General features: G+C 64.8%; 51 protein-coding genes and 1 other RNA gene (1 of these 52 only partly in view). 31 read left to right on the forward strand and 21 right to left on the reverse strand.

Going from position 1 to position 56,907, the window contains the following annotated elements:
- Positions 1–466 precede the first annotated feature (466 nt).
- Complete coding sequence (locus CEY05_RS19740) at positions 467–952, reverse strand: Lrp/AsnC family transcriptional regulator (RefSeq protein ID WP_088597611.1); 486 nt, start codon at positions 950–952, stop codon at positions 467–469.
- Positions 953–1,126: 174 nt separating this feature from the next.
- Here CEY05_RS19740 and hppD point away from each other — a divergent pair, with 174 nt between their 5' ends.
- Positions 1,127–2,257 (forward strand): 4-hydroxyphenylpyruvate dioxygenase, encoded by a 1,131-nt coding sequence (hppD, locus tag CEY05_RS19745; RefSeq protein WP_088597610.1) that lies wholly within the window; start codon positions 1,127–1,129, stop codon positions 2,255–2,257.
- Between the two features lie 57 nt (positions 2,258–2,314).
- Here the strand turns inward: hppD and CEY05_RS19750 are convergent, their stop codons facing one another.
- Positions 2,315–2,722: a c-type cytochrome gene (locus CEY05_RS19750; RefSeq protein WP_088597609.1), complete on the reverse strand. Its 408-nt coding sequence runs from the start codon at positions 2,720–2,722 to the stop codon at positions 2,315–2,317.
- Positions 2,723–2,888: 166 nt separating this feature from the next.
- Here CEY05_RS19750 and lgt point away from each other — a divergent pair, with 166 nt between their 5' ends.
- Positions 2,889–3,698, forward strand: a complete 810-nt coding sequence (lgt, locus tag CEY05_RS19755; protein ID WP_088597608.1) for a prolipoprotein diacylglyceryl transferase — start codon at positions 2,889–2,891, stop codon at positions 3,696–3,698.
- Here the strand turns inward: lgt and CEY05_RS19760 are convergent.
- From CEY05_RS19760 to CEY05_RS19775, 4 genes are all read right to left on the reverse strand, one after another.
- Positions 3,655–4,455 carry an SIMPL domain-containing protein gene (locus CEY05_RS19760; RefSeq protein ID WP_088597746.1) on the reverse strand — a complete coding sequence of 267 codons (801 nt, stop codon included), beginning with the start codon at positions 4,453–4,455 and terminating at the stop codon, positions 3,655–3,657. The two genes, lgt and CEY05_RS19760, sit on opposite strands and share 44 nt — an antisense overlap.
- A 59-nt stretch (positions 4,456–4,514) precedes the next feature.
- Positions 4,515–4,701, reverse strand: a non-coding RNA gene (gene ssrS / locus CEY05_RS19765) — 6S RNA.
- 138 nt (positions 4,702–4,839) lie between these two features.
- Positions 4,840–5,151: a cell division protein ZapA gene (locus tag CEY05_RS19770; RefSeq protein ID WP_088597607.1), complete on the reverse strand. Its 312-nt coding sequence runs from the start codon at positions 5,149–5,151 to the stop codon at positions 4,840–4,842.
- Between the two features lie 2 nt (positions 5,152–5,153).
- The gene (locus CEY05_RS19775) at positions 5,154–5,600 is read right to left on the reverse strand and encodes a hypothetical protein (RefSeq protein ID WP_088597606.1); all 447 of its coding nucleotides are present in this window, start codon (positions 5,598–5,600) and stop codon (positions 5,154–5,156) included.
- Between the two features lie 756 nt (positions 5,601–6,356).
- Here CEY05_RS19775 and CEY05_RS19780 point away from each other — a divergent pair.
- From CEY05_RS19780 to CEY05_RS19795, 4 genes are all read left to right on the forward strand, one after another.
- A complete protein-coding gene (locus CEY05_RS19780) occupies positions 6,357–6,818 on the forward strand; it encodes a tripartite tricarboxylate transporter TctB family protein (protein WP_088597605.1) in 462 nt (153 codons plus the stop codon).
- Positions 6,819–6,830: 12 nt separating this feature from the next.
- Positions 6,831–8,336, forward strand: coding sequence for a tripartite tricarboxylate transporter permease (locus tag CEY05_RS19785; RefSeq protein ID WP_088597604.1), 1,506 nt, complete (start codon positions 6,831–6,833; stop codon positions 8,334–8,336).
- A gap of 234 nt (positions 8,337–8,570) precedes the next feature.
- A complete protein-coding gene (locus CEY05_RS19790) occupies positions 8,571–10,175 on the forward strand; it encodes a gamma-glutamyltransferase family protein (protein ID WP_088597603.1) in 1,605 nt (534 codons plus the stop codon).
- Positions 10,176–10,276: 101 nt separating this feature from the next.
- Complete coding sequence (locus CEY05_RS19795) at positions 10,277–11,182, forward strand: NAD(P)-dependent oxidoreductase (protein WP_088597602.1); 906 nt, start codon at positions 10,277–10,279, stop codon at positions 11,180–11,182.
- A 113-nt stretch (positions 11,183–11,295) separates the two neighbouring features.
- Here CEY05_RS19795 and CEY05_RS19800 read toward each other — a convergent pair whose 3' ends face one another.
- From CEY05_RS19800 to CEY05_RS19825, 6 genes are all read right to left on the reverse strand, one after another.
- The gene (locus CEY05_RS19800; RefSeq protein ID WP_088597601.1) at positions 11,296–12,225 is read right to left on the reverse strand and encodes a glyoxylate/hydroxypyruvate reductase A; all 930 of its coding nucleotides are present in this window, start codon (positions 12,223–12,225) and stop codon (positions 11,296–11,298) included.
- Between the two features lie 147 nt (positions 12,226–12,372).
- Positions 12,373–13,890 (reverse strand): tripartite tricarboxylate transporter permease, encoded by a 1,518-nt coding sequence (locus CEY05_RS19805; RefSeq protein ID WP_088597745.1) that lies wholly within the window; start codon positions 13,888–13,890, stop codon positions 12,373–12,375.
- A gap of 5 nt (positions 13,891–13,895) precedes the next feature.
- Positions 13,896–14,321: a tripartite tricarboxylate transporter TctB family protein gene (locus tag CEY05_RS19810; RefSeq protein ID WP_088597600.1), complete on the reverse strand. Its 426-nt coding sequence runs from the start codon at positions 14,319–14,321 to the stop codon at positions 13,896–13,898.
- A 162-nt stretch (positions 14,322–14,483) separates the two neighbouring features.
- Positions 14,484–16,073 carry a sensor histidine kinase gene (locus CEY05_RS19815; protein ID WP_088597599.1) on the reverse strand — a complete coding sequence of 530 codons (1,590 nt, stop codon included), beginning with the start codon at positions 16,071–16,073 and terminating at the stop codon, positions 14,484–14,486.
- Positions 16,074–16,100: 27 nt separating this feature from the next.
- Positions 16,101–16,793 (reverse strand): response regulator, encoded by a 693-nt coding sequence (locus CEY05_RS19820; protein WP_088597598.1) that lies wholly within the window; start codon positions 16,791–16,793, stop codon positions 16,101–16,103.
- Positions 16,774–17,346: an RNA pyrophosphohydrolase gene (locus CEY05_RS19825; RefSeq protein ID WP_088597597.1), complete on the reverse strand. Its 573-nt coding sequence runs from the start codon at positions 17,344–17,346 to the stop codon at positions 16,774–16,776. The genes CEY05_RS19820 and CEY05_RS19825 overlap by 20 nt, the downstream gene beginning before the upstream one ends.
- Before the next feature lie 66 nt (positions 17,347–17,412).
- Between CEY05_RS19825 and CEY05_RS19830 the strand changes: the two genes are divergently transcribed.
- The 8 genes from CEY05_RS19830 (at position 17,413) to ybgF (ending at position 24,628) form a co-directional block, all read left to right on the forward strand.
- Entirely contained in the window at positions 17,413–19,146 is a 1,734-nt protein-coding gene (locus CEY05_RS19830; protein ID WP_088597596.1) for a proline--tRNA ligase, read from the forward strand.
- Positions 19,143–19,565: a tol-pal system-associated acyl-CoA thioesterase gene (ybgC, locus tag CEY05_RS19835; protein ID WP_088597595.1), complete on the forward strand. Its 423-nt coding sequence runs from the start codon at positions 19,143–19,145 to the stop codon at positions 19,563–19,565. The genes CEY05_RS19830 and ybgC overlap by 4 nt, the downstream gene beginning before the upstream one ends.
- A 2-nt stretch (positions 19,566–19,567) precedes the next feature.
- On the forward strand, positions 19,568–20,242 hold the full coding sequence (tolQ, locus tag CEY05_RS19840; RefSeq protein ID WP_088597594.1) for a protein TolQ: 675 nt from the start codon (positions 19,568–19,570) through the stop codon (positions 20,240–20,242).
- Positions 20,242–20,727: a protein TolR gene (tolR, locus tag CEY05_RS19845; RefSeq protein ID WP_088597593.1), complete on the forward strand. Its 486-nt coding sequence runs from the start codon at positions 20,242–20,244 to the stop codon at positions 20,725–20,727. Before tolQ ends, tolR begins: the two co-directional genes overlap by 1 nt.
- A 50-nt stretch (positions 20,728–20,777) precedes the next feature.
- Entirely contained in the window at positions 20,778–21,971 is a 1,194-nt protein-coding gene (tolA, locus tag CEY05_RS19850) for a cell envelope integrity protein TolA (RefSeq protein ID WP_088597592.1), read from the forward strand.
- 16 nt (positions 21,972–21,987) lie between these two features.
- Positions 21,988–23,301, forward strand: coding sequence for a Tol-Pal system beta propeller repeat protein TolB (tolB, locus tag CEY05_RS19855; protein WP_088597591.1), 1,314 nt, complete (start codon positions 21,988–21,990; stop codon positions 23,299–23,301).
- A gap of 31 nt (positions 23,302–23,332) precedes the next feature.
- Positions 23,333–23,836 carry a peptidoglycan-associated lipoprotein Pal gene (gene pal / locus CEY05_RS19860; protein ID WP_088597590.1) on the forward strand — a complete coding sequence of 168 codons (504 nt, stop codon included), beginning with the start codon at positions 23,333–23,335 and terminating at the stop codon, positions 23,834–23,836.
- A gap of 105 nt (positions 23,837–23,941) precedes the next feature.
- Entirely contained in the window at positions 23,942–24,628 is a 687-nt protein-coding gene (gene ybgF / locus CEY05_RS19865; RefSeq protein ID WP_088597589.1) for a tol-pal system protein YbgF, read from the forward strand.
- 128 nt (positions 24,629–24,756) lie between these two features.
- Here the strand turns inward: ybgF and CEY05_RS31005 are convergent, their stop codons facing one another.
- Positions 24,757–26,388 (reverse strand): heparinase II/III family protein, encoded by a 1,632-nt coding sequence (locus tag CEY05_RS31005; RefSeq protein ID WP_143220522.1) that lies wholly within the window; start codon positions 26,386–26,388, stop codon positions 24,757–24,759.
- A gap of 278 nt (positions 26,389–26,666) precedes the next feature.
- Here CEY05_RS31005 and CEY05_RS19880 point away from each other — a divergent pair, with 278 nt between their 5' ends.
- From CEY05_RS19880 to CEY05_RS19905, 6 genes are all read left to right on the forward strand, one after another.
- A complete protein-coding gene (locus tag CEY05_RS19880) occupies positions 26,667–27,503 on the forward strand; it encodes an alpha/beta fold hydrolase (protein WP_088597587.1) in 837 nt (278 codons plus the stop codon).
- 55 nt (positions 27,504–27,558) lie between these two features.
- Positions 27,559–28,113 carry an MgtC/SapB family protein gene (locus CEY05_RS19885; RefSeq protein ID WP_088597586.1) on the forward strand — a complete coding sequence of 185 codons (555 nt, stop codon included), beginning with the start codon at positions 27,559–27,561 and terminating at the stop codon, positions 28,111–28,113.
- Between the two features lie 214 nt (positions 28,114–28,327).
- On the forward strand, positions 28,328–31,531 hold the full coding sequence (locus tag CEY05_RS19890; RefSeq protein WP_233161611.1) for a response regulator: 3,204 nt from the start codon (positions 28,328–28,330) through the stop codon (positions 31,529–31,531).
- A gap of 10 nt (positions 31,532–31,541) precedes the next feature.
- Positions 31,542–32,357: a protein-glutamate O-methyltransferase CheR gene (locus CEY05_RS19895; protein ID WP_088597584.1), complete on the forward strand. Its 816-nt coding sequence runs from the start codon at positions 31,542–31,544 to the stop codon at positions 32,355–32,357.
- Positions 32,354–32,995: a chemotaxis protein CheB gene (locus CEY05_RS19900; RefSeq protein ID WP_088597583.1), complete on the forward strand. Its 642-nt coding sequence runs from the start codon at positions 32,354–32,356 to the stop codon at positions 32,993–32,995. The genes CEY05_RS19895 and CEY05_RS19900 overlap by 4 nt, the downstream gene beginning before the upstream one ends.
- Positions 32,996–32,997: 2 nt before the next feature.
- Positions 32,998–34,119 (forward strand): hybrid sensor histidine kinase/response regulator, encoded by a 1,122-nt coding sequence (locus tag CEY05_RS19905; RefSeq protein ID WP_088597582.1) that lies wholly within the window; start codon positions 32,998–33,000, stop codon positions 34,117–34,119.
- Here the strand turns inward: CEY05_RS19905 and CEY05_RS19910 are convergent.
- The 3 genes from CEY05_RS19910 to CEY05_RS19920 are packed head-to-tail and all read right to left on the reverse strand — an operon-like array spanning position 34,073 to position 36,869.
- The gene (locus CEY05_RS19910; protein WP_088597581.1) at positions 34,073–35,050 is read right to left on the reverse strand and encodes a sterol desaturase family protein; all 978 of its coding nucleotides are present in this window, start codon (positions 35,048–35,050) and stop codon (positions 34,073–34,075) included. The genes CEY05_RS19905 and CEY05_RS19910 overlap by 47 nt on opposite strands.
- 42 nt (positions 35,051–35,092) lie before the next feature.
- A complete protein-coding gene (locus tag CEY05_RS19915; RefSeq protein WP_088597743.1) occupies positions 35,093–35,920 on the reverse strand; it encodes a polysaccharide deacetylase family protein in 828 nt (275 codons plus the stop codon).
- On the reverse strand, positions 35,904–36,869 hold the full coding sequence (locus tag CEY05_RS19920; protein WP_088597744.1) for a YncE family protein: 966 nt from the start codon (positions 36,867–36,869) through the stop codon (positions 35,904–35,906). Before CEY05_RS19920 ends, CEY05_RS19915 begins: the two co-directional genes overlap by 17 nt.
- Positions 36,870–37,295: 426 nt before the next feature.
- Here CEY05_RS19920 and CEY05_RS19925 point away from each other — a divergent pair, with 426 nt between their 5' ends.
- Positions 37,296–38,579 carry a class I SAM-dependent methyltransferase gene (locus CEY05_RS19925; RefSeq protein ID WP_088597580.1) on the forward strand — a complete coding sequence of 428 codons (1,284 nt, stop codon included), beginning with the start codon at positions 37,296–37,298 and terminating at the stop codon, positions 38,577–38,579.
- Positions 38,580–38,699: 120 nt separating this feature from the next.
- Here the strand turns inward: CEY05_RS19925 and CEY05_RS19930 are convergent, their stop codons facing one another.
- Entirely contained in the window at positions 38,700–39,392 is a 693-nt protein-coding gene (locus tag CEY05_RS19930; protein ID WP_088597579.1) for a PepSY-associated TM helix domain-containing protein, read from the reverse strand.
- A gap of 363 nt (positions 39,393–39,755) precedes the next feature.
- Here CEY05_RS19930 and CEY05_RS19935 point away from each other — a divergent pair, with 363 nt between their 5' ends.
- From CEY05_RS19935 to CEY05_RS19970, 8 genes are all read left to right on the forward strand, one after another.
- Entirely contained in the window at positions 39,756–40,496 is a 741-nt protein-coding gene (locus CEY05_RS19935; RefSeq protein ID WP_088597578.1) for a sulfite exporter TauE/SafE family protein, read from the forward strand.
- Between the two features lie 17 nt (positions 40,497–40,513).
- Positions 40,514–41,299, forward strand: a complete 786-nt coding sequence (locus tag CEY05_RS19940; protein ID WP_088597577.1) for a 2-keto-4-pentenoate hydratase — start codon at positions 40,514–40,516, stop codon at positions 41,297–41,299.
- A gap of 217 nt (positions 41,300–41,516) precedes the next feature.
- The gene (locus tag CEY05_RS19945; protein WP_088597576.1) at positions 41,517–42,383 is read left to right on the forward strand and encodes an ROK family protein; all 867 of its coding nucleotides are present in this window, start codon (positions 41,517–41,519) and stop codon (positions 42,381–42,383) included.
- A 161-nt stretch (positions 42,384–42,544) separates the two neighbouring features.
- On the forward strand, positions 42,545–44,623 hold the full coding sequence (gene tkt / locus CEY05_RS19950; protein WP_088597575.1) for a transketolase: 2,079 nt from the start codon (positions 42,545–42,547) through the stop codon (positions 44,621–44,623).
- On the forward strand, positions 44,620–47,466 hold the full coding sequence (locus CEY05_RS19955) for a bifunctional transaldolase/phosoglucose isomerase (protein ID WP_088597574.1): 2,847 nt from the start codon (positions 44,620–44,622) through the stop codon (positions 47,464–47,466). The genes tkt and CEY05_RS19955 overlap by 4 nt, the downstream gene beginning before the upstream one ends.
- Positions 47,467–47,480: 14 nt before the next feature.
- The gene (gnd, locus tag CEY05_RS19960; RefSeq protein ID WP_088597573.1) at positions 47,481–48,572 is read left to right on the forward strand and encodes a phosphogluconate dehydrogenase (NAD(+)-dependent, decarboxylating); all 1,092 of its coding nucleotides are present in this window, start codon (positions 47,481–47,483) and stop codon (positions 48,570–48,572) included.
- Positions 48,572–50,101 (forward strand): glucose-6-phosphate dehydrogenase, encoded by a 1,530-nt coding sequence (gene zwf, locus CEY05_RS19965; protein ID WP_088597572.1) that lies wholly within the window; start codon positions 48,572–48,574, stop codon positions 50,099–50,101. Before gnd ends, zwf begins: the two co-directional genes overlap by 1 nt.
- The gene (locus tag CEY05_RS19970; RefSeq protein WP_088597571.1) at positions 50,083–51,096 is read left to right on the forward strand and encodes a Cof-type HAD-IIB family hydrolase; all 1,014 of its coding nucleotides are present in this window, start codon (positions 50,083–50,085) and stop codon (positions 51,094–51,096) included. The genes zwf and CEY05_RS19970 overlap by 19 nt, the downstream gene beginning before the upstream one ends.
- 54 nt (positions 51,097–51,150) lie before the next feature.
- Here the strand turns inward: CEY05_RS19970 and CEY05_RS19975 are convergent, their stop codons facing one another.
- On the reverse strand, positions 51,151–52,317 hold the full coding sequence (locus CEY05_RS19975; RefSeq protein ID WP_088597570.1) for a mandelate racemase/muconate lactonizing enzyme family protein: 1,167 nt from the start codon (positions 52,315–52,317) through the stop codon (positions 51,151–51,153).
- Between the two features lie 178 nt (positions 52,318–52,495).
- Here CEY05_RS19975 and CEY05_RS19980 point away from each other — a divergent pair, with 178 nt between their 5' ends.
- Positions 52,496–53,467 (forward strand): LysR family transcriptional regulator, encoded by a 972-nt coding sequence (locus tag CEY05_RS19980; protein ID WP_088597569.1) that lies wholly within the window; start codon positions 52,496–52,498, stop codon positions 53,465–53,467.
- On the opposite strand, the gene CEY05_RS19985 is transcribed toward CEY05_RS19980, so the two are convergent.
- Positions 53,464–53,979, reverse strand: coding sequence for a hypothetical protein (locus tag CEY05_RS19985; RefSeq protein WP_088597568.1), 516 nt, complete (start codon positions 53,977–53,979; stop codon positions 53,464–53,466). The two genes, CEY05_RS19980 and CEY05_RS19985, sit on opposite strands and share 4 nt — an antisense overlap.
- Positions 53,980–54,250: 271 nt before the next feature.
- Positions 54,251–55,234: an NAD(P)-dependent oxidoreductase gene (locus CEY05_RS19990; protein WP_088597567.1), complete on the reverse strand. Its 984-nt coding sequence runs from the start codon at positions 55,232–55,234 to the stop codon at positions 54,251–54,253.
- Between the two features lie 165 nt (positions 55,235–55,399).
- Between CEY05_RS19990 and CEY05_RS19995 the strand changes: the two genes are divergently transcribed.
- The gene (locus CEY05_RS19995; protein WP_088597566.1) at positions 55,400–55,873 is read left to right on the forward strand and encodes a DUF2501 domain-containing protein; all 474 of its coding nucleotides are present in this window, start codon (positions 55,400–55,402) and stop codon (positions 55,871–55,873) included.
- Between the two features lie 102 nt (positions 55,874–55,975).
- Here CEY05_RS19995 and CEY05_RS20000 read toward each other — a convergent pair whose 3' ends face one another.
- Positions 55,976–56,907: the 3' portion of an MFS transporter gene (locus CEY05_RS20000; protein ID WP_255407779.1), read on the reverse strand. Its footprint extends 514 nt past the window's final position; only the last 932 of its 1,446 coding nucleotides appear in the window; its start codon lies beyond the right edge, outside the window; it ends in the stop codon at positions 55,976–55,978.

Genomic DNA, 56,907 nt, shown 5'->3' on the forward strand with positions numbered 1-56,907 from the left:
ACTACCTTGCTGCTTACTCACTCGCTTCGCTGCTTTCGCCGCGTTGCTGTTTCAGCAGCAGAGAAACGAGATTATGAAGCAGTTTTTCGAAGTTGTCAAATTCATTTCTGAACTTTTTTACTTCTTTCAAACGCTGCGTGCTTCTTGGAAGTCACCGCCCTGCATCTGAAACCTGCTTTGCTCGACCCGTTGCCGGATCTCGCTGAAACCGTCTTTGGCGGCGCTTAGCGCTCAACCTGAAAACTGCTTCATCATCTCACTTCACCTTCGCCACCCTGCTTGGCGTCGAACCGTCTACCCTGGGGCTTCCGGTTCGTTGTCGCGTTTGCGTTTGAGCAGCGAAGAAAGAGATATTAGCACGGTTTTTTCGGGCCGCGCAAGTCAGCAGTATGAAAATCTTAAAAGTATTTGAGAATTTCCCTGCTGCACGCTCTCTTGCTCCTATTGGAGAGGTGTTCCAGGGGCGCTATCGGCCCTCCAGCGCCAGTTCAGTCGTCTCTTTCAGCTTCTGCAATGCGAAGCTGGACCGCATATCGATTACCGACGGGTGCTGCATCAAGGTATCCATGGCGAAGCGGGAGAAGTCGGCCAGGTCGCGCACCTGCACTCTCAATAGATAGTCCATGTCTCCCGTCATGGCGTAGCAGGCCACCACCTCCGGCCATGCCTGTACGTCACGGGCGAATTCCGCCATGGGTGCATGGCTGGAGCCGCTATGTTTATTCAAGCGGATGGTCACATAGGCCACCAGGCCGAAGCCCACCTTGTCGGGATCGACCAAGGCAACGTAACGGCGGATATAGCCCTCTTCCTCAAGGCGCCGCACTCGGCGCAGGCAGGGGCTGGGAGACAGCGACACACGGTCCGCCAGCTCCTGATTAGAGAGGCGCCCGTCACGCTGCAGCTCCGCCAGAATGCGCCGATCGGTTTTATCCAAGTCAATTTCTGACATTTCCTGCCCCTATTTTTTTATAACTGGCAATTTTATTGCCAGGAACCTGCTTTTGATTAGCATTTTCGCAATCGTCTGCCAGCCGAGTTTTCCTACAATTTTTCCTTTCGCGCCGACAGCCGCAGCCGGCGTGCCGATCCGACACCTGCCATCGACCACAAGGGGACTCGCACCATGACGACCGCATTCCAGCCCTGGGACAACCCCATGGGCACATCCGGCTTTGAATTCATCGAGTACGCCGCGCCCGATCCCGCCGCGCTGCGCCGGGTGTTCGAGCTGCTGGGTTTCAAGCCCATCGCACGGCACCGCCATAAGGATGTGATCGTCTATCGCCAGGGCGGCATCAACTTCCTGGTCAACGCCGAGCCCGACTCCTTCGCCCAGCGCTTCGCTCGCCTGCATGGTCCCTCCATCTGTGCCATCGCGTTCCGCGTGGACGATGCCGCTGCCGCCTACCGGCGCGCACTGGAGCTGGGGGCATGGGGCTTCGATTCGCACAGCGGACCGATGGAGCTGAACATCCCCGCCATCAAAGGGATCGGCGACTCATTGATCTATCTGGTAGACCGCTGGCGCGGCAAGGCGGGCCACGGCGGGATCGGCGACATCAGCATCTATGACGTCGACTTCGAACCTATCAATCCGGACACCGCCAAGAGCGACCTGCATCACACTGGCGCCGGTCTCGCCCTGGTCGACCACCTGACGCACAACGTGCACAAAGGACGCATGGGGGAATGGGCGGAATTCTATGAGCGCCTGTTCAACTTCCGCGAGGTGCGCTATTTCGACATCGAGGGCAAGGTGACCGGCGTGAAGTCCAAGGCGATGACTTCGCCCTGCGGCAATATCCGCATTCCTATCAATGAGGAAGGGACCGAAGAGAAAGGCCAGATCCAGGAGTACCTGGATCTCTATCACGGCGAGGGGATACAGCACATTGCGCTGTCTACCGAAGATATCCACGCCACGGTGGAGGCACTGCGCGCCAACGGCTTGCGCTTCCTGGACACGCCGCAGACCTATTACGAACTGCTGGACAAGCGCCTGCCGGGCCATGGGGAAGATACGCCCCGCCTGGAACGCAATCGCATCCTGCTGGATGGCGCGCCGGACGGCGGACTGCTGCTACAGATCTTCACGGAGAACCAGATCGGCCCGATCTTCTTCGAGATCATCCAGCGCAAGGGCAACGATGGCTTCGGTGAAGGCAACTTCAAGGCCCTGTTCGAATCGATCGAGCTGGACCAGATGCGGCGCGGGGTGTTGAAACCGGTGGGTAGCGACGCCGATCACGAATAGGGACTTCGGCGGCCGACCACGGCAGATCGGCCATCCACGCTGGCCACCGCTTCCCTGTTATTTGGTGGCGGCCGGTGCGGGTGCCGCCGGCGATGCCAGCGTCAATATCCATTGCGCAATCAGCCTGGCTTCGTCCGGGCTGACTTGCGGCTGGGCCGCCATCGACAGCTTGCCCCAGCGATAGCGACCGCCATTACGGATGGACTGCACTAGATAGTCCAGCGCCTCCGGCTGGCTGCCATAGCGTTGGGCCACCGCGCGGAACGGCGGGCCGACGCGCGGTGTATCCACCTGATGGCAACCCAGGCATACCTTGCCCCTGAGGAGTTCGGCCACCTGGGCCGGAATCACTGTCTGAGCAGCGGCGGTCTGTGCCGCGGCAATCTGAGTAGTAGCGGGCAAGGCCGCGACCGCCAGCAGGCTACAGAACACCGCGCGCCAGGCGCCCTTGATCCGAGAAAACATCGATCCCATTCCATGACTATGCTCGTGGCGGTCGATCGTAACCGAATTGCCCGGCCTGTTCAGGCAATCGGGGTTTCAGGAAGCCGTACCCCAGGCCGGTTATTATCGTCGGTCAACGCCGTCGGTCATCGATCCCGCCGGTCAACTCTGCCACCTGCCCCCATACATGCTGCGCTATCCCGAATTCAATCCCATTGCCATACAGATAGGCCCGCTTGCCGTGCACTGGTATGGCCTGATGTATCTGTTCGGCTTCGGCCTGGTCTATCTGCTGGGCCGCTGGCGCCTGTCGCATGGCAAGGTGGCCGGCGGTTTCACCCCGCGTGACCTGGAAGACATCATCTTCTATAGCGTGGTCGGCGTCGTCGCCGGCGGGCGGCTGGGCTATGTGCTGTTCTACAAGCCCGGCTATTACTTCTCGCACCCGCTGGAGATCTTCTATCTATGGCAGGGCGGCATGTCTTTCCATGGCGGCCTGATCGGCGTCATCCTGGTGATGCTGTTCTTCGCGCGCCGCCGCGGCCAGTCGCTGTTCACGGTCAGCGACTTCATCGCGCCCCTGATCCCGCTGGCGCTGGCCATGGGACGCCTGGGCAATTTCATCAATGGCGAATTGTGGGGCCGCCCCACGGACGTGCCCTGGGCCATGGTGTTTCCGCAATCGGGCGACGGCGTGCCGCGCCATCCTTCCCAGCTCTACGAACTGGGCCTGGAAGGCATTGCACTGTTCATCATCATGTGGGTCTTCGCACGCAAACCGCGCCCCACCGCGCAGGTCAGCGCGGTATTCCTGATCGGCTACGGCTGTTTCCGCTTCCTGGTGGAATTCACCCGCGAGCCCGACAACTTCCTGGGCCTGCTGGCCGGCGGCCTGAGCATGGGCCAGTGGTTGTCGATACCCATGGTGCTGTTGGGTATCGGCATCTACGCGGTCACTGCAAAGCGATCGTCCCTGACACAGCAACCGAAACCGTGATGGCATCGGGGCGCAGCGGCACGTCCACGGGCGCTGCCGCGCCCCCGCCCTTGGCCATCGCCATCATGGCGCGCGGCTGCGGCATCACGTTGCCGCCCCCGCCACCCAGATCCAGCTTGACGATGCGATAGCCGGAAAAACCGAAGGCCGACGCCGCGGCCACGGCACGCTGGCGGAAGCTTTCCGCCGCGTCGTTCAGAAGCTTGCGCTCGGCTGCATCGTGCGCCTGGCGCGACAGCCGGAAGGCCACATTCGAAATCGCGCTCTTGTCGGACAGCTTGGACGCCAGGGCCGAGGCCGCTTCGAAGTTCGAGGACTCCAGCACGATGCTGCCCTGCCCGCGCCAGCTTCCTATCTTGCCCTTGTCATTGCTGACCGGCCACACACCGAAACCTTCGGTGCGCACGGTCACGTGCTCGATACCGCTTGCGCGCTTGACCAGGTCATCGAGCGCGGCGCTCAATTTACGGCCCGCGCCTGGCTGATCGGGCGCATCGACTTCCGCGTTCAAGGTGATCAGCACGGTATCTGGCTTCACATCCATGGAAGCGGAAGCATCCAACACCATCTGCGGCGCGGTGGCGCTCGGCGTGGCAGCGTTGCCAGCCACGGGCGCAGCCTCTTGCGAGGACTGCGCGTACACCATCGGCGCAGCGAACGTGAACACCGATGCAACGGCGGCCAGCACCAACGCGTTGCGTGTGCGACGAAGGACCAGACGGCGCTCGACTGGGGACGGGATCGTAGGCTTGCGCATATGGAACGTGCTCCCTGAAAAGACAAAGCGGACCTGCCATCCGGCAGGTCCGCTCTTGAAGATGCCCCGCATGTGCCGTCAGGACCGGCATCTCGAACCCTGAGGTTCAAGGTGGTCGCGCTCGGCGGAACTTTGGGTTCGTCTGACAGAGAGACGATCACGCTAGCTCCACATTCACACAACCGGTATGCCGTAAGACATAGGTTCAGAGAATGTATGGTCCAGTCACGAACACAGCAGGGACAAACTGAAGTCGGCTTGGGCAAGCCGGCTTGAAAACTGGTAGCGCTGTTTGAAGAAACTGAAGAAGCAACTACGGAATCACTATAGCAGCTTCGAACACAGAAGCTTCAACTACAGCAGCTTCAACTACAGCAACTTCAACTACAGCAACTTCTCTTGGCCCGACAGTGCGTCATCGAGCAAAGAGTTCATGTCCTCGATTCTACGCTTGAAGTCGCCGACTGCCAAACCACCCAGCGGACCATCGGGCGCTTTCACTGCCAGCAGCTCGCCGGCGACCTGCAAAGCCGCCATCACGGCTATGCGTTCATTGCTCGAAACCTTGCCCGTGCCCTGGATACGCTGCATCAGCACGTCGACGTGGCGCACGGCCGCCAGCAGGTGCGGCTTTTCCTCGGTCGAGCAGGCCATGGAATATTCACGGCCCAAAATCGAAACTTCAAAACGTTCCATACTCATGCCTGCTCTCCCACCGAAGCGCCGGGCAGGCGAGCCAGTACGGCATCGATGCGTTCGCGCGCGGCAACCGCGGCGACACGCAGGCGTTGCATATCGGTATCACGCGCGGCCAGGCGCGACTGCCATTCGCTTTCACGCGCGGCAGCCTGCGACTCGAAGGACTGCAGCTGCAGCACATGCCGCTCGAGTTCGGCGCGCAGAGTGGCCTCGGCCGCTTCGGCATGCGCCAGGCGATCGCCCACCTCACTGTCGTGATTCTGCAAACGCTCCTGCAATTGCCGGACTTGCACGTCAGCGTCATCGCAGCGCGTGCGCAGCGCGCGCGTTTCCTGCTCCGCCTGATGCAGGCGTGCTCGCAAGGCATCGCGTTCAGCATGTAGCTGGCGCGTGCGTTGCACCAATTGCCCGATCCGGGCAGCGAGATTGTCGAGGTCTTGCAGCATGGGCGCTATCGTAAACCATCTCGCGCGCGGAAACACTTGCTAATGCACCGTGTGATACCTGGCAATATTCAGTAGGAAGGGGCGGCCCGGAAGGATAGCTCGCCGTGATCGTGACTCTGCTGTCTTATATATAAGAGAGTTCAAAGTCGCTCATCCGGCGGACGCCGGCCTGGCGCCGCGGCAAAGCCGGCGCAAGATCGGCCTCGGCCCATCCCGCGGACCCGCCGGGTCGCCCAGGCGGGCGCGCCGACAAAACGCCCAAGACAAATCACGGTTGCAAATTGCACCGTCCCTGCTTGACGCGGCCAGATAGAGGCATTGCCGCAAGCATGGCGAAGGCACTACCCCGCTCGCAGACACCCCCTGTCAACGAATCCGCCGTTTTGAAAGCTTGGTTCTGGGCACCTTCTGCCCGATCCAGTGACAGAAGTCCGACAGATTCCTGGTCTGAAGGTCTCGTTGCCTGCCCGGCTATGTATTTTTAACGAGACAAACTTCCAGGCTTCCTTTCCCACTACTTTCTTTATACTTTCAATCAGCTTTCAAACAGCCGCCATTCGGCCGGAATCCTTACAACTTCCTGCCGGATGAACCCTAATTCTAGGGAAAACCATAGCCTTTCAGCCAAATTACAGGGTTCCGGTTTGGCATCAGAGCCATTACCATTCGCCCATCTTCGAACTTTGAATTTACTTTCACTCTGCAAACACTCACCTGAATTCGTTAATCACATGCTGTAACTAGGAGCAGACAACCATGCAGCTTAAAAACAAACAGGATTTCTGGTCCGGGGTGATGTTCATCGCCCTGGGCCTGGGATTCGCGTTAAAAGGCGCCAGCTACCAGATGGGCACCGCTGCCCGGATGGGGCCTGGCTATTTCCCCTTCTGGCTGGGGATGGTCCTGGCCCTCCTCGGCGCCGTCGTCCTGATCGGCTCGATGATGCCCAAGGCCACCGAGACCCACATCGACCGCTTCGACTGGCGCGTCCTGTTCCTCGTGATCTTCTCGGTCGTCCTGTACGGCCTCGTCCTGAAATTCCTCGGCGTTTATATCTCCGTGTTCCTCCTGGTGGTTGTCAGCAGCCTGGCAAGCCATGAGTTCAGCTGGAAGATCGCCGTGGCCAACGGTATTTTTCTCGTGGTGTTCTCCTATCTGGCGTTCATCAAGGGCCTGGGACTCATCTTCCCGCTGTGGCCGTCTTTCCTCGGTTCGTAAGGAGCGCCAGACATGGAATTGCTTGATCACCTGATGCTGGGTTTCGGCGTGGCCTTCACGCCCGAGAACCTCGCCTACGCCCTGCTGGGCTGCATCCTGGGCACGCTGATCGGCGTGCTGCCCGGGATCGGTCCCGTCCCGACCATCGCCATGCTGCTGCCGATCACGTACGTGCTGCCGCCCGTGGCCGGCCTGATCATGTTGGCCGGTATCTACTACGGCGCCCAATACGGCGGTTCGACCACCGCGATCCTGGTGGCATTGCCGGGAGAAACATCCGCGGTGGTGACTGTGCTGGACGGGCACCAGATGGCACGTAATGGCCGCGCGGGCGCCGCGCTGGCCATCGCCGCCCTGGGCTCGTTCTTCGCCGGTTGCGTGGCCACCCTGCTGCTGGCCGCCTTCGCGCCCCCGCTGGCCGAAGTGGCTTTCAAGTTCGGCCCCGCCGAATACTTCTCGCTGATGTGCCTGGGCCTGGTGGGTGCCGTGGTGCTGGCCTCGGGCTCGCTGCCCAAGGCAATCGCCATGATCATCCTGGGTCTGTTGCTGGGTATGGTCGGTACCGACGTCAACTCGGGCGTGGCCCGCTTCGACTTCGGTATTCCGGAACTGCAGGATGGCATCGACTTCGCCATCGTCGCCATGGGCGTGTTCGGCTTCGCCGAAATCATGACCAACCTGGAGCAGAAGGAAAATCGCGTCGACATCACCGACAAGATCGGCTCGCTGTATCCCAACAAGGAAGAGTTCAAGGAATCGTGGCCCGCGGTGCTCCGCGGCACGGCCCTGGGTTCGGCCCTGGGCATCCTGCCCGGCGGCGGCGCGGTGCTGTCGTCCTTCGCTTCCTACACCTTGGAAAAGAAGATCGCCAAGGAACCGCAGCGCTTCGGCAAGGGCCACCCGGCCGGCCTGGCGGGTCCGGAATCGGCCAATAACGCGGCTGCCCAGACCTCCTTCATCCCGCTGCTGACCCTGGGCATCCCGGGCAACGCCGTGATGGCGCTGATGGTGGGTGCGATGACCATCCACAACATCCAGCCCGGCCCGCAGGTGATGACCAGCCACCCGGAACTGTTCTGGGGCCTGATCGCCTCGATGTGGATCGGCAACCTGATGCTGGTGATCCTGAACCTGCCGCTGATCGGCCTGTGGGTGAAGCTGCTCAAGGTGCCCTATCGCGTGCTGTTCCCGGCGATTCTGGTGTTCTGCACGATCGGTGTGTATTCGTTGAACTACAACACCTTCGACATCATGACCACCGCGGCCTTCGGCGTCATCGGCTACGTCTGGTCCAAGCTGAAGTGCGAAGGCGCACCGCTGCTGCTGGGTCTGGTGCTGGGCCCCATGATGGAAGAAAACTTCCGCCGTGCCCTGCTGCTGTCGCGTGGCGATTTCACCACCTTCATCACGCGTCCGCTGTCGGCCAGCCTGCTGGCCGCCGCCCTGGCACTGATCGTGATCGTGGCACTGCCGTCGATCCGCAAGAAGCGCGAAGAAACCTTCGTCGAAGAAGGCTGATGACAAGCTGGACCCGCGGGGCGATCCCGCGGTCCGTCTGGAGCGTCTCGAAGGGCACCGCAAGGTGCCCTTTTTTTTGCCTGATGGATCAACCGCGTTCGCTGCCTGCATCCCTCCAACTTCATCCTCTCCTCCAGCCGAGACGTCTTCCCGATGTCGAATTGGTGCAGCGCACACAATCGCTTACGCTAAAGTACGGGTTTACCCCGTACCCGTCTCCGTCCCGAGCCCCCAATGACCTTCGACTGGCACAACCCATACCGCACTACCCGCGCTCCCGTCTTTGCCCGCAATGTCGTCGCCACCTCGCAGCCCCTGGCTGCCCAGGCCGGGCTGCGCATCCTGGAACGCGGCGGCAATGCAGTGGATGCGGCCATCGCCGCGGCCGCCGTCCTGACGCTGGCTGAACCGGTCAGCAACGGCCTCGGTTCGGATTGCTTCGCCATCATCTGGGACGGCGCCCGCCTGCATGGCATGAATGCCTCTGGCCGCGCGCCCTCCGCATGGTGCGTCGACTATTTCAAACGCAAGCACAACGGCGCCATTCCCATGCGTGGCTGGGACAGCGTGACGGTGCCCGGCTGCGTCGCCGGCTGGGCCGCCATGCATGAAAAAATGGGCGCGCTGGCCTTCGCCGACGTGCTGGCGCCCGCCATCGAATATGCCGAGCGCGGTTGCGCGGTGTCACCCATCGTGCAGCAGAAGTGGGCCGCGCAGGCCGACGTGCTGCAGCCGCTGCCGGGCTTCGCCGAACACTTCCTGCCGCGCGGCCGGCCGCCTGCCGTCGGTGAACATTTCGTGATCAAGGGCGCGGCCGACACGCTCAAGCGCATCGCCGCCAGCAGCGGCCGTGATTTCTATGAAGGCGAGACGGCGCACAAGCTGGTGGCGCACGCGCAGGCGCATGACGCGGCGATGACGCTGGCCGATCTGCGCGAATACCAGCCTGAATGGGTCACGCCGCTGGCGCAGGCCTACCGCGGCTACGCACTGCATCAGATTCCGCCCAACGGCCAGGGCATCGCGGCCCTGATCGCCCTGGGCATCCTGCAGCACTTCGACGTGGCGGCGCGGCCGGTGGATCATCCCGACACGCAGCATCTGCTGATCGAGGCCATGAAGCTGGCCTTCGCCGATGTCTATGCGCACGTGGGCGATTCCGCGCACATGGCCTTGACGGCGGACACGCTGCTGGACCCCGCCTACCTGGCCGAGCGCGCGCGCCTGATCGACATGGGCCGCGCCCAGGACTTCGGCAGCGGCCACGCACCGCGCGGCGGCACCGTGTACCTGACCGCCGCCGATCGCAACGGCATGATGGTCAGTTTCATCCAGTCCAACTACATGGGCTTCGGTTCGGGCGTGGTGGTGCCGGGCACCGGCGTAAGCCTGCAGAACCGTGGCCACGGCTTCAGCATGCAGCCCGATCACCCCAATGTGGTGGCTGGCGGCAAACGCCCTTTCCACACCATCATTCCCGGCTTCCTGATGCGCGACGGCGCGCCGGTGATGAGCTTCGGCGTGATGGGCGGCAATATGCAGCCGCAAGGCCATCTGCAGACGCTGGTACGCATGCTGGACTACGGCCAGCAACCCCAGGCCGCCTGCGACGCACCGCGCTGGAAGTGGAATAATGGCCGTTCGGTGGATGTCGAGCCGGCGATGCCGCATGCCGTGCAGGAAGCGCTGCGCGCGCGCGGCCATGTGCTGGAGGGCCTGGATGATCCCTATATGGATTTCGGCTCCGGCCAGTTCATCTGGCGCCTGGGCGATCCGGCCGTCGACGGCTATGTGGCCGCCAGCGACAGCCGCCGCGACGGGTTGGCAGCGGGGTTCTGATTTCGCGCTGCCAGGCCGCGCGGATCAGGGCGCTTGCCGCCGACGCGGCATCGCCGTAAGGTACGGTTCCTGGGAAATACGCTATCAAACGGAGATTCTGCATGGCATCCATCGGCACCAAGACGTACGACACCGTCACGTCCAAGAACGTTGCTTTCCTCGGCCTGGGCGTCATGGGCTTTCCCATGGCGGGGCACCTGGCACGCGCGGGCCACACGGTGACGGTCTATAACCGCACGCAAGCCAAGGCGCAGGAATGGGTCAAGGAATTCGGCGGCAAGGCTGCCGCCACCCCGCGTGAAGCGGCGGCGGGCGCGGATATCGTGTTCGCTTGCGTCGGCAACGACGACGACCTGCGCAGCGTCGTGCTGGGCGATGACGGCGCTTTCGCCGGCATGGCCAAGAAGGCCGTGTTCGTCGACCACACCACCGCTTCGGCCGACGTCGCGCGCGAACTCTACGCCGCGGCGCGCAAGCTGGACCTGCAATTCGTCGACGGCCCGGTGTCGGGCGGCCAGGCTGGTGCGGTCAATGGCGTGCTGACGGTGATGTGCGGCGGCGAAAAAGCGGTCTTCGATGCCATCCAGCCGGTGGCGCAAGCTTTCGGCCGCGCGGTCACCTTGGTGGGCGAGCCGGGTGCGGGTCAATTGGCGAAGATGGTCAACCAGATCTGCATCGCCGGACTGGTGCAGGGCTTGTCGGAAGGCGTGGCCTTCGGCCAGGCGGCCGGCCTGGACATGAAGCTGGTGCTGGACGTGATCAGCAAGGGCGCGGCGCAAAGCTGGCAGATGGAAAACCGTGGCGGCACGATGGTCGACGACAAGTTCGACTTCGGGTTCGCCGTGGACTGGATGCGCAAGGATCTGGGCCTGGTGCTGGCCGAGGCCCGCCACAACGGCGCGCGCGTGCCGGTGACGGCCTTGGTCGACCAGTTCTATGCCGATGTGCAGAAGATGGGCGGCGGGCGCTGGGATACCTCCAGCCTGGTCAAGCGCCTGCGGGATTGATGGGCTCAGCCTGGATGCCTGGAAGCCGCTTGGCTCGAAGGAAAAAATAAAAGGTCGCGGCTGAAGCCGCGACCTTTTTTATTGGCGGTACTGCATGCGCGGCGACGCCGATTTCAATAGCCGCGGTCGCGCGCCACGACGCCGGTGAGGGGTTCGCCGCGGGCCATCTGGCGGATCTTGCCGGCGATCTGCGCGATGGTTTCCTCGCGCAGGGTGCTGGCGGCGATGTGCGGCGTGACGTGCGCGTGCGGGTGTTGCCACAGGCCGTTGTCGGCCGGCAGCGGCTCCGTGCGGAACACGTCCAGCGACACGCTGTCGAGCCGGCCTTCCTGCAGCAGGGCCAGGATGTCGCCCTCGTTCTGGTGCTCACCACGGCCCACGTTGATCAGGTGCGCGTGCGGCAACAGCTGGCTCAGGGTGGCGCGGTTCAGTATGCCCTCGGTCTCCGGCGTCAGCGGCAGCACGTTGACCAGCACGCGGGTGCGCGCGAGGAACCCCGGCAGCTGTTCCGCGCCGCAATACGTCTGCACGCCGGCGATACTGCGCGCGGTGCGCGACCAGCCGGCCACGGGGTATTCGAAAGCGGCCAGCGCTTGCGCGACGCGAGCCCCGACCACGCCCAGGCCCAGCACGCCCACCGGCCATTGCTCACGCCGCAGGCCTTCGCGCGGATTCCAGCGCCCCGCGGCCTGGTCGGCGTCGTACTGCGCGAACAGGCGCGACTCGCGCCACAGGGCGTACAGCACATACTCGGCCATCTGCACCGACATGCCGGCGTCCTCCAGGCGCACGATCTGCACGTGCGCGGGGATTTCCTTCATCTTCAGCAAGGCATCCACGCCGGCGCCCAGGTTGAACACCGCCTTCAGGTTGGTCTCATGCTTGAAGAGCTCCGCTGGCGGCTTCCACACCAGCGCCACGTCGGCGTTGGACGGCGGGCCCTTGGGATCCCACACCGATATCTTGAAATCGGGCATCTCGGCCTGCAGGCCGGGCAGCCATTCGTCGGGATTGCGGTGGGGAAGCGCGAAGAGTACGTGCATGAGGAATCCGGTTCGAGGTTTGTAAAGCGGATGGTGCGAAGTTCAAAACCATAGCACGGCAACGCTGTGCAAAAAAAAGACCTGTGCATCGCACAGGTCTCTTTGGCCGCAGGCACAGCGGGCCGGCGTTGCCGGTCCGCCGTCCCCTTATGCGGTTTTGGGCAACAAGTCCTTCTTGCCCCTGCCTTTACGGAAGTTGGCCCACAGTTGCACCAGGATCAGCAAGGCGCTGGCAGCGACGAACCAGGCGCTGATCGGGCGCTGGAGGAAGATCATCATGTCGCCGCGCGACAGCAGCAAGGCGCGACGGAAGTTTTCTTCGACCATGGGTCCGAGCACGAAGCCCAGCAGGATAGGCGCGACCGAGAAATCCAGCGACATCAGCAAGGCGCCGATGATACCGAAGGCCAGCACTTCCCAGATCTGGAACAGGCTGTTCTGCGTCGAGAACACACCCACCGCGATAAAGAACAGCGCGGACGGGAACAGGTACTTGTACGGCACCTTGAGCAGCTTGACCCACACACCGATCAGGGGCACGTTCAAGACGATCAGCAGGACGTTACCCACCCAGAAGCTGGCGATCAGGCCCCAGAAAATGTCCGGATGCTCGGTGATCAGCTGCGGGCCGGGCTGGATGCCCTGGATCAGCAACGCGCCCAGGATCAGCGCCATCACGGCGTCGCCAGGGATACCCAGGCTCATCGTCGGGATGAAGTCGACCTGCGTCTTCGAGTGCGACGAAGCTTCGGGAGCCGCCACGCCAGCCAGCATGCCGGTACCGAAACGCTCAGGCGTCTTCGAGACCTTGCGCTCCAGCGCGTAGGCGATGAAGGTGGTGATGGTGGGGCCGGTGCCGGGCATGGCGCCGAACAGCGTGCCCACCAACGTACCGCGCACCATCGGCAGGAACGCTTCCTTCATTTCAGCCATCGAAGGACGCATGTCGCGCAGCTTCAGCTTGGTCGACGTGGTGATGGCGGACATCTTGTTGACGCTGACCAGGAAGTCGGCGGCGCCGAACAGACCCATCGAAATCGCCACCAGCTCCAGGCCGTCGGACAGGTCCAGCAGGCCGAAGGAGAAGCGGATGGTACCGGTGTTGACGTCGGTACCGACCACGCCGCACAGCAGGCCGAACAAGGTCATCGCCACGCCCTTGAGGGGCGAACCGCGCGACATCGTGGCACCGGCCAGCAGGCCCAGCAGCATGATGGAGAAGATTTCCGTCGGACCGAACTTGAAGGCGATTTCCACCAGCAGCGGCGAGGCGAAAATCATCACGATGATGCCGACCGAAGCGGCAAAGAACGACGAGATCATCGTGATGCCCAATGCCGTGCCGCCCTTGCCGGCCTTGGTCATCGGGTACCCGTCCAGACACGTCACCGCATGCGGCGGGTGCGAGGGCAGGTTCAGCAGGATCGCGCCGATGGCGCCGCCGTACTGCGAGCCGTAGAAGATACCGGCCAGCATCAGGATGGCGGGCACCGGGTGCATCACGTACGTGAGCGGCAGCAAGATGGAGATGGCCGACAGCGCGCCCATGCCGGGCAGCACGCCGATGAGGTTACCCACCAGCACGCCAAAGAACGACCACATCAGGTTATGGAGTTCGAACGCGACGCCAAAACCGTACCAAAGATCAACGAGTGCTTGATGCATGGCGATCAACCCCAACGGAACAGCGGGAGCTGCAGTTGCAGAGCCCACCAGAAAACGACGATGGCGATGACTACCATGGCCAAGGACAGCAGAATCGATTGGAAGAGCGTGTTCTTACGATCCCCAAGCGCCGAAATGAACGTGATGGCAAACGTGGCCGGCAACAGGCCGCCGTATTCGCCGATGACGATGAACGCCACGATACTGAGCAGGATGCAGACGCCGCCACGAACGTCGGGCATGCCGTGGGCATGGCCGCCAGGCACCTGTTCCTTCGGCTTGTCCGACCGTGCGCCGAGCGCGATCAGGATGCCCGTCAGAACCAGCAGGCTACCCACAGCGGCCGGGAAGAATCCCGGACCCATGTGGTTCAAGGTGCCGATGTTGTAGCTGATGGCGCCATAGATCGCCCCCAGACCTGTAAGGATCATCAGGGCGCCGCCGTAATAATCCTTGTTAATTGTTCTTTTGGATGTTTCCACCGCAATCCTCCGAAAACCAGGGCTGAAAAAATGCCCGTGGGCATTGCCCGGTTGAGCACGCCCCTCTCACAACCCATGTGAGCCTGGAACGCAGAATAAGGAGAGAAGCTGCTAATCCGCTTTCTTTAGGCTGTCTGGACCCTGAATCACAGGGTTATCCCTTAAGAGGGGAATCCATAATATGGCGCAAAGCCCCACGCCGCCTTGGGCATTGGGCTCGCCATCGGCCAAAAGGATGTCGCCGTTATTGCGCCTGGCGTAGGCGCGGGCGATGGCCAGGCCCAGGCCCGAACCGCTGGAGGCGCCCTGCACGCCTTCGGCCCCCGCCCGATCGAATCGCTCGAAGGCACGGGCGCGCGACGCGGGTTCCAGGCCGGGCCCGTTGTCGGCCACGCGTACCTCGACACGATCACTGGAGAGAACCACCGAAACCGTGATCCGCGCGCCAGGCGGCGCGTAGTTGACGGCGTTATGAACCAGATTGGACAGGGCTTCATGCAGTTCGACCTCGCTGCCTGCCACGGCTGCGGCGGCTGTCAGAGAGCTTTCGTCACTTACTGCACTATTTAGGTTCCTTTCATTAGTTTCTTGCACGCCATCCCAGCCGAGATCCTGTTGCTTCTCATGGGCCAGGGGCAAATATTGCAAAACCACATCGCGCGCCAAGTCGCTGATGTCCAGGATCTTGCGTGGCGTCACCTCTCCCTGGCTGGCATGCGCCAGCTGCAGCAGTTGTTCGGTCAGCCGCCGGCTGCGCCCCAGCTGGGCGATGATGCCGCGCAGGCCTTCACGCATGCCTTCGGGATCGCGTTCACGCAAGGCGTATTGGGCCTGGGTCAGCATGATCGCCAGCGGCGTGCGCAGCTGGTGCGACGCGTCGTCAAGAAATTGCGTCTGTTCGGCCAGCATGCGCCGGTGGCGGTCGATGTGGTGGTTGACGGCCTCGACCAGGGGCGCCACTTCGGAAGGCACCCCACTGGCGTCCAGCGGCGTCTGGTCGTCGGGCGAGCGGGCCCGGATGTCGGTGCGCAGGCGATGCAGCGGCCGCAATGCCCAGGCCACGCCCCACCAGACCATCAGGATCACCAGGGCCAGCATGCGGGCGTCACGCAGGAATTCCTGGCGTTGCGCGGCCCGCTCGGCCTCGATCCGCTTGCTGGTGCTTTCACCGACCAGGACCAGCACCTGACGGTGTACGCCGTGGTAATAGAGATCGCGCAGGATGGCCACCAGGCGCACGGGATCGTCGCGGTACATGCCGTCGTAGAACACGGGCGGACCATTGCTGCGCGGCCAGGCCGGCGGCCGCGGCAGGTCCGGCATGCCTAATAAGGTCCGGCCGGCCGAAGCGGGCACCGGCTGGCCGTCCGGTACCGGCGGATCGATTTCCTCGATGCGGTAATACTTGCGCAGGCCGGCGCGCGATTCCAGCATGACCTGGGCGTACAGGGGCGTGGCCACCTGCAAGGTGCCGTCGGCCGTGAATTCGATGCTGCTTTCCAGGACGCGGGCCGGCTCCAGCAGGGCGCTGTCGTAGGCGTCGTTGGTGATCTCGGCAAGTGTCTGGTAGTCGTTCCAGCTGTCGATGACCAGCAGGGCAACCACGCCGGGCAGCAGCAGCATGAACAGCAGCGTGCGTATGCCCAGGCGCGGCCGCAGCAGCCGCAGGCGGGCCGCGCGGGCGCTAGGCCGGCGCGGCATGGCGGATGATCATAAACAGCCGGTTCCTCAGGCCTCGGCCGATTCGCTGGTGCTGGCCACGCTTTCCAGCATATAGCCCAGCCCGCGCACCGTGACGATGCGGATGTCGCTGCCGGCCAGCTTCTTGCGCAGCCGGTGCAACACCACTTCGATGGCGTCCGGATTGGCTTCGCTGTCGTGGTTGAACACCTTGCCGAACAATTGCGACTTGTCCACCGGGTAACCGCTGCGGGTCAGCAACGCCGCCAGGGCGGCGTGTTCGCGCGGCGTCAGGAACAGCAGCGAGCCGTCCAGCGTAAAAGCGCGGCTTTCACTGTCGTAGGCCAGCGAGCCGCATTGCAGCCGCGGATGCTGGCGGCCACGGCTGCGCCGCACCAGGGCGGTCAGGCGCGCTTCCAGTTCTTCCAGAGCGAAAGGCTTGGTGAGGAAATCGTCCGCGCCCAGGTTCAGGCCGCGCACGCGGTCCTGCAAGGCGCCCTGCGCCGTCAACACCAGCACAGGCGTGCGGTCGTCGCGATTGCGCATTTCACGCAGCACCACCAGCCCGTGCTTGTCCGGCAGGCGCAGGTCCATCACGATGGCGTCGTACTCGGTACCCGCCATGAAAGCTTCGGCTGTGCGGGCATCGGCCGCATGATCGGGTACAAAACCGCTCTGAGCCAGGGCACGCACCAGCCACGATGCCATATCTCTTTCATCTTCAACCAGCAATATGCGCATGCCCGTCGGCTCCTCCGCCCGAGTTTTCGCCGGTCCGCTGCCCGTGCACACGCTGGCGCAGGTAGCGGGTTTCGTGGTGACGCCGGAACAGGATCGTCGACAGTTCGTTCAGCGCATTGGTATAGACGTCGCGCTTGAACTCGATGACCGCGTCCAGCGGCACCCAGTATTGGCTCCAACGCCATGCGTCAAACTCCGGATGCTGCGTCGCCCTCAGGCAGACATCGCTGTCGCGCCCGATAAGACGTAGCAGGAACCAGATCTGCTTCTGCCCTTTGTAATGGCCACGCCATTCGCGGCGGACGAAATGGTCCGGCACGTTGTAGCGCAGCCAATCGCGTGTACGTCCCAATATGCGGACATGCTCGGGATTCAACCCAACCTCTTCATGGAGTTCGCGGTACATGGCTTGTACGGGACTCTCTCCGTACTTGATGCCGCCCTGCGGGAATTGCCACGCATGTTCCCGGATCCGCTTACCCCAAAAGACCTCGTTTTTGCTATTTACGAGAATGATGCCGACATTGGGACGGTAGCCTTCGCGGTCAAGCATGGGCCACCCCCAGCAAATTCAATACAATTACGCCTGATTATACGTACCTGCCGCCACCTGGAAACCATGCGCGCCTCCAACTATCACATCAATACCCTCAAAGAGGCCCCGGCCGAAGCCGAAGTCGTCAGCCATCAGCTCATGACCCGTGCGGGCATGATCCGCAAGCTGGCCGGCGGCATCTATACGTACATGCCCTTGGGCCTGCGCGTCATCCGCAAAATCGAGAATATCGTCCGGCAGGAGATGAACGCCGCCGGCGCCATCGAACTGCTGATGCCGGTGGTGCAACCCGCCGAGCTCTGGCAGGAATCGGGCCGCTGGGTGCAGTACGGCCTGGAACTGCTGCGTATCAAGGACCGCCACGACCGCGAGTTTGTCCTGCAGCCCACTTCCGAGGAAGTGATCACCGACATCGCGCGCAATGAAATCCACAGCTGGCGCCAGCTGCCGGTGAATTTCTATCACATCCAGACCAAGTTCCGGGACGAGCGTCGCCCCCGCTTCGGCCTGATGCGCGGCCGCGAATTCACCATGAAGGACGCCTACTCCTTCGACCGTGACGAAAGCAGCGCGCTGGCCAGCTACGACATCATGTATGCCGCATACATGAAGATCTTCACCCGCCTGGGCCTGGAATTCCGCGCCGTGGCGGCGGATACCGGCTCGATCGGCGGCACGCGCAGCCATGAATTCCAGGTCATCGCCGACACCGGCGAAGACCTGATCGTCTACAACCCCGACAGCCAGTACGCGGCCAATATCGAGCTGGCCGAATCCGGCCCGCTGATCGCCGAACGGGGCGCCGCCAGCCGCGCCCTGGAAGCGGTACCCACGCCGGGCGCCGCCAAGTGCGAGGACGTCGCCGCCCTGCTGCAGATTCCACTGGCAACCACGGTGAAATCCATCGTGCTGGCCACCGAGCCCGAAAAAGGCCCGGTCCAGATCTGGCTGTTGCTGCTGCGTGGCGACCACACGCTGAACGAGATCAAGGCGGCCAAGGTGGCAGGCCTGAAAGACGGCTTCCGCTTCGCCACGGAAGCCGAGATCGTCGAGCATTTTGGCTGCAAACCGGGCTATCTTGGCCCGATCAAGACGGCAAAACCCGTGCGCGTGGTGGCTGATGCCACCGTGGCGAAGATGCACGACATCGTCTGCGGCGCCAACCGCGAGGACTTCCATTACGTCGGCATGAACTGGGGCCGCGACCTGCCGGAACCGGAGGCCGTGGCCGACCTGCGCAATGTGGTGGCCGGCGACCCCGCCCCGGACGGCGCGGGCACCCTGGCGATCCAGCGCGGGATCGAGGTGGGCCATGTGTTCTTCCTGGGCACCAAGTACTCCGAAGCCCTGAAGGCGACTTTCCTGGACGAAACCGGCAAGCCCGCGGTGATCCAGATGGGTTGCTACGGCATCGGCGTGACGCGCATCGCCGCCGCGGCGATCGAGCAAAATCACGACGACAAGGGTATTATCTGGCCCCGCCCCATTGCCCCCTTCGAAGTAGTGATTTGCCCGGTGGGTTGGGGTAAAAGTGAAACAGTTCGTAACACCGCTAACGATCTCTACGAAGCACTGCGTGAGCGTGGCATCGATGTACTGCTCGACGACCGCGACGCCCGCCCGGGTGTCATGTTCGCCGAATGGGAGCTGATCGGTGTGCCGCTGCGAGTAACAGTTGGAGAGCGCGGTCTCAAGGATGGCGTGCTGGAATTGCAGGCCCGGCGTGAGACCGAAGCGGCCAAGGTTGGCTTGGACGAAGCGCTGGATCAGATATTGGCCAAGCTGGACACCCTTTGATTGCTTCCCCCGCCCAGGTTTCGACGCTGGCCATCCGTGTCTACTACGAAGATACGGATGCCGGCGGCATCGTCTTTTACGCGAACTACCTGAAGTTCATGGAGCGCGCTCGTACGGAATGGCTACGTACCCTCGGGTATGGGCAGAACCGCATGGCCGCCGAGGCGGGACGCATCTTCGTGGTGGTCGGCCTGGACATGTCTTACCGCAGGCCGGCGCGGCTCGACGATCTGCTCACAGTTGAAACCTCGGTTACACGTCTCGGGCGGGCTTCGATACACTTCGCGCAGCGGGTGCTTCGCGAAGGGGAACTGCTGGCCAGTGGCAACATCCAAGTAGGTTGCGTCGATGCCAGCAGCCTGCGGCCCGCCGAACTTCCCAAAGACCTTCGGGCAACACTGGAATCTATTCAGGGATAAAAATGCAAGCCTCCAGCGACATGTCGTTGTTTACGTTGATCGGCCACGCCAGCGTGCCGGTCCAGCTCATCATGCTGATGCTCCTGGGCATCTCCATCATGTCGTGGACGTATATTTTCGGCAAACTGATCGCCATCAAGCGGGCGCATCAGCAGACCCGCCGTTTCGAAGACGACTTCTGGTCGGGCGGTGACCTGTCCATGCTGCAACAGGCGGTCGCCAGCCGTCGCGCCGAACAAGGCGCGCTGGCCCGTATCTTCGATGCCGGCATGACCGAATTCCTCAAGGCCCGCCGCGGCAGCGCCAGCGCCGACGCCCTGCTGGACGGCCCCCGCCGCGCCATGCGTGCCGCCTACCAGCGCGAGATGGATGCGCTGGAGTCGCACCTGAACTTCCTCGCATCCGCCGGTTCGGTCAGCCCGTACATCGGCCTGCTGGGTACGGTCTGGGGCATCATGCACGCCTTCATCGGCCTGTCCAATATGCAGCAGGCCACGCTGGCATCGGTGGCACCGGGGATCGCCGAAGCGCTGATCGCCACGGCCATCGGCCTGTTTGCCGCCATCCCCGCGGTGGTGGCCTACAACCGCTACACCAACGACATCGACCGCCTCTCGATCCGCTTCGACAGCTTTGTCGATGAGTTCCTGAACATTCTGCAACGGCAGGTGCGCTAATGGGATCGATGCGTTCGGGCGGCCGCGCCGGCCGCCGCATGAAGTCCGACATCAATGTGGTGCCCTACATCGATGTGATGCTGGTGCTGCTGGTGATCTTCATGGTCACCGCGCCCCTGATCACGCCCGGGCTGATCAACCTGCCTTCGGTGGGCGCGGCCTCCGATGTGCCGGTCAAGCCGCTGGAAGTGCAGATTTCGTCCAATGGCGAGATCGCGTTGCGCATGCGTGAGCCGGGCGCGAACCCGGAAACCATTGCCCGCGCCGACCTGGTCAACCAGGTGCGCCAGCGCATCACCAACGAAACCCCGGTGGTGATCGCGGCCGACGGCAAGGTGCCTTACGAATCGGTGATGAAGGTCATGGACGAGCTGCGCGTCAATGGCGTGACGCGGTTGGGCCTGCTGGTCGACCAGCAGTCCTCGACCGGCGCCGCGGCCAGCGCCGCGGGCCAGCCGCAGGCACAACCGGCCCGCCGCCGCTAAGGCGGTCCGCCGCCGTACCGCGCCCGCCGAACCTTCCACTGCACTATTCAATGACGCCTCCTCCGATCATCAAACATCACAGCGGTCCGCCCGAGCGCCCGCCTGCCCAGGACAACTGGAAGGCGCTGGGGCTGGCTTTGCTGGCCCACCTGCTGTTGTTCCTGATCCTGATCTTCAGCGTCAATTGGCATACGGAAAATCCGGGCCCGGTGCAGGTGCAGCTGTGGGCCAAGGGCGATACGCCCGACGCCGTGCCGCCGCCCCCGCAGCCGCAACCCAAGCCGCAGCCCCAGCCGGAACCGCAACCGCAGACACCGCCGCCGCCGCCGCCCCAGCCCGCGCCTGCCCCGCCGCCGCCCACGCCGGCGCCGCAAGCCCAGCCCAAGGACGAGCCGGACCCGGAGATCGCGCTGGAAGAGGCGCGCAAGAAGAAGGAACAGGAAGAGAAGGACCGCCAGGCCGCGGAAGCGGCCAAGGAGAAGGCGCGCCTGGAACAGGAACGCAAGGAAGCGGCCGAGAAGGAAAAGGCCAAGCTGGAACAACAGCGCAAGGACGCCGAGAAAGCGGCCGCGGCGAAGGCGGCCGCGGATAAAGCCGCTGCCGACAAGGCCGCGGCGGATAAGGCGGCCGCTGAAAAGGCGGCGGCTGAAAAAGCCGCTGCCGACAAGGCTGCCGCTGACAAGGCTGCCGCCGAGAAAGCCGCTGCCGACAAGGCCGCTGCCGAGAAGAAAGCCAAGGACGATGCTGCCAAGAAGGCGGCTGCGGACAAGGCCGCGGCGGACAAGGCTGCCGCCGATAAAGCGGCTGCTGAAAAAGCGGCTGCCGAAAAAGCCGCTGCCGAGAAGGCGGCCGCCGCCAAGAAGGCCGCGGCCGACAAGGCGCTGCGCGACGCCTTCCGCAACGACGCCATGGGCGCCGCCGGCATACCAAACGGCACCGCCGACCGCAATCAGGCAGGTGGTGGACGTGACGACGGCTACGGCGCCAAAGTACGGGCCTGCATCCAGCCTGGCGTGTCGTACCCGACACCGCCGCGCGCGGGCTCGGCCAATCCGACAACTGAATACCGGGTACAGTTACGTTCGGATGGAAGCGTTGGGGGACTTACCCTGACGCGCTCTTCGGGCAACACGGGTTTCGACCGCGCGGTCGAGACCGGGATCCGCCGCTGCAATCCGTTCCCCAAGCCTTCGACTGGACGGTACGAGCCGCTGATCGACGTAATTTATCGAATGTACGACTGACAGGAGATTGCCTTTCATGACCCCCGTCTCTAGCCGACCTGCGCAATACGCCGCATTGCGGATGTATGCCCTTGGCCTGCTGCTGTTGCTGGCGGCCCTGTTCGTCGGGCGACCGGCCCATGCGCAACTGCGCGTGGACATTTCCGGCACCGGCGCAACCCAATATCCCGTGGCAATTGCCGACTTCGCCGTGGACGACGCCCACGGCCGCGCCCTGGCCGAAGTGATTCGTGCCGATTTGAACCGCACCGGCCAATTCCGCCTGATCAACGCCGCCGGCGCCGGCCTGAACGTCGACAGCCCCGTGGCCTATGACGACTGGCGTGGCAAGGGCGCTGACTTCATCGCCTACGGCAGCATCCAGCGTGGCGCCGATGGCCGTTACGACGTCCGCTACCGCCTGGCCGACACGGTCAAGAAGGGCCAGCTGGACGGCGTGGCCTTCTCGGGCTCCGAACAGGAACTGCGGCGCGTCGCGCACCAGATCGCCGACCGCATTTACGAAAAAATTACGGGCGTGCGTGGTGTGTTCTCCACCCGTATCGCTTATGTCCTGAAGCTGGGCAGCACCTACGAATTGCAGGTTGCCGACGCTGACGGCCAGAACCCGCAGGTCGCCCTGCGCTCGCGCGAACCCATCATTTCGCCGGCATGGTCGCCGGATGGCAGCCGCCTGGCCTACGTCAGTTTCGAATCCGGCAAGCCGGTGGTGTACATCCGCACGCTGTCTTCGACGGCGCGTGTGCCGATCGCCAACTACAAGGGCAACAACAGTGCGCCCGCCTGGTCGCCGGACGGCAGCATGCTGGCCGTGGCCCTGACCCGCGACGGCCTGTCCCAGATCTATGTCTTGAATGCCGACGGCTCGAACCTGCGCCGTATCACCCGCTCGCCGGGCATCGATACGGAACCCGCGTTCACGCCTGACGGACGTTCCCTGGTTTTCACGAGTGACCGTAGCGGCGGCCCGCAGATCTACCAAGTAGGTCTGGACGGTGGCGAGCCACGCCGTTTGACTTTTAACGGTGGTTACAACATCTCACCCCGAATTTCCCCAGACGGTTCGACGCTCCTGTACGTTGCTAGACGAGACGGTGCATTTCGCATCGCTTCGTTAAACCTGTCGTCCGGAAGCGAGACCTTGTTGACTGATGGTCGTGACGATCAGTCTCCCAGTTTCGCCCCGAACGGAATGCAGGTACTCTACGCCGCCATCCAAGGCGGACGTAGTGTCCTTGCGGGGGTATCGAGTGACGGCCGCGTACGGCAGACGCTTTCGGTACTGAATGGGGAAATACGTGAACCAACTTGGGGCCCATTTACCCGATAACACGTGTGACTCTCTCTTCAAAGGAACTATCATGAAGTCGCGCATTGCCAAAAGCTTGACCATTGCCGCTCTGGCCGCCACGCTGGCAGCTTGCAGCTCCGTCCCTCTCGACGATAAAGCGGGTCAGGGCGCTGGCGCTGGCCAAGGCTCGTCCGCCAACACCGGCGAGATCCTTGATCCCTTCAACCCGCAAAGCATCCTGGCGCAACAACGCTCGGTGTACTTTGACTTCGACAGCTACACGGTGTCGGACCAGTACCGCGGTCTCGTGGAAACCCACGCCCGCTACCTGGCTTCGCATCCGCAGCAGCGCGTGAAAGTCGAAGGCAATACCGACGAACGCGGTGGTGCTGAGTACAACTTGGCCCTCGGCCAGCGCCGTGCGGACGCCGTTCGCCGCACGATGACGCTGCTGGGCGTCAGCGATCAGCAGATCGAAACCATCAGCTTCGGCAAGGAAAAGCCGAAGTCGACGGGTTCGTCGGAAGCCGATTTCGCCGAAAACCGCCGCGCGGACATCAACTATCTGCGTTAATCTCAATAACGCCTGATATTTGATAGCCCCACAATGCGTCGGGACGGTCTATTGGCCGCCCGACGCTTGTTTTTTGTGGGGTCCCTTTCTTTCCCAGGAATTTTTATGAGCGATCGAGTATCCCCTTTGCGTGCCCTGGCAGCGGCCGCCGGCCTGGCTTTCGGCGTTCTGTCCTTCCCCGCCCACGCATTTGCCGATGACGAAGCGCGCAAGGCCATTCTTGATCTGCGCCAGCAAGTCCAGCAACAGAACGACCAGAACGTGCGCGCGCGGCTGCAACTGGCAGACCAGATCCAGTCGCTGCAGACACAGATCCAGCAGTTGCAGAACCAGCTTGAACTGGCCACCCGCCAGCCCGCCGGCGGCAACAAGGCAGGCGGCAATCCGGCCGATACCGGCAGCGCCACCGCTGGCGACCCGCAAGAACAATCCGCTTATGACGGCGCCATCGACATGTACCGCAAAGGCCAGTACAAGGATGCCGCCGAGTCCCTGACCGCGTTCACCGCGCTGTATCCCAATAGCGAACTGGTGCCGTCCGCCCAGTTCTATCTGGGCAGCAGCCGCTACGCGCAGAAGGACTTCAAAGGCGCCATCGAGCAACTCAACAACATGGTGCAGAAGTCGCCTGACAATGCCCGCGCTCCCGACGCCCTGCTGGTCGTCGCCGGCAGCCAGATCGAGTTGAACAACCGTGCCGGTGCCAAGACGACGCTGCAACGCATCGTCAAGGACTACCCCACCACGCCGGCCGCCACCACGGCGAAGAGCCGCCTGCAATTGCTGCAGTAAATGGGGATTTGAAGGGGCTACGCCCCTTCACCCCAACCGCGGCCCTGCGGCCTTGGCGGCCCAGATGCCCCCTTCAGCGCTGTCGCCATCCGGCCTTGTGGTCGTGTGGCGTTTTTTTTCGCCTGTGATCAGGCGAAGGTGAACTCGAAGGTGTGGCCGAAGCGCGCTGGGGCGGTGTAGACCAGGCGGGTGGTCCGGCCAACCTGGCGGCGGTCCGTGCCGACATGGGGGATGGTGGCGGCGCTCCAGCCGCCACTGTCGTCAGTGGCTCGCAACACGCCAACGGCACGGCCATCGCACTTGAGAAGAATGAGGATGCCCGCGTCGATTTCCGCGAACGTGACCGCGGGGGACAGGACAAATCCGTGCATGCCCAGACACGCCTGACCGTCCAGGCCGCTCCTGCCATCGGGGCGGTCGGGGCGGTCGGGGCCGCTCCTGCCATCGCCTTCCCTCCTCCCTGCACTTGCTCCTACATCTCCTTCTGCACTCCCCATTTTCCCGGCCCCAACCTTGTCCGACACCCTGATCCAATCGGTGAGCGTCAGCCTGTTGCCCGTCAGCGTCCAGCACCGGCGGACGATGACGCCCGGAATGCGGGAATGGCTACCTCTCAGCTCGAAGCCGCCGGCATGGCATGACCACTCCCGCAGGCTGGATCCAGAAGGTCCTTGGCCTCTGTCGCCAAAGGGCCGGCCCTGTACCGTCACGACGCTGTGGACGTCCGCCGAGCCCAGCAACTTCGCCACGTCGGGCTTGGCCGAGTCGCTATAGCCAGGGTCATCGAAAATCATATTGCCGGCCAGTTCCAGGCAGAACGAGAGATCATCGTCCTGCTTGTGGCGGCCGGAGTTCCAGGAACCGGTCGCCACGAAATGCACACGCGCCGCGCCCGCGCCACGGCTGTACGAAAAAAAGCCGCCCTTGCAATAAATCCGCTCAGGTCCCGCCCCGGCCTCCGCCGTCCCGACCAGGGCAGGATCGATCTCCGGATGCGCCTCCAGGATCGCGCGGTTCGGCAGGCGAAAAGAATCGCCCAAGGGAAAGAACTGGCCGTTCGACCGTGTGAAGTGCGAAAACATCTCGCGCGACGCCTGGGCCAGGAAGTCCTGTTGGGAGTCCTGTTGGGAGTCCTGTTGGGAGTCCTGTTGGGAGTCCTGTTGGGAGTCCTGTTGCAAGCCTTCTTGCAAGCCTTGTTGCAAGCCCTGTCCCAAGCCCTGTCCCAAGCCCAGTCGGGAGCCCCGTTGCAATCCTTTCTCCACGCGCTGGCGGTCGGCCGCCCCCGCGGCAGCCGCGCGCAGGAAGCGCATGACGACCGGATAGTTGTGCTCCTGGTACGACACGGAGTGCTCGCGCGTCGTCCCCGCCTCGTCATACAGGGCGGCCTGCGAGGCCATGCCGCGGCGCACGACGAACTCGCGCAGGTTCGCGTCGTCCGACACCATGGTCCCGAGCGTTTCCAGGGCCTCCAGTATCGCCGTGTCGGCCATCACCCCATGGTTGTGCCATGGCCGGTACACCTCGGGCGACAGCAGCGCAGCCATGTCCTCGCGCATCAGGCGCTCGCACAGCGCGACCGCGTCCTTGTCTTCCAGTGCCAGGAATACGGCGCGGAATGCGCCGACATTTTCCAGTCGCAACGTCGTCGTGTGATCGCCGATCCGGGAACCGACCATGGGATTGGCCCGCTTCCGGATGAAATGGAAGTCATGGAAATCCACGAGGAAGGCCCGCAGCACGGCCGGCGCCAGCACGTCCATCCATCTCAAACTGAGCAAATGATGCCGCCAATTGAGGATATCGAAGGGATCCATGGCCCAGTCGACGGGGACCCGCAGTTCGACGGCACCCAACTTGCGATAGTCGAGACTGTATGTTGCCCCCACGTCCCCCTCCCTGAGGGGATCACATGCCGCCATAAGGCCTCTCTCGGGAATGTTTTTCTGAGCAGCAGATATCGATCCGTCGAAGCTACCCGCGGCACGACGGTGCGTCAATCGAGCCTTGGCTTTAGTTACTGGAGCGCTAGAATCGCCCCATGCGATCCGAATACACACCTGACATCCTGCACGCCAAGCTCGGCGACCAGACGCTGGCCTACGCCACCGCCGGCCAGGGCACGCCCCTGCTGTTCCTGCACGGCTCACTGTGCGACCTGCGCTACTGGAAATACCAGATGCCGCCGCTGGCGCGCTGCTACCAGACGTTCAGCGTCAGCCTGCGCCATTACTGGCCGGAAAACTGGAACGGCGACGGCGACGATTTCTCGCTGCAACAGCATGTCGACGACATGGCCGCCTTCCTGCAGGAAGTGGCCGCGGGCCGTGCCGCCCATGTGGTCGGGCATTCGCGGGGCGGCCGCGTGGCCTTCGAACTGGCGCGCCAGCATCCGGCGCTGGTGCGCAGCCTGGTACTGGCCGATCCCGGCCTGTCGCTCAGCGACGAAGAGGACCGCCGCGGCGACTTCCGCCTGCACGCCATGGAAGCGATCCGCGCCGGCGACGTCGAAGGCGGCCTGGCCTTGTTCATCGACACGGTGACCGGCCCCGACACCTGGCGCCGCATGGTGCCCTGGTTCAAGGACATGGTGATCGACAATGCCAACACCCTGCTGGGCCAGGGCCGCGAAGCTGGCTATCGGCTGCAGGAGAGCGCCGCACGCGCGCTGGACAAGCCCGTCCTGTTGATCGGTGGCGCGCTCAGCCCCGCCCCCTACCCTGCCATCCTGGACATCCTGCAGAACCTGCTGCCCAATGTGCGCCGGCTGGATATTCCCGGGTCGTCCCACGGCATGAACCTGGGCAATCCGCGCGCTTTCAACCATGCGCTGCTGGACTTCCTGGCGGCCTGTGAGCACAGCCCGGCCTGCGCATGACAGAGCGACAGCGCTCCGCCTTGGCCGAGCCGAGAACAACAGGAAGGCTGCCTGCATGACCAGCATCGACATCATCTGGGACACCGTGCGGGCGGAATTTTCCGATCTGCACGACCTGGCGGGTTTCACCCGGGTGTTCATCCGGCTGATGCTGGCGGTCATCCTGGGCGGGGTGCTGGGTTATGAACGCCAGCTTACCGGCAAGCCCGCCGGCCTGCGCACCCATATGCTGGTTTCGCTAGGGGCCGCCCTGTTCGTGCTGGTGCCCCTGCAGGCGGGCATGCCCGTCAACGACGTCAGCCGCGTGCTGCAGGGGGTGATCGCCGGCATCGGCTTCCTGGGCGCCGGCGCCATCATCAAGATGAGCGAGGAAGGCCAGGTCAAGGGGTTGACCACCGCCGCCAGCATCTGGCTGACCGCCGCCATCGGTGTGGCGGCGGGCATGGGAAAGGAAGCCACCGCCGTGTTCGCGACGTTGCTGGCGCTGATCATTCTTGGCGTTCTGCACAAGCTCGACAAGTACATCAGCGCCAAGCGAAAGAAGCACCACCCGCACGAGCATGCGTCGGGCAATGGGGCACCATCGGAGACCTATCAGAGCGATGAATAAAAGCCGGCGGGGCGGCATGGGCGCGATGGCGTTATCCACAGGACGGGCCCAACGGCTTCAGCTTTGGTGTATCGAGCCCAGCCCATCCTGGGCACGATAATTGCTGATGGGCTTTCTTTTCCAGATACAGTAAGTAACGTGCGGTACTATCCACGGCACCTACCCGATCAGCCTACTCTTAGCTCGCCCCATGATCATTGAAAAGAAAGACGAAATGCCGGTATTCGTCGGCGTCGCCGTGCTCAGCGCCTTGATTTTTGGTGTCGACGTCATCACGGAGTTAGGGGTGGCGGTATGGGTCTTCTACATCATTCCCGTCACGCTGAGCGTCTTCCAGCGTAATAAATACCTGCCGCTCATCGTCGCTTTCATCGAAACGATCTTGATCGTCGCCGGCACCTTCCTGCCGCTGGACAACGTCATCCCGCTGCGCAACGTGATCAACCGCAGTTTCGGCGTGATCACGATCTTCGCCACGGCGGCCCTGGCGCTGCAGGTGATCAGCGCACGGATCAAGGCGCAGAACCTGGCCTGGCTGCAGGAGGGCAACGCCAAGGTGGCCAAGGACCTGCTGGGCGAACAAAGCGTGGAAGACGTCGGCCGCAATGCCTTGTACGCCCTGTCCCGCTATGTCCATGCGCAGCTGGGTGCCATCCATCGCCTGGAGCGCGGCGCGCTGACCTGGATCGGCGGCTTTGCCTGCGAACGCAACGACACCCCGGCCAGCGCCGGGCTGGCGCTGGAAGTGGCCACGCACGGCGAGCCCCTGATCGTGCGCGACCTTCCCGACAACTATGCCGCGGTACGCTCCACGGTGGGCCAGGGCCAGCCGCGCACGCTGGTGTTGGCGCCGGTGCGGGCCGAAGGCCGCATCCAGGGCGTGATCGAACTGGCCTTCCTGCGCCAGGGCGACTTCGACAATGTATTGGCCCTGCTGGCCGGCGCCGGTGAAAACATCGGCGTGGCCTTGCGCTCCGCCATGTACCGCGAGCATCTGCGCGACCTGCTGGAAGAAACCCAGCGCCAGAGCGAGGAACTGCAGACCCAGCAGGAAGAATTGCGGGTCTCGAACGAGGAGCTGGAGGAACAGGGCCGCGCCCTGCGCGAATCGCAGCAGCGGCTGGAAAACCAGCAGACCGACCTGATCCAGAGCAATACCCAGCTGGAAGAACACACGTCGCGCCTGGAGCGGCAGAAACGCGACCTGCTCAAGGCCCAGCATGCGCTGGAGATCAATGCCCAGGAACTGCACCGCGCCAACCGCTACAAGTCGGAGTTCCTGGCCAATATGTCGCACGAGCTGCGCACGCCGCTGAACAGCTCGCTGATCCTGTCGCAAATGCTGGCGGGGCCCAAGGCCACGACCATGGCGGCGGAGGAAATCCAGCGCTATGCCCGCACCATCCACGCGTCCAACAGCGACCTGCTGTCGCTGATCAACGACATCCTGGACCTGTCCAAGATCGAAGCCGGCCACGTCGACATGGACACCGGCGTGGTGTCGCTCAACGGCCTGCTGGAAGCCGTGCGCCAGATGTTCGAACCGATTGCCGCCAGCAAGAACCTGGGCTTCCGCGTGATCGTCGAGAACGACGCGCCGCCGACGCTGGTCACCGACCGCAGCAAGCTGCAGCAGGTGCTGAAGAACCTGCTGGCCAATGCCTTCAAGTTCACCGAGCAGGGCGAGGTGACGTTGACGGTGGCGGGCGGCAGCGACGGGCGCGCGTCCTTCGCGGTCACCGATACCGGCATCGGCATCCCGGAACACCAGCAGGATGTGATTTTCGAGGCGTTCCGCCAGGCCGACGGCACCACCAGCCGCAAGTACGGCGGCACCGGGCTGGGCCTGTCGATCTCGCGCGAACTGACCCGCCTGCTGGGTGGCGAGCTGCGGGTATGCAGCACGCCCGGCAAGGGCAGCACTTTCACCGCTGAAGTCAGCGTGCAGCTGGACCAGGCGACCATTCCGCCCTCGGCCCTGGCGCCCAAGGGCGCGGGTGGCGGCGCGCACGATGGCTCGACCGACACGCCAGCCCCGGCGCAAGTGGCACAAACCGCACAAGCCGCGGCAGGATCCACCACGCAGCGCCCGGCGTCCGACGCCCAGGCAGCCACCGAAGCTTTCTCGTTCGCCGATCATGCCAACCCGGCCAACTCGGCGGCAGCCGCGGCAGCGGCCGCCGCCGACAGCGCAGCCCTCCCCCCCGCCGCCTTGCCGCGCGGCGACATCCTGGACCGCCGCTTCGACCGCCTGGTGCTGGTGATCGAGGATGACCAGCGCTTCGCCGACATCCTGTATGAAGTGGCGCACGAACAGGGCTTCGACTGCGTGCTGTCGTCCAACGGCGCCGACGCCCTGCGCCTGGCGCGCGAGCTGCGGCCCTCGGGCATCCTGCTGGACGTGGGCCTGCCCGACCAGTCGGGACTGAGCGTGCTGGACCAGATCAAGCGCGACCCCGCCACGCGCCACATTCCCATCCACATGATTTCGGTGGCCGACCACGTGCAGACCGCGCTGGAACTGGGCGCGGTGGGCTATGCCGTCAAGCCGGTGGCGCGCGAGGAACTGGTCGCCGCCTTCGCCAAGGTCGAGGAAAAATTGCAGACGCGCGCCCGCCGCATCCTGGTGGTGGAGGACGACGACACGCTGCGCGAAAGCATCGCCCTGCTGCTGCAGGCCGATGACGTGGAAATCACCATGTGCGGCACGGTGGCCCAGGCGCTGGAGCAGGTCGCGGCGCACACCTTCGATTGCATGGTGATGGACCTGATGCTGCCCGATGCGTCCGGCTACGACCTGCTGGAACAGATGGCCAGCGGTGGCAAATACGCCTTCCCGCCCGTCATCGTCTACACCGGCCGCGCCCTGACGCGCGACGAGGAAACCCGCCTGCGGCGCTATTCGCGTTCCATCATCATCAAGGGCGCCAAGTCGCCGGAACGCCTGGTCGACGAAGTGACACTGTTCCTGCACCGGGTCGAAGCATCCCTGCCGCCGGACCAGCAGAAGCTGCTGCTGCAGGCACGCCAACGCGACGCCGTATTTGAAGGCCGCCGCATCCTGCTGGTGGAAGACGATGTGCGCAACATCTTCGCCTTGTCCAGCGTGCTGGAGCCGCTGGGCGCCGACATCATCGTCACGCGCAACGGCCGCGAGGCGCTGGATTCCCTGGCGCGCGACAGCGCGGTGGACATCGTGCTGATGGACCTGATGATGCCGGAGATGGACGGCTTGACGGCCACCCGCGAGATCCGCAAGCAGCCGGCCCTGCGCGACCTGCCCATCATCGCCCTGACCGCCAAGGCCATGGTGGACGACCGCAAGAACTGCCTGGACGCCGGCGCCAACGACTACATCGCCAAGCCCATCGACATCGACAAGCTGGTTTCGCTGTGCCGCGTCTGGATGCCCAAGTAAGACTTACGCCATGGACGCCATTTTCGACATCGAACTGAAGCTGTTGCTGGAAGGCGTGTACCTGCGCTACCAGCACGATTTCCGCGGCTATGCCGTGTCGTCGATGCGGCGGCGCGTGCAGCAGGCCATGGAGCATTTCGAATGCTCCTCGGTCTCGCAGCTGCAGGAAAAGGTGTTGCACCAGCCGGCGATTTTCGCGCAGATGCTGCAGTTCTTCACGGTGCAGGTCAGCGAGATGTTCCGCGACCCCACGTATTTCCGCGCGCTGCGCGAGGTGGTGGTGCCGGTGCTCAAGACCTATCCTTCGGTCAAGCTGTGGGTGGCCGGTTGCAGCAGCGGCGAGGAAGTCTGGTCGCTGGCCATCCTGCTGGAGGAAGAGGACCTGCTGTCGCGCGCGCTCATCTACGCCACCGACATCAACCCCGACGCCCTGCGCGCGGCGGAAGCCGGCATCTACCCGCTGGACCGCATCGCCCAGTTCAGCAAGAACTATCGGGCAGCCGGCGGCACGGGCTCGCTGTCCGACTACTACACGTCGAACCTGCACGATGCCCGCTTCGACCGGCGCCTGCGCGAACATGTGGTCTTCGCCGATCACAGCCTGGCCACGGACAGCGTGTTTTCGGAGGTGCACTTCATTTCCTGCCGCAACGTCCTGATCTATTTCAACCGCGAGCTGCAGAATCGTGCCACGGCCCTGTTCCACGAGGCCCTGGTGCGGCGTGGCTTCCTGGGGCTGGGCTCCAAGGAAAGCCTGCGCTATACCGAACAAGCCGCGCAGTTCGTGGAAGCGGACCGCAACGAAAGAATCTACCAGCGCCTATGAGTCCGTCCAAGCCCCCTGCCGCGTCCACTTCGGCAGCCGCCCCGCGCGCTCCCGTCGAACTGGTTGCCATTGGCGCCTCCGCTGGCGGCGTCGAGGTGATCAGCAAGCTCCTGACCGCGCTGCCGGCCGACTTCCCCGCAGCCGTGGCCATCGTGCTGCATATTCCGCCAGACCGCGACAGTCTGCTGCCGGGCCTGTTCACGCCGCGCTGCGCCCTGCCGGTCCAGGAGGTCGAAGACAAGGCACCGATCGAGCCGGGCACGGTGTATTTCGCCGCGCCCGATTACCACATGCTGGTCGAGCCGGACGGCTGCTTCGCGCTGTCGCAGGACGAGGCCGTGAATTTTTCCCGCCCTTCCATCGACCTGCTGTTCGAATCGGCCGCCGTCGCGTATCGCGAGCGCCTGCTCGCCATCGTCCTGACCGGCGGCAGTGCCGACGGCGCCGCCGGACTGCAAACCGTACGCCAGATGGGCGGCCGCGCGTGGGTGCAAGACCCCGCCAGCGCCGACGCCCCCGCCATGCCGGCCTTCGCCATCGAGCGCGCGGGCGCCGACCTGGTAACCGGACCAGCCGCGCTCGCGCGCAGCCTGGCCGCCTTGGCCCTTACAATGCTGCCTGATTCAAGGGACCGTTAGCCGTGACCGAAAACATCAACATACTGGTCGTCGACGACATCGCACAGAACCTCGTCGCATTCGATGCGCTGTTGAGCCGGCCCGGCATCACCGTACTGAAGGCCAACTCCGGCGTGGAAGCGCTGGAATTACTGCTGGCCAACGAGGTGGCGCTGGCGCTGGTCGATGTGCAGATGCCGCAGATGAACGGGTTCGAACTGGCCGAACTGCTGCGCGGCAGCGACCGCACGCGCACCGTGCCGCTGATCTTCCTGACCGCCGCAACCCACGAGCGCGATGCCCACTTCCGTGGCTACGAAGCCGGCGCGGTGGACTTCATGTACAAGCCCATCGACAGCGCCGTGCTGCTAAGCAAGGTCAATGTCTTCGTCGAGCTGTACACGCAACGCAAGCAGTTGGCCCGCCAGCTGGAAGAATTGCGCCAGGCGCTGACGCTGAACGAAATGTTCACCGCCGTGCTGGGCCACGATCTGCGCAACCCGCTGTCGACCATCCTGCATGGTTCGGAAATGCTGTTGCGCACCAGCGACGATCCCACGGTGAACACCAATGCGCGCCGCATCCAGGCCAGCGCCGGGCGCATGAGCAAGATGGTCGATCAGTTGCTGGACGTGGCCCGCATCCGCTCCAACGGGCTGGTGCTGCAGCCGACGCAGGTGGACTATCGGGACATCTGCTTCGCCATCATCGAGGAAATCGCCGATCCGGGCCAGCGCGCGCGCGTGGAACTGACGGCGCGCGGCGATACCGTCGGCAAGGTCGATGCCGACCGGTTCTCGCAGGTGCTGTCGAACCTGATCAGCAATGCCTTGCAGCACGGCACGGACGACGCCCCGGTGGTGTTGGATATCGATGGCAGCCAGGCCGACCGCATCGGCGTGCACGTGCGCAACGGCGGAGTGATCCCGCCCGCGCAACTGCCGAATATCTTCAACGCCTTCCAGGCCAGCGAGGAAAGCCGCGTGTCACGCAATGGCCTGGGCCTGGGTCTCTACATCGTGAAGAAGTTCGTCGACGCGCATGGCGGCAGTGTGCAGGCCATGTCCGCCCCGGCCACCGGGACGGTGTTCGAAATCATCATGCCCCGCGCGGCCGGCGCCGGAACACTGCGGCCAGGCGCTTGAAGCCCAGCCACTGCTGGGCGAAGAAGCCGCGGCCGTAGTCGCGGCTGCCGCCTTCCGGCAATTGGTCGGCGATGCCCGTGGCGCCGTAGTTGCCCTTGAAATGGGCGGTGCGAAACAGGATGTCCCAGAACGGAAACAGCACGGCGTAGTTATTGCCGACGACCTTGCCGGTGGCGGTGGACTCGTAGGCGATGGCGTGATGTTCACGATGGAACTTGGGGCCGACCAGCAGGCGCTGGCCGATGCTGCCGAAGCTGACCCGCAGATTGGCATGCGACAGGCTTTCCATCAGCTGGGTGATGGCGACGATGGCCACGAACTGGGCCGGCGGCACGCCGATCAGCTGCGAGATCACCACGATCACCGCATCGTGCAGCAAGTCGTCCAGGAGATGGTTGCGGTTGTCGCTCCACATCGTCATCTGGCGCGTGCTGTGATGCACGGCATGCAGCTGCCACATCCATTCGACGTTGTGCTGGGCACGGTGGTACAGGTATTCCACCAGATCGAAGATCACCAGGTACACCGCCAGGCTGACCAGGGCATTATTCGTGACGCCGGGCCACAGATTGTCCAGCTGCAAGGTGGTCAGGCCCCATACATGGAGCTGGCCGAACAGGCTGTTGAATAGCGGATCGATGCTGAAGAACAGCGCCACGCGGAACAGGCCCAGGCGGTGGATCACCGTGTACAGCACGTCGAGGCGGATCTCCTTGCGGTCCAGCACCTTTTCCACCGGCCGCCAGCGCTGCAGCGGACCGATCAGGCAGACCAGCACGATGATCTGGGCGATACCGGCAAGCAGCCACAGCGTGGCATCGTAGGCGTCTTCCAGCGCGCCGGCGAAACCGAGGTGGTACAGCACCGGCTGGATCGTGGTCTCGAACAGCCAGTCCTGCGCCATGCCGATGAAGTGATTGATAGTGTCCATGCGATGGGTCTCTTGCTGCCTGTAGTGCTGCTTGCCGTGGTACTACTTCGACTGCGGTTGGTTCAGGTTGCGGGCGGGATCGCTGGCGACCCACTTGCCGTATTCCGGATGCCGGGCCAGGGTCTCGAAACAGAAGCCCTTGGCCTGCAGGCCGGTGATCAGGGGCTCCAGCACCGCCGGCGCCCAGGGGTCCTGGCGCGACCAGATGCCCAGGTGGGCCAGCAGGATGTCGCCGGGACGGATGCTTTGCAACGCGCGCTCCAGCAGGCGCTGGTTGGGATATTTGTCGCTGGGCAGTTCGTCGCCCAGGAAACCGTTGGGCGCCCAGCCCACATGGTGGTAGCCGCAAGCCAGCGCCGCCTTCAGCAAGGCCGGCGAGGTATGGCCGCCCGGGGCGCGGAACAGCGGCGCCATCGTCGCGCCGGTCATTTCGTGGAAACGCCTCGCCGACGCATCGAGGGCATCGCAATACTGCGCCGCCGTGAAGACTTCCTGCTTGCCGGCTTTCGGGCCGGCACTGGGCTTCACCAGGAACTTGCCGTCGGGCAAGTCCTTCAGCCAATACACGTGATCGTAGGTGTGCGAGCCGAACACATCGCCATCGGCTACGCGCGCCTTCCACCACGGCGCCCACTGGTCGTCCAGCGACGCGCCATCGGTCAGCGTGCGTTCGTTCGCCAGGAAGAAGCTGGCGCGCACGTGGTGCTTTTCCAGCACCTGCGCCACCAGCGGCGCCACGCCCATATGGCCCGTATCGAAGGTCATGTAGACCGGCTTGGCGCAGGTGGCGGGCGCCGGCGCGGCAAGCGCTGCCTGGCAGGCGGCCGCGCCCAGCAGGGCGGCGGCGACGGCCTTATTGCATCGAGACATGGTCCAGCGTCCATACGCCATGGGGCGAACGGCCTACGGTGGTCTGCTGCTTGACGACCTTCTTTTCCAGGTCGATCACCGTCAGTTTGCGGATCCAGCGCGACGTCACCAGCAGGGTCTTGCCGCCAGCGAGTACGTCCATGCAGTCCGGGCCGCCGGGCGCGGGATACTCGTCGGTCACCTTCAGCGCCTGCATGTCGATGCGGCTGATGGTATTGGCGGCGCGGTTGCTGACGAAGATATGGCGGCCGTCGCCCTGGATGCGGAAAGCGTGGGCGCCCTTGTCGGTCTTGATGCGGGTGATGAGCTTGGCCGGCGACTGGGTCAGGTCATAGGCGTCGACATAGGAATCGCCGGTCAATGCCACCAGCATGACCTTGTCGCCGGGCACGATGTAGACGTCGGCGGGCGTCTTGCCTACCGGCAGGATCCACTTGGTCTTTTGCGTGGCCAGGTCGATGGCATAGACCTCGTCGCTGTCCTGCATCGACACATAGGCGGTGGTGCTCTTGCTGTCGATGCCGATATGGCTGGGCGTCTTGCCGGTGTTGACGCGCTTGAGCAGCTTCAGGTCGAAGCCCGACGCTTGCGGTACGTATTCGTAGATGTCGACGTGGTTCAGGCGATTGGCGGCCGTCACGAAGTACTTCATGTTCGGCGAGAAACGCAGCTGGTACGGGTCGACGATGCCGGTCAGGGTGCGCTGCACCTGGGCCGTGCGCGGATCGATCAGGGTCAGCGAATCGCTGGTGGCGTTGGCCACGATCAGGGATTTCTGGTCCGGGGAAAAATACAGGTGATGCGGTTCCTTGCCCGTGGGGATGCGGCGCAGTTCCTTGTAGGTACCCGGTTCGAGCACGCTGACCGAGGCGTCCAGGGAGTTCAGGACGAAGATGGGGTCGGGCTGGGCCGCGTGCGCGGCGATAGGCGCGACAGCGGTGCAGGCCAGGCTGGCAGCGAGGAAGGTTCCGGCGAACGTGCCGGCGAATTTGCGGGCGAATCTGCTGGAAACTGTGCTGGTGAATGAGCCAGCGTGGGAAGGCAGGAGCGTCAAAGCGTGTCTCGTTAATAAGCGGAAAGTAAGCAACGCAAATTTTGACATGCCTATGCATGTCAGCCATGGCTAAATCGCTGGAAGCGCACGGAGTTGCGGCGCAGCAACAGGGATAGGCGTGGCTTCTGGCGTTCAGATTCTACGAAACTCTTCCAGCTTCTGTCCCGAACGAACAAAACCTTTACAAATCATTGATCTAGATCAAAAGTTTGATTGATTGCCTGAAGTCGGTCGCGGGGTAGCGATGGTGGCTTTCCGGGAAAGCTCAGTGAACCGGCTAACATGGCGGCGTCGCTTTTTTACGCACTTCCCGGAGTTTTCATGACCGCCAGCCATCCGGCCGGACCCGCTACCTTGCATTGGACCGAAGCCGGCGAGGAACGCCACGCCGTCTGGCGCTCTGAAAGCGGTGGACAGCCGCCGCGCCGCGTGGTCGTCGCCGATGACACCATGAACGCCGACACCGCCTACCGGCTGGCCAACGAAGGCACCGCCCTGCTCTGGCGCGGCGACTTCCAGAATGCCCGGCAGCTGTTGCAGGCGCTGACTCGCCGGATGGACAAGAAGAAGAGCGAGGTGAAAGGGCACGCCGGCAAGAAATTGTCGACCAAGAAGGCGGCGGCCGCCGGCAAGACCGCGGCCGTGGCGTCTGCCAAAGCGCCCGGCGCTGCAACGGCGTTCGATGAATTTGGCCCCGCCACGTTGCGGCCGGCCGATCCGCTGGCGGATTTTCCGCACGCGTTTCACATGCACAGGCAGGCCCGCGCCCAGCGGGCGCGCGTGCTGAACATGATCCTGCTGCCCTTCGAGGCCGGCCATGTGCTGCCCTTGCGGCGTGCCCCGGACGTGCGGGAGGCTTGCGAACAGGCCCATGGCCCGGCCACGCAACCCTACGTGGCTTCGCTGCGCGAGCTGCTGGGCCTGATCGGCGCCTGGCAATGGCGCGAACAGGGCGTACCGGTGGCGGCCCTGGGCGGCGCCCGCATCCATCCCTGGTATGGCGTGTATTCGCCCGTACGGGGGGAGTATCTGGATCTGCTGGCGCAGGCGCCCCTGCCGGCGGACCATAAGCTGGCTTACGACGTCGGCACCGGCACGGGGGTCATCGCCGCCCTGCTGGCGCGCCGCGGCGTGGCGCGTGTGGTGGCGACGGACCAGGATGCGCGGGCGCTGGCGTGCGCGCGCGAAAACCTGGCGCGGCTGGGTTGCGCGGACCGGGTGCGAGTGGAGCAGGCGGATCTGTTTCCCGCCGGCCGGGCGCCCCTGGTGGTCTGCAATCCGCCCTGGGTGCCGGCCAAGCCTGGCGCGCCTGTCGAGTATGCCGTCTACGATCCTGACAGCCGCATGCTGCGGGGGTTTCTGGACGGGCTGGCGGCGCATCTGACGCCGGGTGGCGAAGGGTGGCTGATCGTTTCCGATCTGGCTGAGCATTTGCGCTTGCGTAGCCGGGAGACCTTGCTGGAATGGATCGCCGCCGCGGGGCTGGAAGTCGCCGGCCGATTGGATGCACGGCCGAGCCACGGCAAGGTGCGGGATACCGAGGATGCCTTGCACGCGGCGCGTAGCCGGGAAGTGACTTCGCTATGGCGCCTGCGTGCGCGTTGAATCGATAGAGTTTAAAAAAAGGAATTTCCAAAGAAATTCCTTTTTGATTTTGGGAAGCGCCTGAGACCGCCGAAAGGATCTTCAGGAGGAAATCCTTTCAACGGCATAGCCTGAAACTTCTCACCCCAGGGTAGCGTTCACCACCATCAGGACGGCCACGATGGATACGCCCAGGATGCTTGCGCCGATGGTGCGGCGCTTGGTCAAACCGGTCCATAGCAATACGCCGGTGAGCGACAGCAGGATCATGGCGCCGGCAATGGTGTCGGCAATCAACACCCACGCGACGCCAACACCGTTGGCACGGTGCAGGTTCTCCAGCACCGCCATGATGCCCGGCTCGATGCGCCGCACGTTGACCTGGCTTGCCCCCACCCAGTATTCCGCCTGCGCACTGTAATTGGGCGCACGGAAATTCAACTGCCAGCGCTCAGGCTGGATCGCATTCTGATCCCCCCACGCCACCGGCCGCGCCTTCTCGCGCTGCACCCGCTCCGCCGGACGCGGCAGCTTCAATTCCTGCTGCAACCAGGCATTCATCTGTTCCGGATCCGCCGGCGCGGGCGTCGGCAGGTTCAGATGCAGGGTGGAAACCTGCTGGCCTCCCATGTCGATCTTCATCACCGCCCGGTGATTCTGGAAAAAACCGGTCAGGCCGAACATCAGCCCAAGCAAGGCGCCCCACAGACCGATCCAGCTATGCGTATTGCGCAACCATTTGAGAAAAGTGCCGCGGCGGCCGTTGGTCTTGGCGGCGGCGGTCTTGTGCCGCGCGGGCTCGGTGGCCAGCGGGGCAGCGATAGAGTCTTTCATGAACTTAGCAAGATAAAAGGGGGGAGAACAAAGCCAGCCCCGATGATATTGCATATCAACCTCATTCACAGTCATAAGCGCTGCATTCTTTGCCGCTTTACTGCGACTTCGGCAGGCGGACATGCGGATATGCCGCTAGCCACCGGGGCCGCCCCGCTCGCCCCCCGGGTATTCCCTGTCGCCGCAGTGCAACAAGCCAGCGCGACGGAAATTTGTCAGAATCCGATCTTTCCGCCCTGACATGGGCCAGCGCAGACAGTGGAAGCATCACGTGGAAGCAGCTTTGCTTGACTATGTAGACCGCGGCCGCCAGGGCCGAGGGCCGACGACGCAGCGTCGGGGACGGCGAAGCCGGTGCCCGCGATGAACACCTTCCCCATCGTCATCGTCGGCGCGGCCTGTGCCGGCTTCCTGCAAGGGTTGACCGGCTTCGGTTTCAGCCTGGTCTCGCTGTCGTTCTGGGCCTGGGTGCTGGACCCGCTACTGGCGGCGACGCTGGCCGTGTTCGGCGGCTGGCTGGGCCAGGTGCTGGCCGCATTCACCGTCCGGCGCAAGGCCAACTGGCGCCACGTGGTGCCTTTCGTGCTGGGCGGCCTGGCGGGCCTGCCGCTGGGACTGCGCGTCCTGCCCCATATGGACCCGCTGCTGTTCAAGGCCTTCCTGGGCCTGGTGCTGGCGCTGTGGTGTCCCATCATGCTGCTGGCACCCCGCCTGCCGCGGCTGACCCTGGGCGGGCGCGGCGCCGATGGCTGCATCGGCATCGTGGGCGGCGCCATGGGGGCGATGGGCGGCTTCTCCGGGGTCATCCCCACCCTGTGGTGCACCCTGCGCGGCTTCGACCGCGATACGCAGCGCGGCGTCATCCAAAACTTCAACCTGACCATGCTGACGGTAACGCTGGCCACCTACTGCGCCACCGGCGTGGTGACGCGCGACATGCTGCCCAATTTCGTCATCGTCGCGCCCATCGTGCTGGTGACAGCATTGCTGGGTGGACGCGTCTATGTCGGCATCAGCGACATCGCGTTCCGGCGCATGGTACTGGGCACCTTGACGGCATCGGGCATCGCCATGCTGATCGCCTCCGTGCCGAAATTGATTTAAACCGAGGAGAATCCACCGTGGCACAACCGTTTGACCCGAATCCCGCCGCCAGTCTGCTGGTGCAGGCTGGCCGTGCCGGCCGCCAACTGACCGAACTGCCCGCCGACGTGCGTCCCGCCACGCTGGCCCAAGGCTATGCCATCCAGGAGGCCTACGCCCAGATGCTGGGCGAGACGCCGAAGGGCTGGAAGCTGGGCGTGGGCAGCGTGGCGGCCATGGCGGCCGGCAACCTGGACCGCCCTCTGGTGGGACGCCTGTTCGCCGAACGCTTCCATCCCCCCGGATCGACCGTGCAACTGCCTTGTGCGGCCCCCGTCACCGTGGAATTCGAAATCGCCTTCGTGCTGGGCCGCGATGTGGCGCCGGGCACGGCGCCCGCCGATGCCATGCGCGCGGTCGCTTCCACGCACGTGGCCTTCGAGCTGGTGCAGTCGCGCTTCGTCGATCGCCGTACCGTGGGCTGGCCCAGCTTCATTGGCGACAACGTCGGTTTCGGTGCCCACATCCTGGGCGAGCGCATCGACCCGGCCCATATCGGGCGCGTGGTGAAGACGGTGGAAGAACACGTCGGCGGCCTTACCGTCGGCCGCGGGCTGAGCGGCGACGAGGCCATCGATCCCGTGCAGGCCCTGCGCTTTCTCTTCGAACATGCCACCAATCATGGCATCACGCTCAAGCGCGATGACGTCGTGACCACCGGCGCCGTGGCCAAGCCCTTCGACGTGGGCCCAGGTAGTGCCGAGGTCGCCGCCCTGTACCTGGGCGGCGCGCTGACCGTGCGAGTGGCCACGCCGCAGGCGTGATCCTGACGCAGGGCCACTGGCATGCCGCCGCGCCCACCTCGCAGTGGCGCCGGCGGCACGAGCCGGGCTTTGCCGCTGTCCTCTCAGCCATCTGCAAGGTTGCCGGCTGATACCCGGCGGATACCCATGTAACGGCCGCATGGTGTACCGTACAGCAGAGCTTCCCCGCCTCTCGCGGGGCAAGCCAATCACGCTGTACACCAGGAGGACGTTGCACATGAAGCCCGGCATTCTTGCTATCGACATTGGTGGAACCGGCCTGAAGGCCACGGTCATCGATGATCGAGGCCACATGCGAGTGGAACGCGTGCGCGTCGCCACGCCCCACCCTTGCCCGCCGAAGCTGCTGCTGGAAAAACTGGGCGAGATGGTGGCGTCCTTCCCGGCCTACGACCGCATCGCCATCGGCTTCCCCGGCGTGGTGCGCAAAGGCCACGTCTACACCGCGGCTCACCTGGAAAGCCCGGAATGGGTGGGCTACGACCTGGCCGGCGCGGTTTCCCAACTGCTGGGCGGCAAGCCCGCCAGGCTGCTCAACGACGCCGACCTGCAAGGCCTGGCGCTGATCTCCGGCCATGGGCTGGAACTGGTGATGACGCTGGGCACCGGGGTAGGCACCGGCCTGTATCGCGATGGCGAGCTGATGCCGCACATGGAAATCGCCCACCATCCCATCCATAAGAACAAGACTTACGATGAATACCTGGGCGAGGCCGAACGCAAGAAAATCGGGCGTAAGCGCTGGAACAAACGAGTGGCGCGCGCGCTGGAGCTGATGGATATCCTGCTGCGGCCGGATCACATCTACCTGGGCGGCGGCAATTCGGCCCGCGTCGACTTGAAGCTGGACAAGCACGTATCGATCGGCTCGAACGACGCCGGCCTGGAAGGCGGTGCCTTCGTCTGGAAGACGGACCGGGAAAGCGCCGCCGGCAAGGCAGTACCCGCCAGCGAGTCCGGCCAGCCCGTAGCGCGTGGCAAGCCAGCCAGGCCGACACCGGGCAAGGCGACCAAGGCGGCGCAGGCGACCCGGTCCAAACCAGCCGCGAAGACAGTCCGGAAACGACCGGCAGCTGGGGAATAAAAGCGTTTTCGTCCGGCATGCGGCTTGCTGTTTTGCGCGGTTCACGTCGCTGCAATGACGTGCGATTCAACTAGCTGGGTTACCTACCGGGTTCGTTCCGCCGCCCGCCTCCGCAGTGATCACGCCGCAGCGCCCACCTACCGGCACCCGAGAGAGCTTCGATGACCCCCACATCTTCCCCCGCTTCCGATCCGCTCGATCAACTCGCTATCAACACCTTGCGCACCCTGGCCATGGATGCCGTGCAAAAGGCCAATTCCGGCCACCCCGGCACGCCCATGGCCCTGGCTCCCGTGGGCTACACCCTGTGGAGCCGCTTCCTGCGCTACGACCCGGCCCATCCCGACTGGCCCAACCGCGACCGCTTCGTGCTGTCCGCCGGCCATGCGTCCATGCTGCTGTATGGACTGCTGCACCTGGCGGGTGTGGTGGAACTGGACCGCGAGGACAAGCCCACCGGTCAGCCCGCCGTCAGCCTGGACGACATCAAGCAGTTCCGCCAGCTCGATTCGAAGACGCCGGGCCACCCGGAGTACGGCCTGACCACCGGCGTGGAAACCACCACCGGCCCGCTGGGCCAGGGTTGCGCCAACAGCGTGGGCATGGCGCTGGCCCAGCGCCACCTGGCCAGCCGTTATAACCAGGGCGGCACCACCCTGTTCGACTACAACGTCTATGTCATCTGCGGCGACGGCGACATGATGGAAGGGGTGGCCAGCGAAGCCGCGTCACTGGCCGGCCACCAGAAGCTTGCCAATCTCTGCTGGATCTACGACAACAACACCATCAGCATCGAAGGCCATACCGAACTGGCCTTCACCGAAGACGTCGCCGCGCGCTTCGCCGCTTATGGCTGGCACACGGTGCATGTGCGCGATGCCAACGATACCGAAGCGTTCGCGCGCGCCATCGAGGCGTTCCAGGCCACCGATGACCGCCCCACCCTGATCGTGGTGGACAGCATCATCGGCTATGGCGCACCCAACAAGCACAACACGGCGGCCGCGCACGGCGAAGCCCTGGGCGAGGAAGAAGTGCGCCTGGCCAAGAAAGCCTACGGCTGGCCGGAGGACGCCCAATTCCGCGTGCCCGACGAAGTGCGCCACCGCCTGCGTGACGCCATGAACCAGCGCGGCGCCGGCGCCTGGCAACAATGGCAGGGCAAGTTCAAATCGCTGGCGCCGGACCTGGCCGCCGATCTGCGCCATCAGATCGACGGCACGCTGCCGGCCGGCTGGGAGAAAGACGTCCCCGTCTTCCCCGCCGATGCGAAGGGCAAGGCCAGCCGCGAGACCGGCGGCCAGATCCTCAACGCCTGCGCCAAGGGCATCCCATGGGTGCTGGGCGGCGCCGCCGACCTGGCCCCCTCCACCAAGACCAACCTGACCTTCGACGGCGCCGGCAGCCTGCAGGCCGACACACCCAGTGGCCGCAACATGCATTTCGGCGTGCGCGAGCACGCCATGGGCGCCATCGCCAACGGCATGGCGCTGTGCGGCCTGCGCTCCTACACCGCCACCTTCCTGATCTTCAGCGACTACATGAAGCCGCCGATGCGGCTGGCCGCGCTGATGGAGCTGCCCGTGGTGTTCGTGTTCACCCATGACTCCATCGGCCTGGGCGAAGACGGTCCCACCCACCAGCCCATCGAGCAGATGGCGCAGTTGCGCGGCATCCCCAGCATGCGGGTCCTGCGGCCCTGCGACGCCAACGAGACGGCCGAGGCCTGGAAGATCGCCCTGCGGCAGACGCATCGCCCGACCTGCCTGGTGCTGTCGCGCCAGCCGCTGCCCACGCTGGACCGTGCCAAGTACGCCGCGGCCACCGGCACCGAACGCGGCGCCTACGTGCTGGCCGATTGCGCGTCGAAGCAGCCGCAAGTGATCCTGATGGCCACCGGCAGCGAAGTGTCGCTGTGCCTGCAGGCCTATGACCAACTGACCAGCGAAGGCGTTGCCGCCCGGGTGGTTTCCATGCCCAGCTGGGACTTGTTCGAAGAGCAGGACCAGGCCTATCGCGACAGCGTGCTGCCGCCGTCGGTGCCCGGCCGGGTGGCCGTGGAACAGGCCGGCCCCATGGGCTGGGACCGCTACATCGGCGCCACCGGTGACAAGATCGTCATGCACAGCTTTGGCGCCTCGGCGCCCATCGCGAAATTACAAGCCAAATTCGGATTCACGATAGAAAATGTGGTTCGCGCCGCGCGCGAACAGGCCAAGAAGCATGGGAGTATTCAATGAGCACTGACAGCAACAACAAACTGCGCCAACTGGCCAAGGCCGGCCAGGCCATCTGGCTGGACTTCCTCAGCCGCGAATTCATCGCCAATGGCGGCCTGGCCAAGCTGGTGGCCGAGGACAGCCTGACCGGGGTCACGTCCAACCCGAGCATTTTCGAGAAGGCCATCGGCCACGGCAGCGCCTACGACAGCGCCATGAAGGAATTCCTGGACAGCGCCGACACCGACGCCGGCGCGGTCTATGAACACCTGGCGGTGCAGGACATCCAGGCCGCGGCCGATGTACTGCGCCCGGTCTACGACAAGCTCGACGGCAAGGACGGCTACGTCAGCCTGGAAGTGTCGCCCTACCTGGCCTATGACACGGAAGCGACGCTGGCCGAAGCGCGCCGCCTGTGGCAGGCGGTCAAGCGCCCCAACCTGATGATCAAGGTGCCTGGCACGGTGCAGGGCGTGCCCGCCATCCGCCAGCTGATCTCTGAAGGCATCAACGTCAACGTCACGCTGCTGTTCTCGCGCGACGCCTACGCCCAGGTGGCCGACGCCTATGTCCAGGGCCTGGAGCAGCGCGTCAAGGCCGGCGGCGACATCAAGCGCATCGCCAGCGTCGCCAGCTTCTTCGTCAGCCGTATCGACTCGCGCATCGACAAGGCCATCGCCGACCGCCTGGCCGCCGGCGACGCCGACGCCAGCGCGCTGAAGGCCCTGCAAGGCAAGGTGGCGATCGCCAATGCCAAGCTGGCCTACCAGGACTACGAGCAGTTGATCTCCAGCCACCGCTGGAAGGCATTGGCCGAGCGCGGCGCGCAACCGCAACGCCTGCTGTGGGCATCCACCGGCACCAAGAATCCGGCCTATCCCGCCACGCTGTACGTCGATACCCTGATCGGACCCGACACGGTCAACACCATGCCGTCGGCCACCATGGACGCCTTCCGCCATGGCGGCACGGTGTCCCCTGCGCTGACGCAAGACGTGGCCGGCGCCCAGCACACCCTGGACGAAGCCCAACGCCTGGGCCTGCACCTGGACCAGGTCACCACCGACCTGGTGGACGACGGCACAGGCCAGTTCTCCGACGCCTTTGACGCCCTGCTGGGTTCGGTGGCGGGCAAGCGCAACACCTTCCTGGGCGAGCGCCTGAACGCAGTGGCCTACCAATTGCCCGAGGCGCTCGAAGATGCCGCCGGCAAGGCGCTGGAACGCGCCCGCGCCGAAGGCTGGACGCGCCGCCTGTGGCAAGGTGACGCCAGCATGTGGACCGGTGGCCCCGAAGGCAAATGGGTGGGCTGGCTGGCTGCCGGCCAGGGCCGCCAGGCCGACCCGGCCGCCATCGCCAAGCTGGCGCGCGAAGTGCAGGCCGACGGCTACACCCACGCCGTGTTGCTGGGCATGGGCGGTTCCAGCCTGGGCCCGGAAGTGCTTGCGCAGACGCTGGGCACCGCTGGCAAGGGCTTGAAGCTGCATGCGCTGGACTCCACCAGCCCCGATGAAATCGGCGCGGTGGAACAGGCCATCGACATTGCGCGCACGCTGTTCATCGTCTCCAGTAAATCCGGCTCGACCCTGGAACCGGAAGTCCTCAACGCCTATTTCCACGCCGCCACCGTCAAGGCGGTGGGCGCGGGCGATGCCGGCCGCCATTTCGTTGCCGTCACCGACCCCGGCTCCAAGCTGGAAGCCGCCGCCAAGGAAGCCAAGTTCCGCGCCATCTTCCACGGCGACCCCGCCATCGGCGGACGGTATTCGGTGCTGTCGGTATTCGGCCTGGTGCCCCTGGGCGTGCTCGGCCATGACGTCGCCGCCTTCATGGAAACCACCCAGCCCATGGTGCGTGCCTGCGGCCCGTCGGCGCCGCCGTCGGCCAACCCGGGCGTGCGCCTGGGCGCCATCCTGGGCGCGGCCGCGGTTTCCGGCCGCGACAAGCTGACGGTGTTCGCATCGCCCACGCTGGCCAGTGTGGGCTCGTGGCTGGAACAGCTGGTGGCCGAATCCACCGGCAAGCATGGCAAGGGCATCGTGCCGGTGGACCTGGAACCGGTGGGCAAGCCCGGCGACTATGGCCAGGACCGCGTGTTCGCCTACCTGTACCGCGAAGGCGACGATCGCAAGCTGGACGCCCCCATCCAGGCGCTGGCCGATGCCGGCCATCCGGTGGTGCGCGTCACCCTGCCGCGCGCCGGCGCCATCGGCCAGGAATTCTTCCGCTGGGAAATCGCCACGGCAGTGGCGGGGGCGGTGATCGGCATCGATCCCTTCGATCAGCCTGACGTCGAAGCCAGCAAGGTCAAGACGCGCGCCCTCACCGACGCCTACGAGCAAACCGGCAAGCTGGCGGAGGAGACCCCGCTGCTGACCGACGGCGACCTGACCCTCTGCGGCGATGCCGCGCTGCGCGCCGACGGCACGCTGGAAGGCGCCCTGGGCGCGCACCTGGCGCGGCTGCGGGCCGGCGACTACGCGGCGGTGCTGGCGTACGTCGCCCGCAATCCGGCGCATGAGGAAATCGTGACCGCCTTGCGCACGCTGATCCGCGACCAGCGCCGCGTCGCCACGGTGGGCGGCTTCGGTCCGCGCTTCCTGCACTCGACCGGCCAGGCCTACAAGGGCGGCCCGAACAGCGGCGTCTTCCTGCAGATCACCGCCGACCCCGCGCACGACCTGGCCATCCCGGGGCGCAAGATCAGCTTCGGTACGGTACAGGCGGCGCAGGCCATCGGCGACCTGCAGGTGCTGGCCGAACGCGGCCGCCGCTATCTGCGCGTCCACATCAAGGGCGGCCGCGTCGATGCCGGCCTGACCCGCCTGCTGGAGGCCGCCACGCGCGTACTGCAGTCACGCTGATCCCCGCCCCCGTTATGCACGGCGCCGGCGGGTCCGGCGCCCTACCCAGGCGCCGGCCGATCCGGCGCCGCGCAGCGGATGTCCGTTCCGGCCATCGCTGCCCACACCGTCCAGACAGGAGAATGGCGATGCAACTCGGACTGATAGGACTTGGCCGCATGGGCGCGAACATCGCGCGCCGCCTGATGCGCGACAAACACGACGTCGTGGTCTACAACCGCAGCCTGGACAAGGTCAAGTCCTTGCAGGACGAAGGCGCGGTCGGCGTGGACAGCGTGGAGAAGCTGGTGGCGCAACTGGCCAAGCCGCGCGCCATCTGGGTCATGCTGCCGGCCGGCAGCGTGACCGAGCACATGATCGATACGCTGGCCGGCCTGCTCGAACCGGGCGACATCATCATCGACGGCGGCAACACCATGTACAAGGACGACATGCGCCGCGCCAAGGCGCTGAAGGCCAAACAGCTGGAGTACGTGGACGTCGGCACGTCCGGCGGCATCTGGGGCCTGGAACGGGGCTACTGCATGATGATAGGCGGCGAGGAAAAGGTGGTGCGCCATCTGGATCCCCTGTTCGCCTGCCTGGCCCCGGGCCTGGGCGATATCGAGCGCACGCCTGGCCGCGACGGCCACGACGACCGTCCGGAACGTGGCTATATCCACGCCGGTCCCGCCGGCGCCGGCCACTTCGTCAAGATGGTGCATAACGGTATCGAGTACGGCCTGATGCAGGCCTATGCCGAAGGCTTCGACGTACTCAAGACCAAGAACTCCGACCAGTTGCCGGAAGACCAGCGCCTGGACATCAACGTCGCCGACGTGGCCGAGGTATGGCGGCGCGGCAGCGTGGTGTCGTCCTGGCTGCTGGACCTGACCGCCATCGCGCTGGCCAAGGACGGCAAGCTGGCCGGCTTCTCCGGCGAAGTGGCCGATAGCGGCGAAGGCCGCTGGACGATCGACGCCGCGGTCGAGCAGGCAGTGCCGGCACCGGTGCTGGCCGCGTCCCTGTTCGCGCGCTTCCGCTCGCGCCAGGACGCGACGTTCGGCGACAAGATCCTATCCGCCATGCGCTTCGGCTTTGGCGGCCACGTAGAGGAAAAGAAATAATGGCAGCAAAGAAACCCAAGCCTTCGCGTACCGAGAAAGCGCCGCCCGTCGCGCTATTCCTGTTCGGCGCGCATGGCGATCTCGTCAAGCGCCTGCTGGTGCCTTCGCTGTACAACCTGACGCGCGACGGCCTGCTGGGCGATGCGCTGCGCGTTGTCGGCGTCGATCACAATACCGTCAGCGACGACGACTACCGCAACCGGCTTTCCGACTTCATGCGCGAGAACCGTCCCAAGTCCAAGGAAGGCGGGCAGGACGGCGACGGCTTCGACCAGAAGATCTGGGACGGCCTGGCGCCGCGCATTTCCTACCTGGAAGGCGACTTCCTCGACGACAACACCTACCAGCAGATCGCCAAGCGCATCGAGGAATCGGGCACCAAGAACGCGATCTTCTACCTGGCCACGGCGCCGCGCTTCTTCTGCGACGTAGTGCAGCGGCTGGCCAAGGCCGGGCTGCTGAAGGAAGGCGACGATACCTTCCGCCGCGTGATCATCGAGAAGCCGTTCGGCTCGGACCTGGCCACCGCCCAGGAGTTGAACGCCAGCATCCTGTCGGTGATGGACGAGAAGCAGATCTATCGCATCGACCATTACCTGGGCAAGGAAACGGTGCAGAACATTCTGGTCAGCCGCTTCGCCAACGGACTGTTCGAGGCGTTCTGGAACAACCACTATGTCGACCACGTGCAGATCACGGCGGCCGAGACCGTGGGCGTGGAAACGCGCGGCAATTTCTACGAGATTACGGGTGCCCTGCGCGATATGGTGCCCAACCACCTGTTCCAGCTGCTGGCCATGGTGGCGATGGAGCCGCCCGCGGCGTTCGACGCCGATGCCGTGCGCAGTGAAAAAGCCAAGGTGGTGGCCGCCATCCGGCCGCAGAACGCGGACGAAGCCTTGCGCAATTCGGTGCGCGGGCAATATGTCGCGGCCGACGTCGACGGCAAGCATCTGAACGGCTACCGCGAGGAAGACCGCGTGGCGCCCGACAGCACCACCGAAACGTATGTGGCGCTGAAGCTGTGGGTGGACAACTGGCGCTGGGCCGGCGTGCCCTTCTACCTGCGCACCGGCAAGCGCATGGGCGTGCGCAACACGCAGATCGCCATCTGCTTCAAGCCGGCACCGATGTCGCCGTTCCGCGATACCACGGTGGATGAGTTGCGGCCCAACTACCTGATGATCAATATCCAGCCCGATGAAGGCATGTGGTTCGACTTCCAGGCCAAGCGGCCCGGTACGTCGCTGACCATCGACAACGTGGAGATGGGCTTCGCCTACGCCGACTTCTTCACCATGCGGCCGTCGACCGGGTACGAAACCCTGCTGTACGACTGCATGACGGGCGACCAGACGCTGTTCCAGCGGGCCGACAACATCGAGAACGGCTGGCGCGCGGTGCAGCCTTTCCAGGAAGCCTTCCGCGATTATCCCCACGTCGAACCCTATGCCGCGGGCTCCGTCGGACCCAAGGCGGCCGACGACCTGCTGGCCAGGGATGGACGGTCATGGCACAGCCTGAAGTAGACGGCGGCAAGCTTGGCGCTGGTGGCGGGGTCGCGCTTGGCGCCGCGGCCGGCCACGCTGCTGAAGGCACGGACGCCGGCACGCCGCACCGGATTGCCGGCGGCCAGGAACCCGATGCGGCCGCGCGCGTGCGCGTGCGGGCGGGCGTGGCCGCCGACAAGCCGGTGAACACGTCCAGCATCGCCCTGCTGGTGTCCGACGTGGATGGCACGCTGCTGCGCGCGGACAAGAGCCTGGCGCCCGCCACGGTGGAGGCCGTCAACCGCCTGCGCGCGGCCGGCGTGCGTTTCACGCTGGTCAGCGCGCGGCCGCCGCGCGGCATGCTGCCGCTGATCCAGGCCCTGAACATCAAGGTGCCGACGGCGGCCTTCAATGGCGGCGCCATCGTCGGCGCGCGCGGTGAAGTCCTGGAAGCGACGCGGTTGAGCAGCCGCGATGCCCGCGCCACGCTGGACGTGCTGCTGCGCGAAAAGGTGGAAACGTGGGTGTTCGCGGACGACCAGTGGCTGTTGCGCGACCCGGCCGGCGAGTACGTGCCGCTGGAAAGGAAAACGCTGGGTTATGACGGCGTGGTGGTCGAGGATTTCTCGCCCTACGTGGACCGCATCGACAAGATCGTCGCCGCCAGCTCGGATCCCGCCTTGCTGGCGCGGCTGGAACAGACCTTGAACGCCCGCATCGCGCCGCATGCCCTGGCCATGCGCTCGCAGGTCTACTACCTGGATATCACGCATGCACGCGCCAACAAGGGCGATGCGCTGTCGGCCCTGGCGCGCCAGGTCGGCGTGCCGCTGACGGCCGTTGCCGCCATCGGCGACGGCGACAACGACGTCCCCATGTTCAAGCGCGCCGGCCTGTCCATCGCCATGGGCCAGGCCGATGCCGCCGTGCGGGCGCAGGCACGCCGCGTCACGGGGTCCAACGAGCAAGATGGGCTGGCGCAGGCGATCGATCAGATCATCCTGGGCAACACGGGGGCGGCGGGGCACGGGTGATGGGGCAGGCTCGGGCCGGGTGCCGCGGGTGGCGCCCCGGTTAAGCGCCCTCCCTCAATCCGACAACGCTCGCATTTCCTTGATCAGGTCGGCCTTGCCCTCGAAGCCGATGCCCGGCAGGTCGGGCATGGTGATGTAGCTGTTCTCCACCTTGACGCCATCCGGGAAGCCGCCATACGGCTGGAACAGGTCCGGATAGGACTCGTTGCCGCCCAGCCCCAGGCCGGCGGCGATGTTCAGCGACATCTGGTGGCCGCCGTGCGGGATGCAGCGGCTGGGCGACCAGCCGTGCTGGTGCAGCATGTCCAGCGTGCGCAGATACTCCACCAGCCCATAGCTCAAGGCGCAGTCGAACTGCAGCCAGTCGCGGTCCGGCCGCATGCCGCCATAACGCACCAGGTTGCGGGCATCCTGCATGGAAAACAGGTTTTCGCCAGTCGCCATGGGCTTGTCGTAGTAGTTGCGCAGCGTTGCCTGCAACTCGAAATCCAGGGGGTCGCCGGCTTCCTCGTACCAGAACAGGTCGTATTGCGACAGCGCCTTGGCATAGGCAATGGCGGTGTCCAGGTTGAAACGGCCATTGGCGTCCACGCACAGGCGCTGGCCATCCTGCAGCACGCTGAGGATGGAATCGATGCGGCGCAGGTCCTCGTCCAGCGACGCCCCGCCGATCTTCTTCTTCACCACTGTGTAGCCGCGGTCCAGATAGCTGCGCATCTCGTCCTTCAGCTTGCCGTGGTCCTGCCCGGGATAGTAATAACCACCGGCAGCATAGACGAACACCTTGCGATTGGGCGTGCCGTTGCCGTAGCGCTCGGCCAGCAGCTGAAACAGGGGCTTGTTGGCGATCTTGGCTACCGCGTCCCAGATTGCCATGTCCATCGTACCGATCGCCACCGAACGCTCGCCATGGCCGCCCGGCTTTTCGTTGATGAACATGGTCTGCCAGATCTTGTGCGGGTCCAGGTTGGCGCCGGTATCGTCGATCAGGGAGTCCGGGTCGGCTTCCAGGATGCGCGGGATGAAGCGCTCGCGCATCAGCATGCCCTGGCCATAACGCCCATTGGAATTGAAGCCATACCCGACCACCGGCTTGCCATCGCGGATGACGTCGGTGATGACGGCCACCAGGCTCAGCGTCATCTTGCTGAAGTCGATGTACGCGTTGCGGATGGGCGAGCTGATGGGAACGGTCTTTTCCCGGATTTCAACGATTCTCATGGAGTCTCCTGCGGTATCGAGGTTGGCAATGCATGCCCCCGTGCCACGTGGATCCCTGCCAGCATTGCTGCGCGGCGCGGGATGGCCAGGACATTACGGAAGCTAGATTAACGAATCGAACGCCGCCCTGAATTCACCTGTAGTGAAAAGACCATTCACTTCAGGTTATAAATAACGCATGAAAAACGAGGTTTCCCCGGAACTGGTCTTCTTCTCCCTGCTGGCCCGCCACGGCAGCCTGTCGGCCGCCGCGCGCGCCCTGGACATCACGCCGCCGGCGGCCACCAAGCGGCTGGCGCAGATGGAGCAAAGGCTGGGCGTGCGCCTGGTCAATCGCACCACGCGGCGGGTCAGCCTGACCAGCGAGGGGGAAACCTATCTGCAACATGCCACCCGCATCCTGGCCGACATCCAGGCCATGGAGGATCAACTGGCGGGCAGCCGCGTGGAGCCGCGCGGCTTGCTGCGGGTCAACGCCACCCTGGGTTTCGGCCGTACGGTGATCGCTCCGCTGGTCTCCGACTACGCCCGCCAGCACCCGGACGTGCAGGTCCAGCTGGAGGTCACGGACCGCCCGGTGGACCTGGTGCAACAAGGCTATGACGTGGCCATCCGCTTCGGCCAGCCGGCCGACAGCCGCCTGAGCGCGCGGCGGCTACTGAGTAACCGCCGCTTCCTGTGCGCATCGCCCGCCTACCTGAACCGCCACGGCGCGCCGCAGACGCCGGCCGCCCTGCAGGAACATCGCTGCATCATCCACCGGCAGAACGACGAGGCCTATGGCGCGTGGCGTTTCACGCGCGACCGCCAGACCGAAGTGGTGAAAGTCAGCGGCGCACTGGCCAGCAACGATGGCGACATCGTGCTGGGCTGGGCCCTGGACGGCCACGGGATCCTGGTCCGCTCGGAATGGGACTTGGCGAAATACCTGGAAACGGGCCGTTTGCGGCGTCTGCTGCCCGCCTACACCCTGGAGCCGGCGGACCTGTTCGTCTACTACTCAAGCCGCCAGCATATGTCGGCGCGGGTACGCAGCTTCATCGATTTCATGGCGGCCAGCTTCGACCAGGCGGCCAGGCGGCCAAGCCGCGCGGAGGAGCCGCAAAAGCAGCAGAAAAGGCAGCAGCAGCAAAAGCAGCCGCAAGCCTAGATGGAGAGTCCCGTACGCACGCGCGACTGCTGCGGGGAGGCCAGCAGGTCCTGCTGGCGCGGGTCCACTTCCGCGGCGACGATGGCCTCGCGCATGCGGAATTCGAGTACCCAGACCCAGGGGTTGACGGCCCAGGCGCGCGCGCCATAGGTCTCGCACCAACTGAGCGCGAAGATGGATTTGATCGGCATGCCCGGCAGGAAACCGCCGCGCGACGTGGTCTGGTTGACGCAGCCTTCGGCAGCGACGTCGGCGTCGCTGATGTCCTGCAGGCGCTGCAGCCGCAGGCCCACCAGCAGGGCCAGCGCGAAGGCATTGCCTTCCTCGTCATAGAGGGGGATGGTCTGCCCGGGTTCGCCATAAGGACAGGTGGCGCGCCGGACGCGCCGGCGCGGCGGACGGCCAGGCACCGTTTCCTCGACGGCAACCCACTTGGCGTTGGGTCCCATCTCCCGCAGCCAGCCCGACGTGGTTTGCGGGGGCTGCGGCTTCAGGATACGGCGTGTCTGCACTTTGCGCCCATCCAGGATGGGCGCGATGAGGTCTGCAGCGAATCGTAGAGGTTGCCCTTTCATTGCTAAGCGAAGCTTGAAACTCGGCCCGGATGATACCCCAGCGCAGGCCCGCGCCGCCGAATCCGGCCCGAGCGGACGAATTATGCACGCTTTTCAATGCCTTAGCTGTATCAGTCGCAAGTCTGCGCCTTGATTCGTGACCGGGAGATGACATGACGCGCGTTCTGTCATGTATCCCCCTGCCCCTCCGCGCCCCCGCCGGGCTGCCTCAGGGATGCTCGGCGCTCCAACGCCCCAGCAAATCCAGGAAAATGTCGTCCACCCGTCCGGCGTTGCCGTCGGAATGGCCGGCCGAGTGCGGCGTGGCGATGACGTTGGGCAGCTGCCACAGGGGCGAGTCGGCCGCCAGCGGCTCGTGCTCGTAGACATCCAGGTAAGCGCCGGCCAGGCGGCCTTCACGCAGCGCGGCGATCAATTCGGCCTCGCGCACCACTTCGCCGCGCGCGACGTTGACCAGGCAGGCGCGCGCCGGCAACGCCGCCAGCATGGCGCCATCGACCAGGAAGCGCGTGCGTTCGGTCAGCGGGCAGGCCAGTACCAGCCAGTCGGCATCGCCCAGGATGGACGCCATGTCCTCGAAGGCCACGCATTCCTGCGCCCCCTGCACCGGCTGCGCGCTACTGCGCACCACCGAAATCCGCAGGCCCAGGGCCCGCAGCATCTCGCCCAGGCGCTGGCCGATGACGCCCCAGCCGACGATCACGGCCTTCTGGCCCCGCAGGTCGCGCGGCATGGTCAGTTCGCCCGCCTTGAGCCAGCGGTTTTCGCGCTGGGCCCGCATCGTTTCAGGAAAGTGGCGCGCCAGGGCCAGCAGGCCCGCCAGCGCGTTCTGCATGACCGGTTCGGCATTGGCACCGGAGGATGGCGTAACTTTTACACCGCGCGCCATCAACTCCGGGAAGATGGGCCGGTCCAGTCCGGCCGAGTGCACGTGTACCCACTGCAGCGTGGGCGAGCCGCGCAGCGACTCGTAAAAGGCTTCAAGCGATTCCGTCAGAACGTGTTTGGTGGAACTTCCGGTAACTTCGCGGGAAATGTAGGCGATGTCGGCGTTACCATGGCCGTGACCGCGCGTCGCTTCAGCGATAAGCAATTCATGAGGACGCCCCTTCAGCACTTCTTCCACACGCTCGCGCAGGCGCTCCGCCGTAGCGCGTGACAACAGGATATGTAGCGGCTTCTGCCCGGACATGCTGGTCCCCCTGAGTATGTATTCGAGTCGACGATGCCCGGCCACCTCGATGAACGTGGCGGCCGCGACGGTTCAAGTGTCTGGCCACGCGCCAGACGCCGCACATTATCGCGCGATCCAGTAGCGATCACCTGAACGGCCGCCTGAACGACCAGGAGTTCCGACATGAAACGACATTCCGTACTGCGTTGCGGTGCAATCACTTTGGCGCTGGCCTTGGCCGGACCGGCCGCGGCACAGTCGCTCAAGCAGCTGGAAGGCGTGCTGGGCGGCAGCGGGCACGGCGCGAGCACGGACAGCGGCAGCAGCGGCGGCGCCACATCCGCGCTGGGCGACCTGGCTTCCGGCAATCTCAAGTCCGGCAGCCTGGGCAATGCCACCGGCGTGCTGCAATACTGCATCAAGAACAACTACCTGAGCGGCAACGGCGTGACGTCGCTGAAGGACAAGCTGACCAGCCGCATCACCGGCAGCAGCGGCCAGCCGGCGGAGAAGAACGACGACTACCTGTCCGGCGCCAAGGGACTGCTGAAGACCGGCGACGGCAAGAGCGTGGACCTGAGCGGCAGCGGGCTGAAGGAACAGGTGACCAAGAAGGCTTGCGACGCCGTGCTGGCGCAGGCCAAGGGTTTCTTGTAGCAGGCAACGGCGGCGCGGGCGGCACGGAGCGGCAGCACTGAGCGCCAACACTGAACGCCAACACCGAAGCCCGGACTGCGCGGACTTCGGTGCAGTGCTGGATCAGCGCTTGCCCGCCAATTCGTGGCCGGCGCCGCGCGGCATGCGCGCGGTGACCGGCACCGACGCCACCGAGCACAGGCCCAGCACCAGGAAGGCAGGCCAGAAGTCGGTCCAGACGATCTGCGGATGCCCCTGCGCGTAATGCGAAATCTGCAGCACGATACCCGCCACCACCACGCCCAGGCCCAGTGACATCTGCTGGATCACCGCCGACAGGCTGGTCGCACGGCCGACGTCGGCGCTTTCGATCTCCGCGTACGCCAGGGCGTTCAAGGCGGTGAACTGCAGCGACGGGAACACGCCGCCAAACAGCACGACGAACCAGATCGCCAGGCGCGACATGCCTGGATGGAAGGCGCCATACACGGCGATGGCCACGCCCGACAGGATGGCATTGACCATCAGCACCGGGCCGAAGCCGAAGCGGCGCAGCACGGGCTGCGCGATCATCTTCATGAACAGGGCGCCGAAGGCCGAGGCACAGGTGATGGTGCCCGCTTCGAAAGGCGTCATGCCCAGCCCTTCCTGCAAGGCCAGCGGCAGCAGGAAGGGAATCGCCCCCAGGCCGATGCGAAACAGCGACCCGCCGATCACGGCGGTGTGAAACGTGGGCACCCGCAGGAAGCTCAGGTCCAGCACGGGATTCTTCGCACGCCGCGCATAGAACCAGTACGCCAGCAGCAGGAGTACACCCACCGCCACCATGATGAGGTTGTCGCGCGTGTCGATGATGTCGCTGCCCAGCAGCGACATGGCCAGCATGAACAGCGCCGCGCCGCCGCCGGACATCAGGAAGCCGATCCAGTCCAGCGGCCCCGGATGCGGCATCCGGGTGTTCTCGATATGGCGGTTGGCAAGCCAGATGCCGAGGATGCCGATAGGCACATTGATGAAGAACATCAGGCGCCAATGCAGATACGTGGTGATGAAGC

Source organism: Achromobacter sp. HZ34 (assembly GCF_002209485.1).
In the GTDB taxonomy this organism is placed as follows: Bacteria; Pseudomonadota; Gammaproteobacteria; order Burkholderiales; family Burkholderiaceae_B; genus Bordetella_C.

Bases quoted from the DNA above. Each gene is read 5' to 3' on its own strand.
- zwf (WP_088597572.1), top strand. From the start codon at position 48,572: ATGGCAGCAAAGAAACCCAAGCCTTCGCGTACCGAGAAAGCGCCGCCC.
- CEY05_RS19955 (WP_088597574.1), top strand. From the start codon at position 44,620: ATGAGCACTGACAGCAACAACAAACTGCGCCAACTGGCCAAGGCCGGC.
- CEY05_RS19995 (WP_088597566.1), top strand. From the start codon at position 55,400: ATGAAACGACATTCCGTACTGCGTTGCGGTGCAATCACTTTGGCGCTG.
- lgt (WP_088597608.1), top strand. From the start codon at position 2,889: ATGCTGCGCTATCCCGAATTCAATCCCATTGCCATACAGATAGGCCCG.
- CEY05_RS19970 (WP_088597571.1), top strand. From the start codon at position 50,083: ATGGCACAGCCTGAAGTAGACGGCGGCAAGCTTGGCGCTGGTGGCGGG.
- ybgF (WP_088597589.1), top strand. From the start codon at position 23,942: ATGAGCGATCGAGTATCCCCTTTGCGTGCCCTGGCAGCGGCCGCCGGC.
- CEY05_RS19990 (WP_088597567.1), bottom strand. From the start codon at position 55,234: ATGTCCGGGCAGAAGCCGCTACATATCCTGTTGTCACGCGCTACGGCG.
- CEY05_RS19740 (WP_088597611.1), bottom strand. From the start codon at position 952: ATGTCAGAAATTGACTTGGATAAAACCGATCGGCGCATTCTGGCGGAG.
- CEY05_RS19895 (WP_088597584.1), top strand. From the start codon at position 31,542: ATGGACGCCATTTTCGACATCGAACTGAAGCTGTTGCTGGAAGGCGTG.
- CEY05_RS19890 (WP_233161611.1), top strand. From the start codon at position 28,328: ATGCCGGTATTCGTCGGCGTCGCCGTGCTCAGCGCCTTGATTTTTGGT.
- CEY05_RS19750 (WP_088597609.1), bottom strand. From the start codon at position 2,722: ATGTTTTCTCGGATCAAGGGCGCCTGGCGCGCGGTGTTCTGTAGCCTG.
- CEY05_RS19975 (WP_088597570.1), bottom strand. From the start codon at position 52,317: ATGAGAATCGTTGAAATCCGGGAAAAGACCGTTCCCATCAGCTCGCCC.
- CEY05_RS19910 (WP_088597581.1), bottom strand. From the start codon at position 35,050: ATGGACACTATCAATCACTTCATCGGCATGGCGCAGGACTGGCTGTTC.
- CEY05_RS19915 (WP_088597743.1), bottom strand. From the start codon at position 35,920: ATGTCTCGATGCAATAAGGCCGTCGCCGCCGCCCTGCTGGGCGCGGCC.
- CEY05_RS19935 (WP_088597578.1), top strand. From the start codon at position 39,756: ATGAACACCTTCCCCATCGTCATCGTCGGCGCGGCCTGTGCCGGCTTC.
- CEY05_RS19945 (WP_088597576.1), top strand. From the start codon at position 41,517: ATGAAGCCCGGCATTCTTGCTATCGACATTGGTGGAACCGGCCTGAAG.
- CEY05_RS19830 (WP_088597596.1), top strand. From the start codon at position 17,413: ATGCGCGCCTCCAACTATCACATCAATACCCTCAAAGAGGCCCCGGCC.
- tkt (WP_088597575.1), top strand. From the start codon at position 42,545: ATGACCCCCACATCTTCCCCCGCTTCCGATCCGCTCGATCAACTCGCT.
- hppD (WP_088597610.1), top strand. From the start codon at position 1,127: ATGACGACCGCATTCCAGCCCTGGGACAACCCCATGGGCACATCCGGC.
- CEY05_RS19815 (WP_088597599.1), bottom strand. From the start codon at position 16,073: ATGCCGCGCCGGCCTAGCGCCCGCGCGGCCCGCCTGCGGCTGCTGCGG.
- CEY05_RS19825 (WP_088597597.1), bottom strand. From the start codon at position 17,346: ATGCTTGACCGCGAAGGCTACCGTCCCAATGTCGGCATCATTCTCGTA.
- CEY05_RS19980 (WP_088597569.1), top strand. From the start codon at position 52,496: ATGAAAAACGAGGTTTCCCCGGAACTGGTCTTCTTCTCCCTGCTGGCC.
- tolQ (WP_088597594.1), top strand. From the start codon at position 19,568: ATGCAAGCCTCCAGCGACATGTCGTTGTTTACGTTGATCGGCCACGCC.
- CEY05_RS19930 (WP_088597579.1), bottom strand. From the start codon at position 39,392: ATGAAAGACTCTATCGCTGCCCCGCTGGCCACCGAGCCCGCGCGGCAC.
- CEY05_RS19775 (WP_088597606.1), bottom strand. From the start codon at position 5,600: ATGCTGCAAGACCTCGACAATCTCGCTGCCCGGATCGGGCAATTGGTG.
- CEY05_RS19800 (WP_088597601.1), bottom strand. From the start codon at position 12,225: ATGCACGTACTCTTCGCGCTTCCCCACCGCAATCCCGACGAATGGCTG.
- CEY05_RS19760 (WP_088597746.1), bottom strand. From the start codon at position 4,455: ATGCGCAAGCCTACGATCCCGTCCCCAGTCGAGCGCCGTCTGGTCCTT.
- tolA (WP_088597592.1), top strand. From the start codon at position 20,778: ATGACGCCTCCTCCGATCATCAAACATCACAGCGGTCCGCCCGAGCGC.
- CEY05_RS31005 (WP_143220522.1), bottom strand. From the start codon at position 26,388: ATGGACGTGCTGGCGCCGGCCGTGCTGCGGGCCTTCCTCGTGGATTTC.
- tolB (WP_088597591.1), top strand. From the start codon at position 21,988: ATGACCCCCGTCTCTAGCCGACCTGCGCAATACGCCGCATTGCGGATG.
- CEY05_RS19795 (WP_088597602.1), top strand. From the start codon at position 10,277: ATGGCATCCATCGGCACCAAGACGTACGACACCGTCACGTCCAAGAAC.
- CEY05_RS19770 (WP_088597607.1), bottom strand. From the start codon at position 5,151: ATGGAACGTTTTGAAGTTTCGATTTTGGGCCGTGAATATTCCATGGCC.
- CEY05_RS19805 (WP_088597745.1), bottom strand. From the start codon at position 13,890: ATGCATCAAGCACTCGTTGATCTTTGGTACGGTTTTGGCGTCGCGTTC.
- CEY05_RS19820 (WP_088597598.1), bottom strand. From the start codon at position 16,793: ATGCGCATATTGCTGGTTGAAGATGAAAGAGATATGGCATCGTGGCTG.
- CEY05_RS19885 (WP_088597586.1), top strand. From the start codon at position 27,559: ATGACCAGCATCGACATCATCTGGGACACCGTGCGGGCGGAATTTTCC.
- CEY05_RS19810 (WP_088597600.1), bottom strand. From the start codon at position 14,321: ATGATCCTTACAGGTCTGGGGGCGATCTATGGCGCCATCAGCTACAAC.
- CEY05_RS19925 (WP_088597580.1), top strand. From the start codon at position 37,296: ATGACCGCCAGCCATCCGGCCGGACCCGCTACCTTGCATTGGACCGAA.
- pal (WP_088597590.1), top strand. From the start codon at position 23,333: ATGAAGTCGCGCATTGCCAAAAGCTTGACCATTGCCGCTCTGGCCGCC.
- CEY05_RS19880 (WP_088597587.1), top strand. From the start codon at position 26,667: ATGCGATCCGAATACACACCTGACATCCTGCACGCCAAGCTCGGCGAC.
- CEY05_RS19900 (WP_088597583.1), top strand. From the start codon at position 32,354: ATGAGTCCGTCCAAGCCCCCTGCCGCGTCCACTTCGGCAGCCGCCCCG.
- gnd (WP_088597573.1), top strand. From the start codon at position 47,481: ATGCACGGCGCCGGCGGGTCCGGCGCCCTACCCAGGCGCCGGCCGATC.
- CEY05_RS19785 (WP_088597604.1), top strand. From the start codon at position 6,831: ATGGAATTGCTTGATCACCTGATGCTGGGTTTCGGCGTGGCCTTCACG.
- CEY05_RS19790 (WP_088597603.1), top strand. From the start codon at position 8,571: ATGACCTTCGACTGGCACAACCCATACCGCACTACCCGCGCTCCCGTC.
- CEY05_RS19780 (WP_088597605.1), top strand. From the start codon at position 6,357: ATGCAGCTTAAAAACAAACAGGATTTCTGGTCCGGGGTGATGTTCATC.
- tolR (WP_088597593.1), top strand. From the start codon at position 20,242: ATGGGATCGATGCGTTCGGGCGGCCGCGCCGGCCGCCGCATGAAGTCC.